The 57671-nt window shown below is 53.8% G+C and carries 44 protein-coding genes and 2 pseudogenes (1 of these 46 only partly in view); 23 read left to right on the forward strand and 23 right to left on the reverse strand.

Features of this window, described 5'->3' with window-relative positions; genetic code table 11:
• Positions 1–1128 carry the 3' portion of a succinate-semialdehyde dehydrogenase gene (locus tag GE278_21655; protein ID QLK63409.1) on the forward strand. The gene continues 327 nt to the left of window position 1, outside the view, so only the last 1128 of its 1455 coding nucleotides appear in the window; its start codon lies beyond the left edge, outside the window; its stop codon occupies positions 1126–1128.
• A 948-nt stretch (positions 1129–2076) separates the two neighbouring features.
• On the opposite strand, the pseudogene GE278_21660 reads toward GE278_21655, so the two are convergent.
• The 5 genes and pseudogenes from GE278_21660 to GE278_21680 form a co-directional block, all read right to left on the reverse strand.
• Positions 2077–2254: pseudogene (locus GE278_21660) on the reverse strand (GntR family transcriptional regulator).
• A gap of 101 nt (positions 2255–2355) precedes the next feature.
• The gene (locus GE278_21665; protein ID QLK63410.1) at positions 2356–4554 is read right to left on the reverse strand and encodes a DEAD/DEAH box helicase; all 2199 of its coding nucleotides are present in this window, start codon (positions 4552–4554) and stop codon (positions 2356–2358) included.
• A complete protein-coding gene (locus GE278_21670; protein ID QLK63411.1) occupies positions 4551–5861 on the reverse strand; it encodes an ATP-binding protein in 1311 nt (436 codons plus the stop codon). The genes GE278_21665 and GE278_21670 overlap by 4 nt, the downstream gene beginning before the upstream one ends.
• Positions 5862–5864: 3 nt before the next feature.
• Positions 5865–8267 carry an ATPase gene (locus tag GE278_21675; GenBank protein QLK63412.1) on the reverse strand — a complete coding sequence of 801 codons (2403 nt, stop codon included), beginning with the start codon at positions 8265–8267 and terminating at the stop codon, positions 5865–5867.
• Positions 8268–8462: 195 nt separating this feature from the next.
• Complete coding sequence (locus GE278_21680) at positions 8463–8621, reverse strand: hypothetical protein (GenBank protein ID QLK63413.1); 159 nt, start codon at positions 8619–8621, stop codon at positions 8463–8465.
• Between the two features lie 72 nt (positions 8622–8693).
• On the opposite strand from GE278_21680, the gene GE278_21685 reads away from it, so the two are divergent.
• Positions 8694–9296 carry a hypothetical protein gene (locus GE278_21685; protein ID QLK63728.1) on the forward strand — a complete coding sequence of 201 codons (603 nt, stop codon included), beginning with the start codon at positions 8694–8696 and terminating at the stop codon, positions 9294–9296.
• A gap of 168 nt (positions 9297–9464) precedes the next feature.
• Here the strand turns inward: GE278_21685 and GE278_21690 are convergent, their stop codons facing one another.
• Positions 9465–9800 carry a hypothetical protein gene (locus GE278_21690; protein ID QLK63414.1) on the reverse strand — a complete coding sequence of 112 codons (336 nt, stop codon included), beginning with the start codon at positions 9798–9800 and terminating at the stop codon, positions 9465–9467.
• 346 nt (positions 9801–10146) lie between these two features.
• A pseudogene (locus GE278_21695) lies at positions 10147–10338 on the reverse strand (MFS transporter).
• Positions 10339–10749: 411 nt separating this feature from the next.
• Between GE278_21695 and GE278_21700 the strand changes: the two are divergent.
• The 5 genes from GE278_21700 (at position 10750) to fabV (ending at position 16853) form a co-directional block, all read left to right on the forward strand.
• The gene (locus GE278_21700) at positions 10750–13131 is read left to right on the forward strand and encodes a molybdopterin-dependent oxidoreductase (protein QLK63415.1); all 2382 of its coding nucleotides are present in this window, start codon (positions 10750–10752) and stop codon (positions 13129–13131) included.
• Complete coding sequence (dmsB, locus tag GE278_21705; GenBank protein ID QLK63416.1) at positions 13128–13748, forward strand: dimethylsulfoxide reductase subunit B; 621 nt, start codon at positions 13128–13130, stop codon at positions 13746–13748. Before GE278_21700 ends, dmsB begins: the two co-directional genes overlap by 4 nt.
• A 2-nt stretch (positions 13749–13750) precedes the next feature.
• Positions 13751–14596 (forward strand): DMSO reductase, encoded by an 846-nt coding sequence (locus tag GE278_21710; protein ID QLK63417.1) that lies wholly within the window; start codon positions 13751–13753, stop codon positions 14594–14596.
• The gene (locus tag GE278_21715) at positions 14596–15471 is read left to right on the forward strand and encodes a 4Fe-4S dicluster domain-containing protein (protein ID QLK63418.1); all 876 of its coding nucleotides are present in this window, start codon (positions 14596–14598) and stop codon (positions 15469–15471) included. Before GE278_21710 ends, GE278_21715 begins: the two co-directional genes overlap by 1 nt.
• Before the next feature lie 185 nt (positions 15472–15656).
• The gene (gene fabV / locus GE278_21720; GenBank protein ID QLK63419.1) at positions 15657–16853 is read left to right on the forward strand and encodes an enoyl-[acyl-carrier-protein] reductase FabV; all 1197 of its coding nucleotides are present in this window, start codon (positions 15657–15659) and stop codon (positions 16851–16853) included.
• Positions 16854–16933: 80 nt separating this feature from the next.
• Here the strand turns inward: fabV and GE278_21725 are convergent, their stop codons facing one another.
• Together GE278_21725 and GE278_21730 are read right to left on the reverse strand one after the other, a co-directional pair.
• The gene (locus tag GE278_21725; GenBank protein ID QLK63420.1) at positions 16934–17194 is read right to left on the reverse strand and encodes a transcriptional regulator; all 261 of its coding nucleotides are present in this window, start codon (positions 17192–17194) and stop codon (positions 16934–16936) included.
• 508 nt (positions 17195–17702) lie between these two features.
• Positions 17703–18008, reverse strand: a complete 306-nt coding sequence (locus tag GE278_21730; protein ID QLK63421.1) for a DUF1471 domain-containing protein — start codon at positions 18006–18008, stop codon at positions 17703–17705.
• 313 nt (positions 18009–18321) lie between these two features.
• On the opposite strand from GE278_21730, the gene norR reads away from it, so the two are divergent.
• Entirely contained in the window at positions 18322–19839 is a 1518-nt protein-coding gene (norR, locus tag GE278_21735) for a nitric oxide reductase transcriptional regulator NorR (protein ID QLK63422.1), read from the forward strand.
• A gap of 82 nt (positions 19840–19921) precedes the next feature.
• On the opposite strand, the gene norW is transcribed toward norR, so the two are convergent.
• Together norW and norV are read right to left on the reverse strand one after the other, a co-directional pair.
• Complete coding sequence (gene norW / locus GE278_21740) at positions 19922–21055, reverse strand: NADH:flavorubredoxin reductase NorW (protein QLK63423.1); 1134 nt, start codon at positions 21053–21055, stop codon at positions 19922–19924.
• Complete coding sequence (gene norV, locus GE278_21745) at positions 21052–22557, reverse strand: anaerobic nitric oxide reductase flavorubredoxin (protein QLK63424.1); 1506 nt, start codon at positions 22555–22557, stop codon at positions 21052–21054. Before norV ends, norW begins: the two co-directional genes overlap by 4 nt.
• 316 nt (positions 22558–22873) lie before the next feature.
• Here norV and GE278_21750 point away from each other — a divergent pair, with 316 nt between their 5' ends.
• On the forward strand, positions 22874–23941 hold the full coding sequence (locus GE278_21750; GenBank protein ID QLK63425.1) for a YncE family protein: 1068 nt from the start codon (positions 22874–22876) through the stop codon (positions 23939–23941).
• A 55-nt stretch (positions 23942–23996) separates the two neighbouring features.
• Here the strand turns inward: GE278_21750 and GE278_21755 are convergent, their stop codons facing one another.
• Positions 23997–26282 carry a TonB-dependent siderophore receptor gene (locus GE278_21755; GenBank protein QLK63426.1) on the reverse strand — a complete coding sequence of 762 codons (2286 nt, stop codon included), beginning with the start codon at positions 26280–26282 and terminating at the stop codon, positions 23997–23999.
• A gap of 270 nt (positions 26283–26552) precedes the next feature.
• Between GE278_21755 and fes the strand changes: the two genes are divergently transcribed.
• From fes to GE278_21770, 3 genes are read left to right on the forward strand one after another with little or no spacing between them, the layout of a single operon-like run.
• Complete coding sequence (gene fes / locus GE278_21760) at positions 26553–27896, forward strand: enterochelin esterase (GenBank protein ID QLK63427.1); 1344 nt, start codon at positions 26553–26555, stop codon at positions 27894–27896.
• On the forward strand, positions 27883–28125 hold the full coding sequence (locus tag GE278_21765; protein ID QLK63428.1) for an MbtH family NRPS accessory protein: 243 nt from the start codon (positions 27883–27885) through the stop codon (positions 28123–28125). Before fes ends, GE278_21765 begins: the two co-directional genes overlap by 14 nt.
• 40 nt (positions 28126–28165) lie before the next feature.
• Positions 28166–32068: an amino acid adenylation domain-containing protein gene (locus GE278_21770; GenBank protein QLK63729.1), complete on the forward strand. Its 3903-nt coding sequence runs from the start codon at positions 28166–28168 to the stop codon at positions 32066–32068.
• Positions 32069–32072: 4 nt separating this feature from the next.
• On the opposite strand, the gene GE278_21775 is transcribed toward GE278_21770, so the two are convergent.
• The 3 genes from GE278_21775 to fepD are packed head-to-tail and all read right to left on the reverse strand — an operon-like array spanning position 32073 to position 34893.
• Positions 32073–32888 carry an ATP-binding cassette domain-containing protein gene (locus GE278_21775; protein ID QLK63730.1) on the reverse strand — a complete coding sequence of 272 codons (816 nt, stop codon included), beginning with the start codon at positions 32886–32888 and terminating at the stop codon, positions 32073–32075.
• Positions 32888–33916, reverse strand: a complete 1029-nt coding sequence (fepG, locus tag GE278_21780) for an iron-enterobactin ABC transporter permease (protein QLK63429.1) — start codon at positions 33914–33916, stop codon at positions 32888–32890. Before fepG ends, GE278_21775 begins: the two co-directional genes overlap by 1 nt.
• Before the next feature lie 2 nt (positions 33917–33918).
• A complete protein-coding gene (gene fepD, locus GE278_21785) occupies positions 33919–34893 on the reverse strand; it encodes a Fe(3+)-siderophore ABC transporter permease (protein ID QLK63731.1) in 975 nt (324 codons plus the stop codon).
• A 234-nt stretch (positions 34894–35127) separates the two neighbouring features.
• On the opposite strand from fepD, the gene entS reads away from it, so the two are divergent.
• A complete protein-coding gene (entS, locus tag GE278_21790; protein QLK63430.1) occupies positions 35128–36363 on the forward strand; it encodes an enterobactin transporter EntS in 1236 nt (411 codons plus the stop codon).
• Between the two features lie 19 nt (positions 36364–36382).
• On the opposite strand, the gene fepB is transcribed toward entS, so the two are convergent.
• A complete protein-coding gene (gene fepB / locus GE278_21795) occupies positions 36383–37351 on the reverse strand; it encodes a Fe2+-enterobactin ABC transporter substrate-binding protein (protein QLK63431.1) in 969 nt (322 codons plus the stop codon).
• 198 nt (positions 37352–37549) lie between these two features.
• On the opposite strand from fepB, the gene GE278_21800 reads away from it, so the two are divergent.
• Genes GE278_21800 through GE278_21820 form a run of 5 tightly spaced genes read left to right on the forward strand, consistent with a single transcriptional unit; the run spans position 37550 to position 42768 of the window.
• The gene (locus GE278_21800) at positions 37550–38770 is read left to right on the forward strand and encodes an isochorismate synthase (GenBank protein ID QLK63432.1); all 1221 of its coding nucleotides are present in this window, start codon (positions 37550–37552) and stop codon (positions 38768–38770) included.
• 11 nt (positions 38771–38781) lie between these two features.
• Entirely contained in the window at positions 38782–40428 is a 1647-nt protein-coding gene (entE, locus tag GE278_21805; protein ID QLK63433.1) for a (2,3-dihydroxybenzoyl)adenylate synthase, read from the forward strand.
• A gap of 3 nt (positions 40429–40431) precedes the next feature.
• Positions 40432–41301, forward strand: a complete 870-nt coding sequence (locus GE278_21810) for an isochorismatase family protein (GenBank protein QLK63434.1) — start codon at positions 40432–40434, stop codon at positions 41299–41301.
• Positions 41301–42059: a 2,3-dihydro-2,3-dihydroxybenzoate dehydrogenase gene (dhbA, locus tag GE278_21815; protein QLK63435.1), complete on the forward strand. Its 759-nt coding sequence runs from the start codon at positions 41301–41303 to the stop codon at positions 42057–42059. Before GE278_21810 ends, dhbA begins: the two co-directional genes overlap by 1 nt.
• The gene (locus tag GE278_21820; protein QLK63732.1) at positions 42052–42768 is read left to right on the forward strand and encodes a 4'-phosphopantetheinyl transferase superfamily protein; all 717 of its coding nucleotides are present in this window, start codon (positions 42052–42054) and stop codon (positions 42766–42768) included. The genes dhbA and GE278_21820 overlap by 8 nt, the downstream gene beginning before the upstream one ends.
• A gap of 64 nt (positions 42769–42832) precedes the next feature.
• Here GE278_21820 and GE278_21825 read toward each other — a convergent pair whose 3' ends face one another.
• The gene (locus GE278_21825) at positions 42833–44107 is read right to left on the reverse strand and encodes a family 10 glycosylhydrolase (protein QLK63436.1); all 1275 of its coding nucleotides are present in this window, start codon (positions 44105–44107) and stop codon (positions 42833–42835) included.
• 168 nt (positions 44108–44275) lie between these two features.
• Between GE278_21825 and GE278_21830 the strand changes: the two genes are divergently transcribed.
• From GE278_21830 to GE278_21840, 3 genes are all read left to right on the forward strand, one after another.
• Positions 44276–44611, forward strand: coding sequence for a hypothetical protein (locus GE278_21830; protein ID QLK63437.1), 336 nt, complete (start codon positions 44276–44278; stop codon positions 44609–44611).
• A gap of 207 nt (positions 44612–44818) precedes the next feature.
• Positions 44819–46471: a HAMP domain-containing protein gene (locus GE278_21835; protein ID QLK63438.1), complete on the forward strand. Its 1653-nt coding sequence runs from the start codon at positions 44819–44821 to the stop codon at positions 46469–46471.
• Positions 46472–46490: 19 nt separating this feature from the next.
• A complete protein-coding gene (locus GE278_21840) occupies positions 46491–47810 on the forward strand; it encodes an extracellular solute-binding protein (protein ID QLK63439.1) in 1320 nt (439 codons plus the stop codon).
• Positions 47811–47879: 69 nt separating this feature from the next.
• Here the strand turns inward: GE278_21840 and GE278_21845 are convergent, their stop codons facing one another.
• Entirely contained in the window at positions 47880–49253 is a 1374-nt protein-coding gene (locus GE278_21845) for an aldehyde dehydrogenase family protein (protein QLK63440.1), read from the reverse strand.
• Positions 49254–49354: 101 nt separating this feature from the next.
• Here GE278_21845 and GE278_21850 point away from each other — a divergent pair, with 101 nt between their 5' ends.
• Positions 49355–50239 carry a LysR family transcriptional regulator gene (locus tag GE278_21850; protein ID QLK63441.1) on the forward strand — a complete coding sequence of 295 codons (885 nt, stop codon included), beginning with the start codon at positions 49355–49357 and terminating at the stop codon, positions 50237–50239.
• A gap of 520 nt (positions 50240–50759) precedes the next feature.
• Positions 50760–51173, forward strand: coding sequence for an H-NS histone family protein (locus tag GE278_21855; GenBank protein ID QLK63442.1), 414 nt, complete (start codon positions 50760–50762; stop codon positions 51171–51173).
• 378 nt (positions 51174–51551) lie between these two features.
• Here the strand turns inward: GE278_21855 and panE are convergent, their stop codons facing one another.
• The 5 genes from panE to rhaS form a co-directional block, all read right to left on the reverse strand.
• Positions 51552–52475: a 2-dehydropantoate 2-reductase gene (gene panE / locus GE278_21860; GenBank protein QLK63443.1), complete on the reverse strand. Its 924-nt coding sequence runs from the start codon at positions 52473–52475 to the stop codon at positions 51552–51554.
• A gap of 292 nt (positions 52476–52767) precedes the next feature.
• Positions 52768–53778: an ABC transporter permease gene (locus GE278_21865; protein ID QLK63444.1), complete on the reverse strand. Its 1011-nt coding sequence runs from the start codon at positions 53776–53778 to the stop codon at positions 52768–52770.
• A complete protein-coding gene (locus GE278_21870; GenBank protein QLK63445.1) occupies positions 53775–54788 on the reverse strand; it encodes an ABC transporter permease in 1014 nt (337 codons plus the stop codon). Before GE278_21870 ends, GE278_21865 begins: the two co-directional genes overlap by 4 nt.
• The gene (locus GE278_21875) at positions 54785–56296 is read right to left on the reverse strand and encodes an ATP-binding cassette domain-containing protein (protein QLK63446.1); all 1512 of its coding nucleotides are present in this window, start codon (positions 56294–56296) and stop codon (positions 54785–54787) included. The genes GE278_21870 and GE278_21875 overlap by 4 nt, the downstream gene beginning before the upstream one ends.
• Before the next feature lie 62 nt (positions 56297–56358).
• Positions 56359–57351 (reverse strand): rhamnose ABC transporter substrate-binding protein, encoded by a 993-nt coding sequence (gene rhaS, locus GE278_21880; protein ID QLK63447.1) that lies wholly within the window; start codon positions 57349–57351, stop codon positions 56359–56361.
• Positions 57352–57671 lie beyond the last annotated feature (320 nt).

Genomic DNA, 57671 nt, shown 5'->3' on the forward strand with positions numbered 1-57671 from the left:
GTTTATGCCGCCTCATTTATAGAATGGTTTGCACAAGAGGCTAAACGCGTTGAAGGTAGCGTGCTGGCACCGGTGCAGGCGACACAGCGCATGCTGGTGCTGAAACAACCGATTGGCGTATGCGCGGCGATCACTCCGTGGAACTTTCCTGCAGCGATGATCACCCGTAAGGCTGCGCCAGCACTGGCGGCGGGCTGCTCGATGATTGTCAAACCGGCTGAACAGACGCCGCTCAGCGCATTAGCCTTAGGGCAACTGGCCATTGAAGCCGGTATTCCTGCGGGGGTCTTGCAGGTGATCACGGGGTCAGCCAGTGACGTCGGCAAAGTACTCTGTGACAGCCCGGTGGTTCGCAAACTCAGCTTTACCGGTTCGACCGAAGTTGGACGTATCCTGATGGCGCAAAGTGCGCCAACGGTGAAAAAACTCTCGCTGGAACTCGGTGGAAATGCGCCGTTTATTGTCTTCGATGATGCCAATCTGGAACGCGCGGTGGCGGGAGTGATGGCATCGAAATTTCGCAACAGCGGGCAAACCTGCGTCTGCGCCAACCGCATTTATGTCCAGCAAGGCATCTATCCGGCTCTGGTGTCCAGACTGGTGGAAGAAGTAGAAAAGCTCAATGTTGGCGATGGTATGAAACCGGGTGTGACGCAGGGGCCACTTATTGATGATGCAGCGATTGCGAAAGTGCGCGAACACATTGCGGATGCGCTGTCTCGCGGCGCAACGCTGTTGACCGGCGGGGAACCTCACGCGCTGGGTGGAACTTTCTTCCAGCCAACCGTGGTGGGGAATGTCACTTCCGCGATGAAATTCGCCCGAGAAGAAACCTTCGGGCCGGTCGCACCTCTCTTTATCTTCACTGATGAAGCAGAGGTTGTGGCGATGGCCAACGACACTGAGTTCGGATTGGCTGCGTACATTTTTACGCGTGATGCCGCACGCCAGTGGCGGGTGCCGGAAGCGCTGGAGTATGGCATGGTGGGTATTAATACCGGGTTGATTTCCAATGAAGTTGCACCGTTCGGAGGCATTAAACAGTCCGGGCTGGGGCGTGAGGGATCTCGTCACGGTATGGACGAATATCTGGAAATGAAATATCTGTGCATTGATCTGGCGGAATAAACCCTTCTCAGTAAGCAGACTTTATACGGATAATGTGCAGGGATGCACGCAAGCAATACTGAGGTGGGCTGTAAATAGATACTTAAAAAATGTGTGATATCAATAAAAAGTAAAATATAAAATAATAACCCCCATCAAATTGAATTATATTTTCCTATGTTGAGATTCTCAACTGAATATTTTCATATGATAATGACTATTCCATTTTTTATTTACACATGTTTTTTAGTGAGTTGGCTAATAAATAAATCGTGGGGTTAGAATGTTTATTAAAAAGTAAGATAAAAATGTCTATTCAGGAGCTACAAAAATTTTCGCTGTCGTCAGTATGAGTTACAAACTCAGGGTGGGTTTTGTTGTGGGCTCAGTATCGCTCTAATGGTACATCTGATTGAATATGCTGAAGGTTCCTCTCTCCCACTAAGTCCGCTTCAGGCGTTTAATTATGTACAGGAGTATATGGGAGCAGTACGTGTATCGGGGAATATTTTAGAAAATACCACTACGCCAGGATTTCAGATCTTTCGCCAAAGAATCTTCCATCTTCAATCCCAATATACCCGCAGCATTCTTCCTCAGAAGCCATTTGTAAGAGGATGCGGTGTGGTATTGCTGGCTTTATCGGTGGGGGAGACTCGTAGCCGTTTTGATAATTGTGCCTTCCGAAAACGCAACTATTATCCGATGAATCACATGGGAATAGCATTCTACGGCACAGGAGATGAAATATTTATTTTCGATCCCAATACAGGAGGAATGATTATCCGCTGGAACGAGGATTGCTTCACTCCTACGGCGATTCATGCCGTTGATTGTGCATTGCTGAGAATGTACAAAATGTACGACCGTATGCAAGGCGCCCGTACCGCGAACGTTGTGCTTACCGAGACAATTTCTGAAGATTCCATGCCGTATGGAGATAGTTTTTAACTCCGCTCCTAATCCTTCCAGCTCCAGCGCCTGTTCTTTCGCCAGCTGTAAAATCGCATCCCGCACCGGCGTTACGCTTGCGAAAACGCAGGCGATCATCAGGTTTTAGACGGCCAGTGATCAGGGCTTCCCGCAACGTGGCATACACGCTGCTGCCCAGATAGGCGTGGTTAATTGAGCTGATATGATAATTCAAAAGTTCACCGTAGCAGTAGAGTACGCGCACCCAGATTAATGAGGAAACCGTCAGATGTGATTAAACAACATGATGCATAAAATGTGATGTGGAGGCGGCCTTCAGCTACCCAACGCCGTAGTTAGCCAATGCCGGGCGCTGCCGATATCAAAAGCCCGCCGTCCGTATCCTTCATTCAGCAAATCATCCGGGAGAAATTCATCGTATTTTTCAATGTGTTTTTCAGCAACCTGCCGGGCCAGTTCCGCCTCTGAAGGGAGCCCCGCTTTCAGCGCGTCACTCAGCGAGTGTCTGACTTCATTCACGGTTGTATTCTCCACTTCTATCACACCGGCAAATGCTCCGGCTTTAAATCCGCGCTGCAACAGTAAGGCATGCAGGGTATTCACAGTTTTATCGCCCAGCCACGGAATAATACACACCTGATCGCCTTGCTGAACAAAGCGTGCAGAGACAAGATTACCGGCCTGAAAACACTGGCGGCCTTCGCTAAATAACCCTCTGGCCGTGGAATTGGCGAAATCCATTTTTTGGCTGCCTGAAGGAATTCGGTAATCGCCTTCACAATAGATTTTGAACATTTCCTGTCTGACTCTGTCGTGTACGGACATGCCTTCACCACCAAAAATCGGCGGCTGCCCACCCTGCGTTGCGGTGACATGAATGACTTTGGCCTCACTGCTGATTTCAGTCACTTTCCATCGGCGTCCGGCAAAAACAATGTGTTGATCGGGCATCATTGGAGAACTCATCGGGATCGTCCCAAGTGTTCTGTTACCTGTCACAACACGGAACTCTTCCGGCGTGTTGAACACGGCGTAAAACGTGTAGTGATTTACCCGCCGTTCGCCTTCAACCCCCAGAACCAGTTCTCCGCTGGAGAGTTGCGTCAGGAACTGCATGGCACCCATGTGCCTGAGCAGCATTTTGAAGCGATCGCCAGTGACATGATTAAACGGGCCGGTCTGGCAGAGTTGAGCAAAGAGCTGTTCAGCCCGGACGCCGCCCCACTGCGCGGTGATCGCCAGTATCTGATGAAACAGCGTCGAATAATGCGGCTGACGCGTATCTGCGGGTTCAAACCATTGATTGGCGATCAGCAGGCGCAGCATCGCCAGTGCCTGAACCAGCTGTAGCCGCAGTTGATCGATCAGCCCGGATTTGGCCGTCAGCTCACTTTCTGTTATCAGCATTCTTAATATCGGGGAAGAGTCGCGCCGGCCCGAACGTCCCATCCGCTGACGCAGGCTGGAGACCGAATGCGGCACCGTGACCTGAATCACTGATTTCACCTTGCCGATATCAATACCCAGTTCCAGGGTCATGGTACAGACGGCGGTTGTGGGTAAATCCCCTTTTTGCAGGCGCTGTTCAAGCGTTTCACGCAACTCTTTTGAAAGCGAACCGTGATGAGGAAAAAACTCATTAGGAACGATATGCGCCTTGCTCAGGTCGCTCAAAGAGGCGGCGAGGCGTTCGGTACGGTTGCGGCTGTTGGCAAAAATCAGATGGGAATCACCACGACATAGCCGGAAAAGATCCTGACAGACCTGTTCTTCGGCGGCAGACGTCTGACCCGCTTTACCCGGTGGCGATGCCTGATAGCCTCGTACCTGCACCTGGAGCTGCGAATGACTGAGACTGTCCGTCACAATCTCACACGGGAAGGCGTTTCCCGTCCTTAATGACAGCGGAACGGTCTCGAGTTCACCCAGCGTGGCGCTTAATGCCACTCTCGGTATCGGCTGGTTAAGCCTGCCCAGCAGATGTTCCAGCCTGTTGAGCAGGGACAACAGCTGCATACCCCGCACCGAGCCGATAAACGCGTGAAATTCATCAATCGCGATGTAAGACAGATTGGAAAACGCCTGTTCCGCCCAGCCCGGCGAACGGATCATCATCGCTTCCAGCGATTCCGGGGTGATCAGCAAAATGCCGGAGGGTTTTTTTTTGGCTTTTATCTTTTTACTTTGTGCGACATCGCCGTGCCAGGGCGTGATCGCCATATCCAGCGCTTCCCCCAGACTTTCCAGCCGCCGATACTGATCGTTGATTAACGCCTTCAAAGGACTAATGTACAAAATCCCGAAGCTGTTTTGCACATCGGCAATGGCAGAGCAGGCGGGTAGAAAGAATGCTTCGGTTTTGCCCGCTGCGGTAGAGGCACTGATCAGCACATCGCGGTTGCCTGCTAAAATTGCCGGAATGGCCTTTTTCTGGATATCGCGCAGGTCACTCCAGCCCTGTCTGAAAACCCATTTTTGCACCCGTGGATCTAAGCGCTGATATTCGCGATTCATAATCTGAAGTCTGCCAGCTCGTCGTCATCTTCGGCATCAACAATGATGTCCATATCGCTCGGCTTATCTTCTGCGATATCGACGGTAGCGATCAGCTGTGACCAAAAAAGGTTCGGGTTTTGTTCCAGCACGGCGAGCATATCCAGAAATGCTTTAATGGTGTTTCGCGGCGTGCGGAAATACGCATCGCCCACGGTATGGCTGCAATGATGTAAAAACGCCGTCAGCGCTTCATCCGGCACCAGATATTGCGCTTCATCACCCGCGGCATAAACGTGCCGGAGATTTCTTAACAGGATGTACAACTCCTCCGGCGTCAGGCTCGCCAGATGCAGGGCTGGGGAGGAGTAATCGATCACACCCGCGCGCTGGGCAAACGTATTTTCGGCCAGCCGTGACTGCAACGCTTCGTAGCTGTACAAACCTTTACGCGGATCGAAAAGGAATTCCGGTGTGCCGCTGAGTAAAAAGCCGATGTGCTCAGCCGTGCCTTGCAGGCAGTCATTCAGAATGCGCAGGATCTGCTCGTAGTTTGAGGTGCGGGCCTGCGAGTTGCTCAGCTTGTAGAGATTCACCATCTCATCCAGATTCACCAGCAATCCGGCATAGCCTGCCTGGCGGACAAACAGGCTCATCAGTTTCAATGCATCGTAAAACGACGTATCAGAAATGATCGTACGCACGCCCAGATCGTTTCTGGCGTCGGTTTTGGTGGTGTATTCGCCTCTCAGCCAGCGGATGGCGTTCGATTTTAAGATCTCATTATCCTGCTCGTGGCCGGTCCAGTAGCATTCAATCACTTTGGCAAAATCGTACCCGCCAACCATGTCGGACAGCGCCGCAAGTTTCTGATGTATTACAGAAGGAACGTCTGCCCCCGCGGCGTCGGCCTCTTTTCTGGCTTCCGTAATAAAACGTTCGACGACGCTTAACAGCCCGTTGCCATCCGGCTTATTGCGAGTGGACAGGTTTTTCATCAACTCAGAATAGAGATTTCGCGCCTGTCCGCCCGAGGCATGAATGCGACGGTCGGGCGATAAATCGGCGTTCGCGGTCACCAGCTTTTTCTCTAACGCGATGGCGCGCACCACGCTGAGAAAGAACGTTTTTCCTGAACCGTATTCGCCAATGATAAGACGAAATGCGGCGCCGCCGTCGGCGATACGCTCGATGTCCTGATACAACGCTTTCAGTTCATGAATGCGACCTACCTGAATGTGCTGAATACCAATTTTTGGCGTGACGCCTGATTTCAGCGATTGAATAATGGCGTCTTTCTCTTTAAGGCGAATACGAATACCTGACATTATTTATCCTTCGAGTTCCTGAACAATTTCCATGTCGACGTAGATTTCCACGTCGTCATCCAGCACTGGCGCATCAACCCGTTCGTAAGACCAGTCGTTGATGGTTTCAATCGCGCCGCTGAGCATCAGGCCCAGCCGGTCACACAGTTGAGTGACATCATCACGCGCCCAGGTTTCTTGCTTTTGCAGATGCTGATAGAGCTGATGATGTGCTTCATCGAGCTGCGGTATCGCAGGTTTGATGTCGACGGCGTCTTTCTCTTCCTGCTCTCCGGTCTCGTTATCGATGAAGATCGTACTGAGTAAATTGCGCGCATCTTTGGTTTCTGATTCGTGCCGGGCAAGCAGGTTTTCGTCAAGCGAAAAACCTTTTCCCGGCGTGTCTGCTGAAGGTGAAGCGGGGACTTTTTTCACTGCAACGGAAAAACGATGGATATTGCTGGTGACCGTGCTGCTCTCCAGTCCCAGATACGCGTAGATTTTTTCCAGCTGCTTAATTTCCACAGGTGCAATTCTGCCATCGGCACAGGCAACGCTGACGATGACCTCCGCGATGTCCAATTTTTCCTGCGTACTCAGTTGCTCGAGGCGGGTTTTCAGCCCGGCAGAACTGGTGGGTGAATCCAGTCGCCATACGAGATAAGCCCGTAAAGAACGCTTTTCTGCGGCAGACAGCGACCGGTTATTCACGATAATCCGCAGCAACAGTTCGCGTTCGCAGGTATCCACACCGGCATCGATTTGTGCCATCTGTGCGCCGAGTTGCAAAGCGAGCACTACGGCCGCAAATCCCGCTGAGGGCACTAATGCTTCCCGTGAGGGAACGGGGAATAACACGATGTGGCCGTCCGGCTCAGGTTTTGCATGATGGTAGCGGGTATCTGGCGCGATGCCATAGCCTGCTTTATGAACAAATCCCAGAATGAGATCAGATTCTTTTTTATTGATTTTGGCTGGCGCGGGGAGTCCCAGACAGGTCCAGAACTCCTCCAGAGCGGCTAATCCCTCCTGGTTTTCGATGCATTCATCCGCCCAGATTTTAAAATGCGTGATCATCTCTGTTGCGCTGTCGGAAAGGATTTCGTCGGGAAGCAATATCACCGCAGCAACATCACTAGCCGAAGTATTTTTCTTACCGAGATATCGGCTGTAACCTTCCAGAGCATCGGTTGAGTCTTCAGCGATGTTCATTAGTTTTTGCACCGGTGTTTTTAACATGCTTGGGTCCGGCAAATCAGGCTGATCAAGCCGCGCTTCTATGATGGTGCTGCTGGCGGGTGAATATTCAAGCTTCAGACGCGTTTTATTGGGTTTAACGAGCAGACCCGCACCCAACTTTTCAACGTAACGTTGTTTAAATAACGCGGCAAATTCGGCTTCGCATCGGCGGGCGGGAGTACGCAATGTATAAAGGGGATAATACCTGATCCAGGCCAGCGCCATTTCTGCGGATACCGGTGATCCTTTATTCACTGTATTTGCCAGCTGATAGCGGAAGAACAGCGATTCATTCGTTAAAGGCAAACCCGACTCCGGCGCGAGTGACACAGTCTCTGGCCTGATAACCAGCATGACGTCAATTAAGCGGGCGGAATAGTTTCTGAAAGAATAGTTTTCCCAAAACACATCTCCCAGCCGGCGAACTTCTTCAAATATTGCTTTGAACTCATCATCATTCACCAGACCTTGTTTGCCATCGATAAGGATCCGACGTTCGAGCCCGTAGAAATAAATAAAAACGTAGCCAATAGGGCAGGATGAGTCGGTGCGATCAGTGGCCAGCCAGTTAAGATAAGCGCCGCGGCACGCGGGCGACAGGGCAGAGAATCTTGGCCAATAGCCGAGGGATTCATCCTGATAGTTTCTGGATGCAGGGGTGATGGGCAGGAGGTCGTTAAGCAATGACGCGTCATTACTGTCGTCGTCATAATAACCAAATGAAGATGCGTGTTTTAACTCACCGCCGTAATAGAAATTCCCGCCAGTAATAACGTTATTTTGAACCACGCAGATTTCTCCCGGTTTAATCCACCGGGCATTTTTTGTGCGCTTAACGGATTCCACTTTCTGTGACGGGCTTTCTATTGCCTGATAGGGGATAAGCCGCCAGTTATCAGGCGTCAACACGTGGTCATCTTTCTGTGGCGGACTTTCGATTGCCTGATAGGGGATGAGTCGCCAGTCTCCCAGAGTAAACGTGGTGAGTTCATCATCGTCATCCGTACGGGAAATATCAGAGTCAGTTTTATTCACTGTTTTGCCTTTCTCCACCAGAGCAGCACTATCGGAAAAGCGATTTATATCGGTCAGGCTTTGGGCTGGGATCCTCCAGTCAGCCGATTTTCTCTTATTGATAAATAGAAAGAAAATAACAATCACAACGGGAATTAACAGCCAAAATCCCATGCCAGAACCCTCAGTACGGGGATGTAAAGCCCACCAGCCGCAACAATAAGACCGCCAGAGTCCGTTGAATTAAGTGTTGAGGTTGAGAGAGCGAAAAGACGCTAATGCGGATAAAACCATATCAGAAATAGGGATTTATGTGATTACACGTCTTACCTACACAAAACTTAAGCCATGCTTGAATTTACCCACGCCTTACTTTCTCTCTAAATAGCCGGGCGTAGCAGACGTTAGCGCAGCAATCAGTTGCTGTTTAGCCGGTTGCACCAAACTTTGCTGCGCCAGCAGGGCGTATTTCGGCCAGATTAGTGGCAGCAAGGACTCCGTCACGTCCAGACCAAAGCAGCGATACAGCGGCGTGCCGTACTGCTGTTGATCAAGCCGTGGGTTTAATCAGGAGATGGCGGGTAAAGTACAGGACGCAGTCTGATTATACCTACAGAAGATCTATTCAGTGAAATAAACTGCATTATATCTATCCGTCCCGTAGATAATTTAGCAACTGAGTTAATCGAATCAGGATATCCGACTAAAGGATTTCATATTAAAGGGAAGAGCGCTTCCTGGGGGCCTCAGGCCGGATTTATCTGTGAGGAACAACGCTTTAGTAAGCTGGAGGATGCATCAGTTGAATGTATAGACAAATTCAACCAACAGGTAAAACAGTGTATAAAGGAAAAACACGCTGTTTCTTCGGAGTTGACGATAAACAACAAACGACTGAATACATTATTAGAACAGGGGGTTATTGATTACCTTTCTTTTGAAAACACTTATGGAGTACGTAGTTTTAAGGCTAAAGGACCCAGCGGGAAATATTATTTTTTTGAAGCCAGGAAATTATTACGCTCTGATGAGGAAGCTTACCTTATATCACATGATAATAAACCAATTCGCGTCTTAGCACCTTTAAAATGGCTCCCTGATAATTTTATAAACTGCGGAACGAGCAATGTTAATCTGACGGGTAATTTCTATTTGCCCACTCATTTTTTAGACTTAGGAAGAACCGCTCCATTAGGCTGTTGACGCTCCCTGTAGTTACCGCGTCGCCTCATACTCTGCTTCTTACGACGGGCGCGCGGGTTTCGAATTTATTCACCTGCTACGCAAGGGACAGCCTGAGTAGCCGCATACACGGGGACGGTCTGTCCCCGGCATTTAGCAATGTTTGTTGGTTTTTTTGACCTGAGCCTGTCAGGTATTCTTATTTATATATGGTGCAATTTCAATCATCTCACTTGAAACGCTAACTTTGCCTTCCTCCAGGGTTAACGTTTTAATTTCATAAACTAAATAGCCATCAAACGGGATAACATCATCAACATCTGTATCATCAGTATTTCTTTTTACTCTCGGATTATCTATTACTTGATCATCTAATGATGAATCAGAAAATCTTATCTCATATCCATCACTCAAACCGGTACGTTTTACTGGTGCTAATGTACCAGGACGTTTCTCCTCACGACATGCAACAAACACCAATTTTTTATAATTTTGATATTCCCCTGGTTGTCCCATTTGGCTCACAATATCTTTCAGGCTTTTATCATTTCCTGCTATTGTAGTATTCCTCCATCGTGATATAGCGATTGTCATCGATACGATAAACGACCTGCGGCGAACTGTCGGGCGGAGTGGTGGCGCAGCCGTTCAGGCCAGTCAGAGAAAATATGACCGCGCCTGTCAGCAATGTCAGCTTGTTCATTTTCTATCCTTGAAGTTGTTATTCGTCATCCAGTCACGAGAATCCCTGTTAAGAGTGGGGCTAATTATTATGATTTGTCAGGGCGAAGGAAGGGTTAAGCCGGTGAGTTGGCCTGAAATACTATGAGCTTGAAAGAGGGAAAAGGCGCTTCCCTGCGCCTGTGGTGCGTTAGATTCCGGCCTCTTGCGGGGCAGGGACATCCTGAAGATTCTTTTTAAAATACTTTTCGATTTTTTCCCGCGTTTTGCCCTGAGTTTCTGGGGCGAAAATGATGGCAAATATCCCGCCGCCGACGCCGATAGCAGCGAAGGTGAAGAAGGACATCGTGAGCCCGAAGGTTTCCAGCAGCATCGGGAACACACCTAAAGTGGTAATAAAGGCAATCACTTTTACCAGCGGTTCCGTGGACAGCGAGGCTTTCGCCCCTTCATTCCGACCGCCGCTGTTTATTTTCTCAGTCACAGATGCAGGTCACGTCATAATAATTTAACGCAAAATCAGGATTTTGACAGATAACAGGTGAAATAAAGAGAAACGGACAACTGTTGGCAGGTTTTTACGGGGAAGGGCGTAACCTTTTTATGACTTTATATTCATGGTATTTATTATTCAGGTTAAATAAATATTTTCCTTATATATTACCTGTGCCGAAAAGATTAAAAGATAAATATATTTACCCAAAAGTAAGTAATAACCAGCATTGACTTGATTTCCCACAAAGAAGAATTTGGGTTAAGCGTGGGATAATTTATTTTTTTCTGAGCCAATGTTATGAAAAATATAGATAAAAGTGACATCATTTCACACGTCACCCGGCGTGATTTTGTCAAAGTAAGTAGTTTGGTGGCTGCGCTTCCACTGGTTGGATTTAAATTCGCGCATGCGGCAGAGAAATCTGCCCTTACTCCTTTAGGTGTATCTCAGCTTCCAGTTAATGTCATCCCGACTTGCAGCACTTTCGACTGCGGCGGGAAATGCGATATCCGTGCGCATGTGCAGGATGGCGCGGTCATTCAGATTACGACCCGGCCAGATGCCGAGCTTGACCCGCAAATGCCGGTGATGCGTGCCTGTGTCCGTGGCCGCAGTTACCGCAAATTTGTCTACCATCCGGATCGTCTAAAGTATCCGATGAAACGCGTGGGTAAACGCGGCGAGGGTAAATTCGTCCGGATCAGCTGGGATGAAGCCACGACGCTTATCGCCGAAAATCTCCAACGCATTACCCAAAAATATGGCCCGTCATCGCGTTATGTGCATGTGGGAACGGCCGTCAGCGGCGGTACATTTTCCGGCGATACCATGGCCCGCCGGTTGCTGAATCTGACCGGTGGTCATCTCGGCTATTATCATTCCGTGAGTATGGGCAACACGGCCGCCGCGACGCCTTACACTTACGGCACGGCTGCGAGCGGTAACTCGCTGGATACGCTGGTCGACACGTCACTGGTGATCCTGTGGGGCCATAATCCGACAGAAACTATTTTTGGTCACACCAATCACTATTTTCAGCAGATGAAGCAAAACGGTACCCGCTTCATTGTGGTTGATCCGCGCTATTCCGACACTGCGTCGTCTCTGGCTGATGAATGGATCCCGTTGCGTCCATCAACCGATAATGCGCTGATGGATGCGATGATGTACGTCATCATCACCGAAAATCTGCATGATAAAACCTTTATCGAACGTTATACGCTTGGGTTTGACGAAAATTCTATGCCCGAAGGGGTGCCCGCTAATGAATCGCTGGTAGCGTATCTGACTGGCGCGAAAGATGGCGTCAGAAAAACACCAGAGTGGGCGGAAGTCATTACTCATGTTCCTGCGCAAACCATCAGGCAACTGGCGCGTGATTACGCAACGACCAAACCGGCGGCACTGATTCAGGGCTGGGGACCGCAACGACATAACTGTGGCGAACGCACCGCACGCGGTTCAACGCTGCTGGCGACCATTACCGGCAATGTGGGTATTAAAGGCGGCTGGGCGGGCGGCTACGGCGGTATCGGTAACCGTAAATTCACCACGGGACCGGAGATGCCGGATAATCCGGTGAAACAAAAAATCTCAGTAATGAACTGGGTGCAGGCCGCGGATGATGCGAGTCAGGTGACGCCGCAGGTCGGACTGACCGGCGGGGAGAAACTCGACAGCAATATCCGTATCCTTTTCTCGCTGGCGGGAAATTATCTGGCGAATCAGAATCCAGATATCCACCAGGCAACCAAAGTGCTGGAAGATGAATCCAAAATTGAATTCATTGTTGCTAGTGATCTTTACCTCACTCCAAGCGCGAAATATGTCGATCTGCTGCTGCCTGAAACCAGCTTTATGGAACGCTGGAATATCGGCGAAACCTGGGGCACCGGCAATTACCTGATGCTATCTGAAAAACTGATCGAGCCGCCATTTGAAAGCCGGTCTGATTACGACTGGCTGCGCGAAGTAGCAGCCAAGCTGGGTGTCGAAAAAGAATTCAGCCAGGGACGTACCGAGAAAGAATGGATTGCCCACATCTGGGAAAATACCCGTCAGGCAATGCCAGATGAAAAACTGCCGACCTTTGAGGAACTACAGGTGACGCGCCGTCATCTGTTTAAAAGCGAACCCTATATTGCGTATGAAGCCAATATCCGCGATCCCAAAAATCATCCTTTCCTGACGCCTTCAGGGAAAATCGAGATTTTCTCCCGCCGTCTATATGACATGCACAACCCGGAAATTCCGGCGCTCTCACATTACGTGCCTGCTCATGAAGGGCCTGAAGATGCACTCGCAAAAAAATTCCCGTTGCAGCTGATTACGTGGAAAGGCAAAAACCGCGCGAACTCTACGCAGTATGCCAACCCGTGGTTGCAGGAAGTTCAGATACAAAAATTATGGATCAACCCGGCTGATGCACAGCAACGCGGCATTGCGCAGGGCGACAGCGTGCGTATTCACAATGATCGCGGAGTAACGCAAATTCCCGCGGAAGTGACGCAGCGAATTATGCCCGGCGTGGTGGCCATGCAGGCTGGTGCCTGGTGGCAGCCTGATGCCAATGGTGTCGATCATGGCGGTTGCGCCAACGTACTCAGTTCGGCGCGTATCACCGCGCTGGCAAAAGGGAATTCCCATCAAACTATGCTTGTGGAGGTTGTTAAAGCATGAGCCAGTTTATTGATTACCCATCGGTCAGCGACCGTCAGCTCGGCTTCTTTATTGACTCTTCACGTTGCTCCGGCTGCAAAGCCTGTCAGGTCGCCTGTAAGGATAAAAACAACCTTGAAGTCGGGCGTCGTTTCCGACGGATTTATGAAATCAAAGGTGGCGGTTTTATCCCGACAGGGCAGGGTGGCATGACCAACAACGTATATGCCTATACTTTATCGCTTTCCTGCAACCACTGTAAGGATCCGGTCTGCACCAAAAACTGCCCGACCACAGCGATGCATAAACGTCCCGGTGACGGCATTGTGCGGGTCAACACTGATAAATGCGTGGGTTGTGGATACTGTGCCTGGTCGTGCCCTTACGGTGCCCCGCAGCTTAATGCGAAAACCGGCCAGATGTCGAAATGCGATTTCTGTGTTGACTTGCAGGCAGCCGGTGAGCAACCCGTGTGCGTCGCGACTTGTCCGTTGGGTGCGATCAAGTTTGGTCCGATCGATGAATTACGGGCGAAATACGGCAGTCTCTGTGACGTTCAGGGGCTGCCAGATTCTGCGCTGACTCACCCTAACCTTGTCATTAAACCGCACCAGGGTGCAGAAAAAGGGAGTCAATAATCATGCAGGAATGGCCACTGATTATCTTCACATTGCTTATCCAGCTCTCCGTAGGCAGCACAATTTTCACGACTTTTACGCTGATTTATGGCGCTGATAACCTGAACACGCAGGAAAAATGGCGGGTGGCGATACCGGCCATGTTGCTGGCTTTTGTTGCCGGGGCGCTGGGGCTGATGACCTCGACAGCACATCTGGGGTATCCGCTAAATGCATTTCATGCGCTGAGCCATATCGGCAGTTCCTGGCTTAGCCGGGAAATTGTCTTCGCCAGTCTCTATCTGGGAATGCTGGGGCTGGCTACGCTGATTGCGTTGGTGTCGAAACGTGTTGTCACCGCGCTTATGCTGATCGCTTCACTGCTGGGTGTGATTGATCTGTTTTGTATGAGCGCAATTTACGTGCATTCGTCAGTCGCAACCTGGATGCACTTCAATACTTACGTGATGTTTTATGCAACGGCACTCAGCCTTGGCGCGATTGTCGCCGTTTGGCGGATTTCGCGATGCCCATGGCTGCCGTGGCAACAGGCACGGCGTTTAGCCGTTGTCTGCGGTGGCATCCTGATTGCTGCCACGCTGGTGCGCCTGCTGGAACAACCGTTGTATCTGACTTATCTGCACAACGTAAGCACAGATGCGGTGACTTTCCCTCATCAGCCACTGATTGCTTTTGCGCAGTCAGGCACCACCCGCTTAATCGCGTGGATAATTCTGACGGTCGGCACTGCTGTGACGACCTGTAGCCTGCAAACTCATCGTATCGGGCGGGGTTTGCTGGTAACAGGTGGCATTCTGGTGGTGCTGGCCGAAATTATGCTGCGTTTTAGCTTCTTTACCATTAACTGATGAAGGTATTTTCGACTGAAACCCGTCCGCGCTATACCGGCGCCGGACGGGTATGCGTGCGCAATACGGTGAAACACAGCCGGTGCAGGGCCTGCGCAGAAATCTGTCCGACCGGCGCTTTCACGTTAACCGCAGAAGGGAAGATGGAGATAAACCCGCACGCCTGTATCGGCTGCGGGTATTGTCTTTTTAACTGCCCGGTCGATGCCGTTGAGGGCATTGCGCCTGCGCAAAGGCATTATCGCGATAACCGGCTGGTGTCGCCGTTCAGTCCGGTTGCGCCATGTACGGAAGAATTACTGATGTGGCACAGTGAGTACGGTATTCGTCTGGTTGAAATGGAACCCGATACCGCTTCTGTTTGGTTTCAGGCTGTCGCGGCGCTGAACGTCCGATTGAGACAGATGTGTGAACCCCTGTGGAATATTGTTCCGCCTTCCCCACAAACGCTAAACGGTTCGCGCCGTCACTGGCTGCATCTTAAAAATGCAGGGAATTTTACCGGGTGCGTGACACCGGGACGTCGCATCAGACGATCCCTGCTGACACAGTTTAGCGAATACAGTCCTGATCTCGACCTAAGCCGCTGCACGCTCTGCGGTGCCTGTGCAAGAAGTTGCCCTGAAGAGGCTATCCGCTTGGATGATCTCTCCATGACGTTGGACCCGGTTAAATGCACCGGCTGTGGTAACTGCGAGGCGGTGTGCTTCGACCGCGCTTTATCCGTGCGTGAAAACCGGGAAAGTACAATCAGCATTTTCCCGGTTGAACAAACCCGTTGCGGGGTATGTCGCCGAATCTATATCGCCTGGACAGAGGAGGAAAACGCGTGTCCGGTTTGCCGCCGTCATCCTTATGGAATGCGCGAAGCCTGAGATGAAAATCCCGACGAAACTGAGTTACACTTCTGGCTCAATTTTTAGTCTTTCCGCCCAAAAGTAGTCTGTTTTCGCTGCAGAGAAGTCTTTTTACAGGGCGACAGAGCGTCAGGTTTTGCCTGAAACGGCGCAAACCTATATTCTATCGGCCAATTTACTGAGACAGTTGCAATGAGGTCTATATGATTATCAAACCACGCATCCGTGGCTTTATCTGTGTTACTGCCCATCCAGAAGGTTGTAAGGCAAACGTTAAAGAGCAAATCGACTATGTGACCCGTCAGGGCAAAATCGACGGCGGTCCGAAGAAAGTCCTGGTGATCGGCTCCTCTACCGGCTACGGCCTTGCTGCACGTATCTCCGCTGCTTTCGGCTCCGATGCTGCCACGCTGGGCATTTTCTTCGAGCGTGCGGGCGACGAATCCAAAACCGCGACGGCTGGCTGGTACAACTCTGCCGCCTTCGAAGAATTCGCTGAAGAGAAAGGCCTGTATGCAAAAAGCATCAACGGCGACGCATTCTCTGATGAAGTGAAGCAAAAAACTATCGAGCTGATTAAACAGGATCTGGGTCAGGTTGATCTGGTGGTTTACAGCCTGGCTGCGCCGCGCCGTACTCATCCGAAAACCGGCGAAGTATTCAACTCCACACTGAAACCTATCGGCAAACAGGTCACCATTCGCGGCCTGAATACCGATAAAGAAACCATCAATGAAACTACGCTGGAACCGGCTTCTCCTGAAGAAATCGCAGGTACCGTCGCGGTCATGGGTGGCGAAGACTGGCAGATGTGGATTGACGACCTGAACGCTGCCGGTGTGCTGGCTGATGGCGCAAAAACCACTGCGTTCACCTATCTGGGCGAAGAAATCACGCAGGACATCTACTGGAACGGTTCAATCGGCGAAGCGAAAAAGGATCTGGATAAACGCGTTCTGGATATCCGCCGCTCACTGGCTGAGAAAGGCGGCGACGCGCGCGTTTCCGTGCTGAAAGCCGTTGTGACTCAGGCGAGCTCCGCTATTCCGGTGATGCCACTGTACCTTTCCCTGCTGTTCAAAGTGATGAAAGAGAACGGCACGCACGAAGGGTGTATCGAACAGGTTTATGGTCTGTACAAAGACAGCCTGTACGGCACTTCACCGTTGCTGGATAAAGAAGGCCGCCTGCGTGCTGACCTGAAAGAAATTACGCCAGAAGTGCAGGGCGAAGTCGGTAAACTGTGGGATACCGTCACCAATGAAACGCTGGCCGAACTGACGGATTTCGTCGGTTACAAAAGCGAATTCATGCGTCTGTTCGGTTTTGGTCTGGACGGCGTCGATTATGCCGCTGACACCAATCCTGACGTGAAAATCAAAAATCTGGTTCAGATGTAATTTGAATTTCAGGTAGTTGATTGATGAAAACCCCACTCCCGCCGAAAGGTGTGGGTGGGGTTTTTTATGCCTTATCCTACTTAAACGCTGTTCGCCGCACGCGGATTCCGCTGCATCAGTTCATGGGTAAAGGGATGGAAATAACGGCTCGGCCAGATGATACTGGGGTGGATGCCCAGCGCCTGGGCAATGATGATTTCGCCTTTTGGCCAGGGTCTGGCGAGCGCATTCGACAGCGTCGAGGAGCTCAGACCGGCGGCGCGGGAAACGGCGGCCAGCGTTGTGCCTTTTTTGCGTAATGCGGCAATGATATCGGCCTGATGCCAGTCCTGATTATTCATCGTGAAATGCTCCTGTTTTTGAACGCGCAGGAACAGAGGAGCAGAAGGGCAGAAAAGTCGGGCTATGTGATAGTTTCATCGTTTTACTCTCTGGTTTGTTAATTTAACCACCCCAAGAGCTGCGAAACTCAATATTGGTGGTAGCTCAGACAAGGTTCGCAGTACCGGTACAAACCAGAAACCCGGCCAACCCGAAGGTTGCCCCGCCTGAGCCACCATTGAAAATGCAAACACGAGTTCTGTGTTTAACAGGTACAACGAGGCTCAACACATAATTATCACATATGTGTTTCTGGTTTAGTATTCAGGCTGCGAAACCCGGCTGCGGATTTTGCCGCTGCGGGCGCACTATAACGTAATAGAGAGAGGTAAACCAACAGGCTACATGCGTAATTGTGGTTTGCTTTCCAGAGAAAGTTTATGCGTTGCATTGGGTTACATTGAAAAACCCCAGTCCCGCCGAAAAGTGAGAGTGGGGTTTTTATTCCGTCGCGGCTAACCTGAAACATCAGTCATAAGCCGCTTTATGATTGATATGGTAGAAGGTCGCGGTCGCAGCCATGACATGCTGATCTTCTTTGCCCGGCTTGTGCGATTCCACATTGGTAATGTGATAACCGGCAGCCCCGGCGTCTAACGCTTTTTTAACAAATGCGTTGTTGAGTTCTTCCATGGAGGTTGCCCAGGAAACCGTGGTCACGCCGACGGCGTGCAGCGAGGCGATTTCACGATGCGATAATCCTGTGCGAACCAAAACAGGCGTAACCGTCTTGGGGTAGAATATGGAGATGATATCGTTCACTAAGTTTTTCATGGATTTACCCCTCATCAGGTCAAGTTCTACATCGGTTATTCCGGCAGTGCCTTTACTAAACCAGGATGGATGACCAATCTGAAATATTCGTCAGCCACGATCCCAATAGATACCTTTTTGTGTTTCAACCTTTAGCTTTAATTGCTAATTAGTTGTTAAGAAAACTTCCGCCATAATTAACGCACTTTTTAATGAAGATATTTGCAGATGGTTACAGGTCAGGGGTTTTTGAAATGCGCGGATCGAGGACTTTTGTTTAACCGATGACTTCATACTAAAATGCCAGTGCCTTTCCTTTAACTAAGCCGTGACCATGCCTCTTTCCATTCAGTCTCTTGCCGCGATCGCCATAGAATTACAGACCGGGCTGACACGCCGGGATCACTTCAGCGTTTTAGTCAGCAGTCTGCGCAAACTGCTGAACTGCGATGCCTCGGCGCTGTTGCGGTTTGAGCAGCAACAGTTCCGCCCGCTGGCGATTGACGGGCTGGCGCAGGATGTTCTTGGACGGCGTTTTGCGCTGAACCAGCATCCACGGCTGGAGGCGATCGCCCGTGCAGGGCATGTGGTGCGATTTCCTGAGGACAGTGATTTGCCGGATCCTTACGACGGATTGATCCCCGGTCAGGACGAATTGAAAGTTCACGCCTGCATTGGTCTGCCTTTATTTGCCGATCAGAATCTCATTGGCGCGCTGACGTTTGACAGCCTGAATCCCCGGCAATTTGATCAGTTCAGTGATGAGGAGTTACAGCTCATCAGCGTGCTGGCAGCCGGGGCGCTGAATAACGCGCTGCTGGTGGAAACCCTGGAAAAACAAGCGATTCCGGAACTGGTTCGGGAAAACAGTGTGGCGCGCGACGCGGATGAAATTATCGGTTCCTCTTCCGGGATGCAGCATCTTAAGCAGGAAATCGACATTGTAGCCGGCTCGGATTTAAATGTTCTGATCCTGGGTGAAACCGGCGTAGGTAAAGAACTGGTCGCCCGCGCTATTCATAAAGGCTCGGCGCGTGCGTCGCAGCCTCTGGTGTATTTAAACTGCGCGGCGTTGCCGGAAAGTGTGGCGGAAAGTGAATTATTCGGTCATGTGAAAGGGGCGTTTACGGGCGCCATTCAACATCGGGTGGGGAAATTTGAGCTGGCCGATAACGGGACATTATTTCTGGATGAAATCGGTGAGCTCTCGTTGTCCCTGCAGGCGAAATTGTTGCGCATTATTCAGTACGGTGATTTGCAGCGCGTTGGTGATGACAGTATGAAACGTGTCAATGTCCGCATTCTGGCGGCGACCAATCGTGATTTGAAACAAGCCGTGGTCGGCGGGCAGTTCCGCGCAGATTTGTACCACCGGTTGAGCGTTTTCCCGGTAGTGATCCCCGCTTTGCGTGAGCGGGTGAGCGATATTGCGTTACTGGCGGGATATTTCAGCGAGCGGTATCGCGCAAAACTCGGCCTGGCGCAGCTGGTGCTGAGTGGTGATGCGCTCACTTTACTCGAATGTTATCCGTGGCCGGGAAATATCCGCGAACTGGAGCACGCCATCTATCGTGCGGCGGTGCTTGCCCGTGCGACGCAAAACGGCATGGTCACTGAGTTATTGCCTCAGCATTTTAATTTGCAGGGCGACGTGCAGGCGGATGTTGTAAAAGAAAGTCATGAGGAAGCGATAGTGCAGGCCGATCTGGCGACCATGACCAGCCAGTTTCAGCGGAATATCATTCATAAAACGCTGATCGGATGCGATATGAACTGGGCATCGGCGGCGAGGAAACTCAATGTGGACAGCGGCAATTTACACCGGCTGGCGAAACGGCTTGGCCTGAAATAAAACAGACTCTGGAAGATAAAAAAGCCACCCCGGCAAGAGGTGGCTTATCAAACACTCAGCAATAAATTTTAAGCACAGCGATTCAGGCATTCAGTGATTTAAGCAGAGCAAAGGCCTGCTTCATATGATCTTCACTCACGACAAACGCCCGTAATTGCTCATCCGCATCAAAACCCTTAGCCACCATACCCTGCGTTTGAGTGGTGATGGTCCAGGTTAAATCTTTCCGCTGCGTTTCACCGGCCAGATGCAACGGCATATTCGGGGTTTTAACTTTGATCAGCATGGCGGGCAGCGTTAACCCGTGGCGTGCGCCAAGCAGATTTTTGGCCAATGTCATGGCGCTGAACTGAATGGGTTGCAGGAAGGGCAGGACTTTGCCCTCGATCTCTGCGCAATCTCCCAGCGCGTACACATCGGGTGCGGATGTCTGTAAGGCGTCATTGACCTCAATCCCCCGGTTTACCCGCAGGCCAGCCTGCATCGCCAGTTGCGTGTCAGGCCGTAAACCCACCGAGGACACCACCGCATTCACCGTTATCTCCCTGCCATTATTCAGCGTTACCACCAGTTCTTCGCGGGAACGTTGCAGGCCGGTCAATTTCTGATTTAGGGCGAGTTCCACGCTCATTTGTTGCAGGCAATATTGCAGACGGCTGCTGACTTCGGCGGGCATGAGGGAAGACAAAAGACAGCAGGACTGATCCACCACCGTGACCTGTTTCCCGGCGCGTGACATGTCCATTGCCAGTTCGCAACCTATCAGGCCGCCGCCGAGGATCAGCACATGTCGGGCCTGTTGCAGTTGATTTTCACATTCACGGTATTCCCGCTGGCTGTTGAGCGTCATCATATGCTCGCTTCCGGGGATCGGCGGCACAATTGCCGATGCGCCGGTCGCCAGTACCAGTTTGTCATACTGCCAGCTGCGTTCCCGGCCTGACACAGTTTTGCCGACAATATCGATAGCCGTGATCCGGGTATCGGAATACAGCTCCAGATTATTTTGTCTGGCAAAACTCTCAGACGTTTCTCGCGTCAGTGCATCTGCCTGCTGATTCTGGCTGATGACATGGCTCAGATCCGGCTTGTTGTATTCATCACAACTGTCATCGGCAATGAGCACAATACGAACGTCAGCATCCTGTTTTCTCAGATTTTTGACCAGTTGCCGGGCAGCAAAACCTGAACCGATGATTAAGATGCCGTTATTCATTTGTCCTCCTCCGCCAGGGTATCAAAAACATCTTTTCCCATGGCGCATTCAGGGCAGAGGAAATCATCCGGAACCTCTTCCCAGCGTGTATCAGGTGCGACGTCCTGCATCGGTTCGCCGAGTTTAGGATCATAAATCCACAAACATACGCTGCACTGCATACGCGGTCCCAGATCATTATCGTCCGTGGTGTGACAAGCGGCTGCGGGTTGAGCTTGAGACATTGCGCTGAGGACTGGCACTGCGGGCACTGGCGCAGTCTGTTCTGCTGCTGCCGATGTCTCAAGCGCTGCATCCGGCAAAGGAGCAAGAGCCCACTGGCGCGCGATATACCGTCCGTGTTCACGGCAAACTTCGAGATTATCGCGGTCTGGCCGCCATTTGGTTTTAAGTGCCAGAGTCGTTTCAAAACCACAGTCCATGAGGCGTGTCTGAATGCGATCCACCGCGCCGCCATTCCAGCCATAGCTGCCGAAGGCCGAGGCTTTCTTATTGCGGAATCGCAGGCCAGCCAGTTCCTCCAGCATTCCGGCGACTTTTGGCATCATGACGTTGTTCATGGTTGATGAACCAACCAGTACACCTTTCGAGCGAAATACGTTGGTCAGTATTTCATTTTTGTCGTGACGCGCAATGTTGAAAATTTTCACTTTTACGCGTGGGTCAACTTCACTGATACCCTGCGCCATCGCGTCAGCCATCATGCGGGTGTTATTAGACATGGTGTCGTAAAACACCGTGATACGGTCTTCCTGATAGTCCGCCGCCCATTCCAGATACTGATGCACAATCTGTGTTGGATTATCGCGCCATACCACGCCGTGCGAGGTAGCAATCATATCGACGGGGAGATTGAAGCCGAGAATTTCATGGATTTTTGGCCCGACCAGCCGGCTAAATGGGGTCAGGATGTTGGCATAATAGCGCTGGCATTGCTCAAAGAGTTCGTTCTGATCGACCTCATCATTAAACAGATGCTCATCGCAATAATGCTGACCAAAAGCGTCATTGCTGAACAGCACGGCGTCGCCGGTAATGTAAGTCATCATACTGTCAGGCCAGTGCAGCATCGGGGTTTCAACAAAAATAAGCTGCTTGCCGTTACCGATATCCAGCGTATCGCCGGTGTGAACGATATGGAAATTCCATTCCGGATGATGATGATGACCGTTTATTGAATCAATGCCGTTCGCCGTGCAGTAAATAGGGGTATCAGGAATGCGCGACATCAACTCCGTTAATGCGCCCGCGTGGTCTTCTTCTGCATGGTTGATAACAATGAAATCCAGCGTGGTCAGGTCAATTTCTGCTTCAAGATTCTGGACAAATTCGCGGCTGAATTTGTGGTCAACCGTGTCGATCAATACGGTTTTCTCTTCACGGATCAGGTAGCTGTTATAGCTGCTGCCGCGCAAGGTTTTGTATTCAGTCCCATGAAAATCACGCACTTCCCAGTCGCGTTGTCCTACCCAAGTGATGTTGTTTTTAACCTGAATCGCCATGTGAGATACCTTCTGATGAATAAATCGATGAGAGATATCTGTAGATAGCAAAGTGCGTGCCAGATTTTATTGCATTGATATATAGGGTGTAATGTTAACAATGTGTCATTTTGACAATAAAAATAAGTGTCGATATGACAAGGTGATTGTGTTTTTGACATTCTTTATCTTAGTCTGAGACGTAGTTTTTTACGCCAAATCTAATTAGAATGATAAGCATTATCATTCGTGATAATAATTTTCCGGCGCGGGTGGTTTAAAAGGATGTATGAAAGCGCCCGCCGCTGTTATTTTATCATCTTGTCTGAGAGGATTTATGGCACGCTTCACCTGTCCCTTAATCAAAAAACGTATCCTGCCGCTGGCGTTGTTAATTTCACTGATCACTTCCGGCACAGCGCTGGCCGAAAGCACGTTTACTGTCGATCGCAAACCGGTCAGCAAAGGCGCTTACGAGCTGGTTTATCGCTCACCGCAGGCGCTGTATCTGGCGACATCGGGCAGCCGTAAGCTGGATAAAGGCGGCGTGTTATACCGTATTGATCCGACGACGCTCAGCATCACTCAAACTCTTCCCAATGAGCTGAAACCATTTGGTCTGGCGATGAATAAGAAGACGGATACTCTGTTCCTCGGAAATACCGTTAACAGTGCCATTACTGCCGTGAATGCAAAAAGCGGGGAAGTGAAGGGGTCGCTGGTACTGGATAAGCGTCCGCGCACGGAAACTGAGCGTCCGCTGGCGCCTCGTGAATTGGTCGTCGATGAGAACACCGACACGGTGTATATGGGCGGATTAGGCAATCAAAGCGTGGTGTGGGTGATTGACGCCGGTACGCTGCAACTGCGTAAAACCATTGAGGGGCTGGGGAAATACGCCACCGGTCTGGCGCTCGACAGCGCCGCGTCGCGTCTGTATGTCACCAACGCGGACAATGAGTTCATCACCATCGATACCAAAACCCAAACGGTTATCGCGCGCGTAAAACTGGACGCCGATGCTGAACACTTTTACCTGAACATCGCGCTGGACCCGGCTATGCATCGCGCCTTTGTCACGGATTCTAAATCACCGCAACTGCTGGTAGTGGATACAGAAAACGGCAAAGTGCTGCATAAAATCGATGTGCCGGTCTCACTGGCGGTTCTGTTCAATCCGGTTCGTAACGAAATTTACGTGACCCACCGTGAGGCAGGAAAAGTCAGCGTGATCGACGCCAAATCTTACAAGGTGCTGCACACGATCGACACGCCGGTACACCCTAACAGTCTGGCACTGTCCGAAGATGGTCAGACGTTGTTCGTGAGCGTTAAGCAGGCTTCCTCGAAGCAGAAAGAGGCCAGCGAACCGGATGACGTTCTGCGAATTCACTTCACCGGTTAAATAAAAAATGCCGCGCGGATGACTCCGTCGCGGCATTTTTTTGGCTCACGCTAAATCAGAAGTGAGTATTGAGGCTCATGTAGTAAGTACGGCCTGGTTCGTTGTAAGTGGCTGCACCTGCACCGTACATGTAGGCGTTGGTGGTGGCATTGCCGACGGTCTGGGCGTTCCCCTGACGGAACTGACGTTTATCGAACAGGTTGTCTATCCCGGTGGTGACGCTGACATATTTGTTCACCGTATAAGTCCCGCTCAGGCCAAACACCGCGTAAGGGCTGACTTCCTGTTTTTCGCTTCCGCTGATCGCTTCCCCTTTGTAGTTGTATTTCTTCGGCTTCTGACGACCGTACCAGGTCATGGTGGATTGCAGCGAGAGGTCTTCCGTGGTCTGCCAGCTCAGCGTTGAGTTAATCGTAAACTCAGGAATGATCGACAGATAATCGCCGGTCTCTTTGTTTTTGCTCTCAATCATGTAAGTGCCGTTGTTATTCCACGTGACGGTCTCTGTCACCGGAATGTTCAGCGTTCCTTCCAGCCCCTGAACCACCGCTTTTGGCACATTTTCCCAGCGATATACATCGGTTTTACCATTCGTTGAGGTGCCGCTCGGTAAATATCCTGCTTCGATTTTGTCGCGATAATCATTGCGGAAGTAGGTCACACCCGCCTGATAACCGTTGCGATGGAATTCCAGCCCGATCTCTTTATTGATGCTGGTTTCAGCTTTCAGATCGTCATTACCCAGCAGGTAGCAGCCTCCGGCGCTGGCGGCGCAGCCCTGACCTTTGCTGTACAGCACATAGTTCGGGTTGGTCTGGTAGAGACTTGGTGCTTTATAGGCGCGGGCGATCCCCATTTTCAGCGTGAAGTCGTCACCCAGTTCCTGAGAAAGATTAAGGGACGGGCTCCAGTTGTTGCCGACAATCGAGTGATGATCAAAGCGCAGGCCCGGCGTCAGCATGGTGCTGTCCGTCAGCTCCATATTGTTCTCGGCAAATAAAGAGAAAATCTCTGCCGAGGAGTACGGGCTTCGGTTGGCACTGTCTACGCCATCAATGTTTCCACCGAGCATCGCCTGGGTATTAGAGGAAGGGTCCTTCATTTTTTGCTGATTCCACTCCGTACCGAGCGTCGCGGTCTGCGGGATCATGAAATCGAAGGGCACGCTGAGTTCACTGTGCAGCAGCACATCAGTCAGATTGGTGGTGCTGAATCCGTCATTGGCAAAAATACCTTCGGTGCCGCCAGCCAGACCCTCGTTCATGCGTGAGTTTTTAGTCTTTTCGTACTGAACATAATTAGTGGTAGTGACCCCGTTGTCCCAGCCGCCGCGATAAGTGACGGCATAGGACTGACGATAAATCCGGTTAGTCTCTTCGCCGTACATGCTTTTCACCAGATCGCTGGTGTTGGTATTTTGCGTATCACCGGCATAAAGGTTGCCCTGACGACCACCTGACGCTTCAAATTCCAGTGACTGCATACGCGCGAAATCCCAGCGTAGCAGGCCATTGATATTTTTATCGATGACCCCTTCACGCCCCGCTGGCAGGGTATCGGCGTAGGTGCCGGTGCGCAGAGACTGATGCCCCTGGTTGATGTCCTGAGCATCAGCCTGCGTTTTACTGTAGCCACCAAACAGGCGGAAGCTGAACTGATCGCCAAGCGGGCCGGAAAGGCTGAAGTCGGTACGTTTGGTCGATCCCTCGTCATCGTGCTGCGGCACATTCATGTAGGTATTCCATGAACCGTGCAGCTCTTTGGTATCGCGTTTGGTGATGATATTCACCACGCCACCTGCCGCGCCGTTGCCGTAACGGGCCGCCGCCGGGCCACGGATCACTTCGATACGTTCGATCATTTCCGGCGGAACCCAGGCGGTGTCGCCACGGGTGTCACGCTCGCCGCGCCAGCCTTGTCTGACTGAGTTTCTGCTGGTCACTGGCAAACCGTCAATCAGCGTCAGGGTATTTTCCGGACCCATCCCGCGAATATCAATCTGACGGTTGTTGCCGCGCTGGCCGCTGGTGGAGTTACCGGTCAGGTTGACGCCGGGCATGGTGCGAATAAGTTCATTGATATCGCGCGCCGGAGGGCGTTTTTTTATCTCTTCTGCCGTAATGGTCGAGACGCCCGGTGCCTGCAAATTCTGCTGCGCGGCGGTGACCATAATGGTGTCGCCACGGGCATCTTTGGTTTCACTGCTGTCAGCCGTTTCCGATGTATTTTCAGCAGAGGGGGCAGGCGCCGTTGCGGCGCTGACAGAGGTCGAAAAAGTGGTGGCGCCAAGGCCTAATCCTAAAAGTGTCGCTAAAGAGTAATGTGACAATTTGTTGTTCATTTGCGTTCCTGGTCCGGTATATCCGTTAACCGCTGGCTGCACAGGCTGCATGTAAAGGGGTAAAAACCAGTGGTGGGATCGGTTGTCGTGTGTGTCGTCAAAACTGCCCAACCCTGATGGGCTGACACACACTATTGCAAATGCAAACAATTATCAATACCATTCACTTTATCGTTTGGCTCAATCCTGACAAATTCTTTGATGATGTAACTCGTTATTAATTATTAAGTTATTGGTATGTTAAACAAAACAACCACAACGGTATTAGGGATGTTTAAAATGGAACCAGAGTCTGAAAGTGGCACACTTTTGGCCAGTCAGCATGCGGGAAGTGACCGCTGGTGGCTGGACATTGCCCGACGCGGAACGCCCTGGATTGAATCCACCGGACGGGGGAACTGGAAGGTCACCTTCTTCTGGCGTGACCCGCAGGGCAGTGAGTTTTCCTCGGCGTATCAGCGCGTGTGGATCAATATTACCGGCAAAACGGATCATCATCAGTCCAACCCTCCACGCAGTTTGCAACGTCTGAGTGGCACCGATGTCTGGTTCTGGCAAACAGAAATGGAAGCGGGCTGGCGCGGAAGCTACAGCTTCATGCCTTCCACTGAAAGCCGGTCTTTTTCCCCGCAGGCTGACGATGCCCGCGCCAATATGATGGCACTGCGCCACTGGTGGCGTGACTGCTTCAGGACTTCCACTTCTGACCTTCTCAATGCCCATCGCAGCTGGTCCGGCGGCCGGGGACACCGCGTGTCCGGCTTGCATATGCCGGATGCACCGCCGCAACCTGCCTGGCGCGATTTCGATAACTTCGCCACCGGCTGTGGCCTGTGCACGCCTGCGCCGCCCACCGTCTTACAAAAACACCAGTGGCACAGCCCGCGCCTTGGCAACAGCCGCACCGTCTGGGTTTACACCACCGGTGAAAACGATCCGGCGTCGCGTCCGCTGGCTATCGTGCTCGACGGCCAGTTTTGGTCCCAGCAGATGCCGGTCTGGGAACCGCTGCATCAGCTGACGGAGCAGGGCGCGCTGCCGGAAGCCGTTTATCTGCTGATTGAAGTGATCGACAACGAACATCGCAGCCGCGAGCTGACCTGCAATGCCGATTTCTGGCTGGCAGTGCAGGAAGAGCTTCTGCCGCAGTTGCGCGCGTGGGCGCCTTTTCGTGATTCGCCGGAAACCACCGTCATCGCAGGTCAAAGTTTTGGCGGCCTTTCTTCCCTTTACGCCTGCCTGCACTGGCCGCAGACGTTTGGCTGTGCGCTGAGTCAGTCCGGCTCATTCTGGTGGCCGCAGCGGGGTCAGTCCGGCGACGAGTCGGGCTGGCTTTTACGTCAGATAGAAGAGGGCGTCGGCAAGGGAGCCCCGCTGAAAATTTACCTGGAAGCGGGCGTTCACGAGCCGTTGATCCACCGGATGAATCAGCAACTGGTGACGTTGCTCCACACTTCTTCGTATCAGGTGCATTACCGCGCCGTGGCGGGCGGGCATGACGCGCTGTGCTGGCGCGGTGGACTGATGGACGGCCTGGCAATGTTGTGGTCGCCACATTTTGTTGCGACTCAACCCGCGTGTGAACCGCAAGGAGAAAGCTTTGGAAAATTGTAATCCGTTTGATGACGACAAGGCGGTCTGCTGCGTGCTGATCAATGATGAAAAGCAGTACAGCCTGTGGCCGGAAGCACTCGCCGTGCCTGAAGGCTGGCGCATGGTGTTCGGCCCCTCAGTCAGAACGCACTGTGCTGAATGGCTGGAAAAGCACTGGCGCGATATGCGTCCGCACTCGCTGCGTCTGCATGATGCGGCCGTTGCAAAACAGGAGGATGCCGGTGTCTGACACGTCTGTATTACCTGTAGCCAGTAAGACTGACCGCGCGATGCCGCTGGTAGCGGCGCAACCCGGCATCTGGATGGCGGATCAGCTTTCGCCGCACGGTAACGCTTACACTGTCGCGCATTATATTGAAATTGATGGCGCGCTTGACGTTGATGCGATGTTGCAGGCCATTGTTCAGGGGCTGAACGAAGCCGATACCCTCACGATGCGCTTTGAAGAGCGTGACGGCATTGCGTTGCAAACACCGTGCGCGCAGTCACCGGCTTTTGCCCCGGAGTGCATCGACCTGCGTCAGTCCGCGGATCCTGAACAGGCCGCGCTGAACTTAATGCGTCAGGATCTGGCGCAAGAAAGGCGCATTCTCAGCGGTAAAATGCTGCACCGGCATGTGCTTATGCGGATCTGTGACGCACGCTGGTTCTGGTATCAGCGTTATCACCATATTCAGGTCGATGGTTTCAGCTTTACTGCCATCGCCCGTCGTATTGCCCAACTTTACACCGCGATATCACAGGGGCGAACACCGGTCATTTCGCCGTTTACACCCTTTCGCGACGTGATTGAGGAGTATGCGCATTATCAGCAAAGTCCGGCGTTTACACGTGACGCCGCATTCTGGCGCGAAAAAGCCAAAACGTTGCCCGCACCGGCAACCGTCTGCCCGCAGCCTCTCGCCGGGCAGGTGCCTTCCGTGCGTCTGCACCGGCTGTCATGTACCTGCGAGGCCGGGCCGATCGCCGCGCTGGTCGCGCTGGAGACGGCACAGCAACTGACGGCCAGCGATATCGCCATCGCCCTGCTGGCACTTTGGGTATCGCGTCTCAGTGGCCAGACGGCTTTTTGCGGCGGTTTTATCTTTATGCGCCGTATAGGCTCAGCGGCATTGTGCGCAACCGGCCCGGTCATCAACGTTTTGCCGGTGGCTATGCACGTCAATCCCGATGCCACCCTGACGGAACTTGCCGTCAGCCTGCGCCATGAGCTGAAAACTGTCCGCCGCCATCAGCGCTACGACGCCGAGCAAATCTCGCGGGATCTCGGTCTGGCCGGCGATGTGCAGCCGCTTTACGGCACCGTATTCAACTTCAAAATGTTCGATTATCACCTTGATTTTAACGGTGTCGCGGGTATTACGCATGACCTGGTTTCCGGGCCGGTGCGTGATCTGGAGATTTCACTGCATATCGGGGAAGACGGGGCGCTGACGGTTGATCTCCTGGCCAACGCCGAACGCTATGACCGGGACGAATTACATGCTCATTTGCAGCGTCTGCCCGCGTTGCTGAGACAGTTTGCACAGGACGCCACGCTGAAGGTCGGCGCAGCGGATTTGCTCAGTGAAGCGGACCACAAGTTGCTCGAAAGGGTCAACGCCACCGGACGCGACGTCGTAAAAAGTACCCTGAGCCAGCAACTGGCGCAGCAGGCAGAACGAACGCCTCACGCGCCTGCGCTGGCGGATCAGCACCATCAGTTCAGCTATACGCAAACCCGCCAGCAGGTTGCGGCGCTGGCGCAGCAGCTGATTCAGCAGGGCGTAAAGCGCGGTGATATTGTCGCCGTCGCGCTGCCGCGCTCGGTATTTCTGTCACTGGCGCTGATGGCGATTGTCGAGGTCGGCGCAGCCTACCTGCCGCTCGATACCGGGTATCCCGATGAGCGTCTGCGGATGATGCTGGAGGATGCCAGTCCGCGTCTCGTTGTGACACACCCTGACCAGCTCGCCCGCTTCAGCAGTCAGGGGCAGGTGTTGCTGGTGGAGAGGCCGCTTGAGCTCTCGACGCCGGTCTTCGCAGTAAACGCCCCGACGCCTGAACACGCGGCTTATCTGATCTTCACCTCCGGCTCGACCGGCCGCCCGAAAGGCGTGGTGGTCGGGCATCAGGCCATCGTCAACCGGCTGCTGTGGATGCAGGATCACTATCCGATCGGCAATCAGGATGTCGTGTTGCAAAAAACGCCCTGCAGTTTTGATGTCTCGGTTTGGGAATTCTTCTGGCCGCTGATGGTGGGCGCGCGTTTAGTCATGGCACCGCCGGACGCGCACCGGGATCCGCAACAATTACTGAGCCTGATTGAACAGCATCAGGTGACCACGCTGCACTTTGTGCCATCCATGCTGGCAGCGTTTGTCAGCGCGCTGGACACGCCGCAGGCCATCGCACAATGCGCTTCTCTCAGGCAGGTATTTTGCAGTGGTGAAGCGCTGCCCGCTGAACTTTGCCGCCTGTGGCAGCACAAAACCGGCGTGCCGTTGCACAATCTCTACGGGCCGACGGAAGCGGCGGTAGACGTCAGCTGGCATCCGGCATGGGGCGATGCGCTGGCGGCGGTAAAAGGCGCGAATGTACCGATCGGCCTGCCGGTATGGAACACCGGAATGCGCATTCTGGATGCCCGCCTTCAGCCGGTACCGCCGGGCGTGGCGGGCGATCTTTATCTGACCGGCGACCAGCTGGCGCACGGTTATCTTGGCAGGCCGGATCTGACCGCCAGCCGTTTTGTGGCGGATCCGTTCGGGCAGGGCGGGCGCATGTACCGCACCGGTGATGTGGCGCGCTGGCTGCCTGACGGCGCAGTGGAATATCTCGGACGCAGCGACGACCAGCTGAAAATACGCGGTCAGCGCATCGAACTCAGCGAAATTGATCATGCGCTGCTTTCCCTGCCCGGTGTACAGCAGGCGGTGACGAAAGCTATGACGTTGGGTGCAGTCCAGAGCGATGCCACCGGCGGCGACGCACGCCAGCTGGTTGGCTATTTGGTTGCGCAATCAGGAGTCACGCTGGATGGCGAAAGTTTGCGTGCCGTGCTGGCGGAACGCCTTCCGGCGCATATGGTGCCGGTGGTACTGATTACGCTTAAGGCATTGCCGCTCAGCGCCAACGGTAAGCTCGACAGAAAAGCCTTACCGCAACCGCAAAGCGCGGCGACGGTGCAGGGGCGCGAACCGCTGCCGGGGCTGGAAAGTGACATCGCTGCGCTGTTCGGGCGTTTGTTGCAATGCGAACAGGTCTTTGCCGACGACGACTTTTTCGCCCTCGGCGGGCATTCGTTGCTGGCGATGCGGCTTGCTGCCGACCTGCGCCGCGAACTGGGTAAACCAGTATCAGTCGGGCAGGTGATGGTGGCGTCGAGCGTAGAAAAACTGGCGCATCTTCTGGCCGAAAACCACTCGCAGGAAGAAGCGGATCGCAGCGGTTTTGATGCCCTGTTACCGCTGCGCACTGGTCAGGGGCCGACGCTGTTCTGCCTGCACCCGGCCTCAGGCTTTGCATGGCAATTTAGCGTGCTGCCTCGCTATCTCGACGAACACTGGTCGGTGATGGGTATCCAGTCGCCACATCCTGAGGGGCCGCTGGCGGTGTGTCAGAACATGGAGCAGGTATGTGATGCGCATCTGCAAACCGTACTCTCGGTGCAACCGCACGGCCCTTATCATTTTATCGGCTATTCCCTCGGCGGCACGCTGGCGCAGGGCCTTGCGGCGCGCCTGCAGGCAAGGGGGGAAGAGGTCGCATTTCTCGGGCTGCTGGATACTTATCCGCCGGAAACGCAAAGCTGGGATACGAAGCCTGACGACGACGTCTTGCAGGAAATTCAGCGCGAACGGCTTCAGTTCCGCGCTGCGTCTGAAGAGACACTGAATAGTGAACAGACCGCAGCCCGTCAGACTATGTTTGACCATATCGAAGCCAACTATGCGGACTCGGTGCGGCTGCTGTCTGCCACTAAAACCGCACGTTTTAACGGTCAGGCCACGCTGTTTGTCGCCAGTCAGACGTTGCCGCAGGGGATGGATGTGCAGAAAACGTGGGCGGATTATGTCGATGAACTTCAGGTACACACGCTCGATTGCGCGCACGTTGACATCGTCTCTCCGTCGTCTTTCAAAACGCTGGGACCTATGCTCAACCGGATTTTGAGAACCTTAACCGTATAGCCCTTCAGGCCGCTGGCGAAGACGCTCTTCCCAGCGGCACCACCAGCGGCGTATGTGAAACCGGATCGTCGATTATCATGCAGCGCAGGCCAAAGACCTCTTCTATGAGCGCCGGGGTTACAATCTCAGACGGCGCACCTTCGGCGACAATTTTGCCGTCGCGCATGGCAATCAGATGCGTCGCATAACGGCAGGCATGATTAAGATCGTGCAGAACGACTACCAGTGTGCGGTTAAGTTTGCGGTTGAGATCCTGCATCAATTCCAGCAAATCAATCTGATGCGTGATATCCAGCCAGGTGGTCGGTTCATCGAGCAGTAGTAACGGCGTTTGTTGCGCCAGCACCATTGCGATCCACACACGCTGACGTTGCCCGCCGGAAAGACTATCCACCGGGCGATCGGCCAGTTCACTGATGCCGGTCGCCTGCATCGCCTCGCTCACCGCCAGCCGGTCGGCGTCACTCCAGCGGCTGAACAGGCGCTGATGCGGATAACGACCACGGCCTACCAAGTCCTCGACCAGAATATCACCGGGTGCGACCGAACTTTGCGGAAGCAGACCGAGCTCCCTGGCGACTTCTTTAGTGGCGTAGTCGCTTATCTGCCGTCCGTTCAGCAACACGCTGCCAGTTTGTGGCGCCGTCAGGCGGCTGAGCGTGCGCAGCAGCGTAGATTTCCCGCAGGCGTTCGGGCCAATAATCACCGTCAGTTCGCCGTGTGGAATAACGATATTCAGGTCCCTGATCACCACTTTCTTGTCGTAGCTCAGGGTCAGGTTTTCACCCTGTAACGGGGCATTCCGGCGGTCTGTGTTCATCATTTTTTGCGAGACTCACGAATTAATAATCCAATCAGGTAAATGCCGCCGAGGCTCACGGTCAATACACCTACAGGTAACTGATAAGGAAGGAAAAGGCGCTGGGTGGCGACGTCGGCGGCTAGCAACAGCAGTGCGCCGGTCAGACCCGCAATCAGCAGCGGCTGTGACTGATTGGGACACAACCGGCGGGCAATTTGCGGGGATACCAGCGCGATAAAGGAAATGGGACCGGCGACGGCGGTAGCGGCGGCCGTCAGTCCGACACCCGCCAGCATGAGCCACAGCCGCGTGCGCTCTATAGGCACGCCCAGCGCACGCGCCATATCGTCGCCCATTTCAAGCAAATGCATTCGTCGCGAAAGCAACGCCGCCAGCATCCACGCCAGAATAATCAGGCCCAACACGGGCAGACTTTTGGCCCAGGTGATGCCGTTGAGCGATCCGGCGCTCCATAAACCGGCGGTCAGCGCCGATTCCAGAGAGGCCGAAATCACCAGCCAGGTATTGCCCGCGACCAGCAGTGCGCGCACGGCAATACCGACAATGATCAGACGAAAGGTTTCAACGCCGTTGCGCCACGCCAGCAGATAGACCACCAGCGCGGTAAGCAACCCGCCCGCCATCGCTCCAAACGTAATGCCGACGATCGCGCTGTTAAACAGCACAATCGCGACCAGTACGCCGCTGTAGGCACCGGTATTGAAGCCAATCACGTCAGGGCTGCCGAGCGGATTGCGCATCAGCGACTGGAATATGGCCCCGCTGGCCGCCAGCGCTGCGCCTAAAATCAGCGCCATCGCCACGCGCGGCAGCCGCCACTGCGTGACGATCACCGTCAGGTTATGCGGCCCTTCTCCGCGCAGGGCGTCGATCACCTGTAAAGGCGTGAGCGACAGCGTACCGCTGCCCAGACCGTAAACGGCCAGTGCGGCGCACAGGAAGATTAAAAAAATGACAGTCTGCATTTGTCGCGAAAATAACACTAAATTTCTCGAACGTGTCATTACGGCAGGAATTGTTGTCATGATCAGCTCCGCTTCATCAGGTGCCGGTTTCGCACCAGAATAATCAGCACCGGCGCGCCGATAAACGCCGTCACGATGGAAACACGCAGTTCACCCGGCACCAGCAGCCTCCCCGCGATGTCCGCCGTCAGCAACAAAATGGGTGTCAGCACCAGCGTCCACGGCAATATCCAGCGCGGATCCGTTCCGGCCAGATGCCGGGCGATGTGCGGCATAATCAGTCCGACAAAGGCAATCGGCCCGACCGCCGCCGTGGCGCTGCCGCACAACAGGGTCACGGCCAGCAGACCGCAAAGCTGGGTTGGCACAATTCGGGTGCCGAGCGCGGTGGCGAGATCGCTGCCCATGCTCAGGTTATTGAGTGCGCGGGTCATCAGCAGCGCGAGAACAGCGCCACTGACGATCGGCAGCGTTACGACGCGGATCACCGCCATACTGCGAATATCCAGTGAACCGGCCTGCCAGAAACGCAACTGATCAAACACCAGCGGATTGAGTAAAGAGAGGCCGGACGAAAAACCTTCCAGCACCGCGCCGAGCGCCACGCCGGCCAGCGTCAGGCGGATCGGGCTGACTTTACCGCCGCCCACCGCACCGATCAGCGCGACTATCAGCGTCGCTATCAGCGCACCGGCAAACGCAAACCACAAATACTGGCTGACGTCGGTCGCGCCAAAAAAGGTCATACCCACCACCACGGCAAAACCGGCACCGGCATTAACGCCCAGAATGCCGGGATCGGCCAGCGGATTGCGGGTCAGAATTTGCATCAGCGCCCCGGAAAGCCCCAATGCCACGCCCGCCAGCAGCCCGGCCAGTGTGCGAGGCAGGCGCGCATCGCGGATGATCACGCAGTCGGGCAACAGGGCACATTGGCCTTGTAATACCGCGCTTACCGTGTGCAGCGGAACAGATTTCGCGCCAATCAACAGACTTAATAAAATCACTATGGCCAGCAGGCCAACGGCCAGCAGCATGAAAAATAAGCGACGCAGTAATGCCTGCGGGCGCACCGGTTGTCGTGAGTTTTCCGGGGAGGAATAGGTGGCTGAGGGTTCAGTAAGAGACCGTGACATGATGAGTAAAAGCACCAAAGTTAATCTTAATGATATTTATTATCATTATCTATTGCGTTTGGCTATGGTAGCATGAGTCATCCTGCAATAGCACTACATTGACTGTGCCTTTTACCAATATGTGACGCATCGATAATGAACAAGCCTTCGATTTTACTCGACTTTTCCCTGCTAAAAACACACGCCACTTTTCGCGCCGTCTTCTGCGCGCGCTTTATTTCTATTCTGGCACTCGGTCTGCTCAGCATCGCCGTGCCGGTGCAGATTCAGTCCATGACTGGTTCAACCTTGCTGGTCGGGCTGTCTGTCACGCTGGCTGGAAGCGGCATGTTTATCGGCTTGCTGATGGGCGGCGTGATGGCCGATCGTTATGAGCGTCGCCGCCTGATCTTGTTCGCGCGCAGCACCTGCGGGCTGGGATTTGTCGGGTTATGTATCAACGCGGCGCTGCCGGTTCCTTCTTTGACGCTTATCTACCTGCTGGCGGTGTGGGACGGTTTCTTCGGTGCCGTGGGTGTCACGGCGCTGCTGGCGGCGACGCCCGCGATTGTCGGAAGGGAAAATCTGGTGCAGGCCGGGGCGATCAGTATGCTCACCGTGCGCTTCGGTTCGATCCTTTCACCGGCCATCGGCGGGCTGGTGATCGCCAGCGGAGGTGTGGCGTGGAACTATGGTCTGGCGGCGCTCGGAACCGGCCTGACACTTATTCCGCTGCTGCGTTTACCGCAGCTGGCACCGCCGGTGCAAAAGCGTGAACATCCGCTGCGGGCGCTGATTTCCGGTTTTGCTTTTCTGCTGCAAAACCGGGTAATCGGCATGGTGGCGCTGGTCGGTGCGCTGCTGACGATGGCAAGTGCGGTGCGGGTGCTGTATCCGGCGCTGTCCGGAATGTGGCAGGTCAGCGCCTCAGAACTTGGGCTGATGTACGCTGCCGTACCGCTCGGGGCCGCAGTCGGTGCGCTGACCAGCGGACGGGTGGCGAATGTCGCCCGGCCTGGCTGGCTGCTGCTGATGACCGCCATCGGCGCATTCGTCGCCGTCGGCCTGTTCAGCCTGATGCCGTGGTTTGGCCTCGGATTAGCCTTTTTGGTTATCTTCGGTTATCTCAGCGCCATCAATGCATTACTGCAATATGCCCTGATCCAAAACCTCACGCCGGATGATTTCCTCGGCAGGATTAACGGCCTGTGGACGGCGCAGAACGTGACCGGGGATGCGCTCGGTGCGTTGCTGCTGGGTGCGATGGGATCGGTGATGTTACCGGCCATTACCTCGGCGAGTTTCGGTTTCACAGCGGCGTTGCTGGGGGTGATGCTGGCATTTGCGATGCGGGCGTTACGGCATACCGTGACGGGCGGGCAACAGGTTTAACCTGCGCCCGCCGCTGTGGTCAGTGAGAAGTAAACAGTGTGTCGAGCCGCGTCAGCAGGTTGCTGGCGCTGTAATAATCCAGCCGGAACGTGTCATTACCCAGCGCATAAACCTGTTTATGCTGAACTGCCGGAAGATGGGCCAGGAAGTGGTTGTCCATCAGCCGTTGCGTATCGCCGTCGTCGCCCGAAAACAGCAGCAAGGTTTTGCCATTCATTCCTTCTGCCATGTTTTCTCCCGCCAGTTGCACGATATCCTTTCGCACGCCCTGATTCTGGCTGCCGTGAACGTTGCCCGGCACTGTGGCCAGCGTAAACCCGAGTTCATGCAGCAACTGTCCCTGCGGGGAAGCGGATGTCCACAGATTGGCGGCCTTGCCATCGGGGCGATAGACCATTGCGGAGACCGGCTGGGCGGGTAATGTCAGCTGTGTTTTCAGCCGCTTAACCCGCTCATCAAACTGCTTCACCACGGCGTCGGCCTGCGCTTCATGACCGGTCGCCACGCCAAGTTGTCGCGCCAGTTCCTGCCAGCTTTTGTCGTCATAATTAACCACCAGTACCGGCGCAATCGCCGTAAGCTGGTCGTACAGTTTCAGGGCAGAATCCCCGCCAGTGGCTGAAATGATAATGAGGTCGGGTGCTTCCCCGGCAATGGCTTCGGCATTGGGCTCGCCGATATACAAACGCTGCACCTTACGCTCTGCGGCGATCTGGCCCCACTGGCGGAAAAAGCCCTGCGCGTCCGCAATCCGGCTGTTCGGGCTGGTTGCACCGCTGGCGATAACCGGCGCATCAATGGCCAGCAGCGTGCCGGTGACGGTCACGCTGGTGGAGACGATGCGCTCCGGCGCATGGGCCAGCGTAACGCTGCCATGTTCAGTGTTTATCACACGAGGCCAGCCGGTTCCGGCGGCCAGACAGGCCTGTGTCAGCAGGGCGAAAAGTCCGCCTGCAAGGGTCAGACGTTGGAGCAGGGTATACTTCATTAAAGACAATCCTTCACGATAGCGTACTGATAAATAGCCGATTTCCGGTAATTCTACGTGCTCTGAAATTAGAAAAAAGCGCAAGACTTCAGGTTTCTATGATTGACACACGTAAAACCGGCGAGTAGTTTACCGCCATCAGATGCAAATGATAATCGTTATTATATTCATTATCATTTTATTAACAGGAGTCGACTGATGGATGCTGTAGTAACGGATGGCAAAAGCAACGGAAAAGGGCAGATCGGGGAGCAGTGCCCGGAGGTGGCGAAAAACATCGCGGATATCTCTCCAGCCAGCGGATTTTTCTTCACTTCCCCTTTTCGAAGCTTAGCCACGCAAGGGTGTTTTACTCAGCTCACGCTGCCTGCCGCTGGCGGTGAGGCGCTGAACGGTGACTTTCAGCAGGCGGTTAAGCAGGCGTTCTTACAGGCGCGAAACGCCGGAATCACCCATCCGATTGTCTGCGGCGCCATTCCCTTCGATACGCAACAGCCCTCGGCACTGTTTGTGCCAAAAGAAGTGCAATGGTTTGACCGCCAGCAGTTTCTCGAAAATAAGCCAGTGACCCAAAACGCCTTGCCGCAGGTGAAGCGAAAAACGGAACACCCCGCGCAAACTGAATTCATGCAGATGGTCTCTTCAGCAGTTGAAGCTACGGAACGGGGCGCACTACGCAAAGTGGTGCTGTCGCGCCTGCTGAAGATCGAAACCCGCCAGCCGGTAGATCGCGCGGCGTTGATGGCGCGCATGATCGACCAGAATCCCGGCGGTTATCACTTCCACGTACCGCTCGCACAGGGCGCATTGCTCGGTGCCAGCCCGGAACTTTTGCTGCGAAAACTCGGCAATCATTTTCACTCAAATCCGCTGGCCGGTTCGGCGAAACGCAGCGCGGATCCGCGACAGGATCAGGCTGCCAGCCAGGCGCTGTTAGTGTCAGGAAAAGATGCCTACGAGCACCATATTGTCACCGATGCTATGCGCGATGTGCTGACCCCACGTTGCAGCCATCTGCATATTCCTTCGCGCCCGGAACTGCTCAGTACGCCAACCCTCTGGCATCTCGCCTCACCGATTAACGGCGACGTGGCGGACAGCGCTGAAAATGCCCTGTCGCTGGCCTGCCTGTTGCACCCGACACCCGCGTTGTGCGGTATGCCGACCACGTCTGCACGCGAGCTGATTTCTCGTCTCGAACCTTTCGAGCGCGGTCTGTTTGGCGGCGTTGTCGGGTGGTGTGATGCGCAGGGTAATGGCGAATGGGTGGTGACCATCCGCTGCGGCACGGTAGAGGCAAACCACGTTCAGTTGTTTGCGGGAGCCGGAATAGTGCCGGACTCTGTCCCTGAATTGGAATGGGCAGAAACCGGCACCAAGCTCAACACCATGCTGCGTGCGTTTGGTCTGGCGTCATAAAGGAGATTCGCATGACGATAGCATTTACCCGCTGGCCGGATGCCCTGGCACAGCGTTACCGTGAACGCGGTTACTGGCTAGGTCTGCCACTGACCGATATTTTACAGCGACAGGCTGACCGCGATGTCGCGGCAATATCTGATTCAATATCCACTCTCAGTTACCGCCAGTTGGATGACATGTCCGACAGGCTGGCCGCTGCGCTGCAACGACGTGGCCTCGGTGCGGGCGATACCGCGCTGGTTCAACTGGGTAACATCACCGAATTTTACGTGGTGTTTTTTGCGCTGCTGAAAATCGGCGTGGTGCCGGTCAATGCGCTGTTCAGCCATCAGCGCAGTGAACTCAACGCCTATGCCTCACAAATCCGGCCTGCGTTGCTGATTGCCGATACCCATCACGCATTGTTTGCCGATCACGCATTTGTGGCTGCTTTTGTTGAACAGCACCCTTCGCTGCGCGTAATGGCGCTGCGCAATGCAAAGGATGAAACGCATTCACTGGCGGCGTGGATTGCAGGGGAAGCGGGCGATTTTTGCGCCTCACCGACCCCGGCGGATGAAGTGGCGTTCTTCCAGCTTTCCGGCGGCAGTACCGGCACCCCCAAACTGATCCCGCGCACTCACAACGACTACTATTACAGCATCCGGCGCAGCGTCGAAATTTGCCGTTTCAATTCGCAAACCCGCTATCTGTGCGCCTTGCCGATTGCTCACAATTACCCGATGAGCTCACCCGGCGCGCTCGGCGTGTTCTATGGCGGCGGGCAGGTGATGCTGGCGCCGGATCCGAGCGCGCAGGTCTGTTTCCCGCTGATTGAACAACATGCGATCACCGCAGCGGCGCTGGTGCCTCCGGCACTCACGCTATGGCTACAGGCGATGAAGGAATGGGAAGGGCATCCCTCCCTCAACAGTTTAACGCTGTTGCAGGTCGGCGGCGCAAAACTGAGCGAGACGCTGGCAGCACGGGTGCCGCAGGAAATCGGCTGCCAGTTGCAGCAAGTCTTCGGCATGGCAGAAGGGTTGGTGAACTACACGCTGCTGGACGACGATCCGCGGCGCATCTTCACCACTCAGGGCACGCCGATGTGTCCGGATGATGAACTTTGGGTAGCGGATGAGCACGGCAATCCTCTTCCCGTAGGTGAAACTGGCCGTCTGATGACGCGCGGGCCTTACACCTTTCAGGGCTATTACCTCAGCCCTGAGCACAACGCCAGTGCCTTCGATGAACAGGGCTTTTACTGCTCCGGCGACCTGATTTCACTGACGGATGACGGTTATGTGCAGGTTCAGGGAAGGTTGAAAGATCAGATTAACCGTGGCGGTGAAAAAATCGCCGCAGAGGAAATTGAGAATCTGCTGTTGCGTCATGAGTGTGTGATTAACGCCGCGCTGGTGTCGATGCCTGACAACTTAATGGGCGAAAAAAGTTGCGCCTTTCTGGTGACCCGCAGCGGTTTCAAACCGGTGCAGCTGCGCCGCCACCTGCGCGAACTCGGTGTTGCCGAATTCAAACTGCCCGACCGCTTTGTGCGGGTCGAACGGCTGCCACTAACGCCGGTGGGTAAAGTGGATAAAAAGCTTTTACGCGAACAGTTAATTGCACAAGAACATTCTGTTTCTCAAGAACACACTGCGCCTCAGGGAGAATAATTCATGGCCATTCCTAAACTCGAATCCTACGCACTGCCTGCGGTCAATGAACTGCCCGCCAATAAAGTCAGCTGGACGGTTGAGCCGCAGCGCGCGGCATTGCTTATCCATGATATGCAAAAATACTTCCTCAATTTCTGGGGTGAAGGCAGCCCGCTGATTGAGCAGGTGGTGGACAACATCGCCGCGTTGCGCCGCTACTGTAAATCGGTCGGGATCCCGGTGTTTTATACCGCGCAGCCGAATAACCAGAGTGATGAAGATCGTGCGCTGCTCAACGACATGTGGGGGCCGGGCCTGAACAAACATCCCGATCAGCAGGCGGTAGTGGAAGCACTGACGCCGGATACTGACGATCAGGTGCTGGTGAAGTGGCGCTACAGCGCATTTCACCGCTCGCCGTTGCAGGATATTTTGCAGGAAACTGGCCGCGATCAGTTGATCATCTGCGGGGTATACGCCCACATCGGCTGTCTGACCACCGCGACCGACGCGTTTATGCGCAATATCCAGCCCTTCATGGTGGCCGATGGACTGGCTGATTTCTCCCGAGACGAGCACCTGATGGCGCTGCGTTATACCGCCGGGCGCTGTGGTCGTGTGGTGACGACGGCGGAGTTATTGCCGAAAGAAAATGTTGCAAAAATAGACACTAAAGCAGCCTTACGGGCGCAGATTTTGCCGTTGTTAGATGATGACAGTGACGACATTGCCGACGATGAAAACCTGATCGATTACGGACTGGACTCCGTGCGTATCATGGCGCTGGTGACCCGCTGGCGGAAAATTCGTGGCGATATCGACTTTGTTGCCCTGGCCAAAATGCCGACGATCGATGGCTGGTGGGCGCTGCTTTCCGGGGAAAAAGCCTGATGAGCACGGTATGGGATTTCGCGGGTAAACAAGTTTGGGTGACCGGCGCCGGGCAGGGAATTGGTTTACACACCGCGCTGGCGTTTCAACAAGCGGGTGCGACGGTGACGGGTTTCGATAAAACCTTCAGCGGCGAGGATTACTCTTTCCGCACCGAAGTGATAGATATCACCGACAGTCAGGCGGTTGCGGCGGTTTGCCAGCGTCTGCTGGCTGAACAACCGGTACTGGATGTGCTGGTCAACGGCGCGGGCATTTTACGCCTGGGCGCAACGGATGAAATAAGCGACGACGACTGGCAGAGTTGTCTGGCAGTGAATGCGGGCGGCGCGTTTAACCTGTTCCGCCATACGCTGCCGGTCTTCCGCCGTCAGAAACGCGGCGCGATCGTCAGCATCGCCTCGAACGCTGCCCATGTGCCGCGCGTCGGGATGTCGGCCTATTGTGCATCGAAAGCGGCGTTGCGCAGTTTATGTCTGACTGTCGGATTGGAGATGGCGCCGTTCGGCGTGCGCTGTAATCTGGTGTCACCGGGTTCGACCAATACGCCGATGCAACAGGCCATGTGGCAAACGCACGACGCCGAACAGCGCACCATCGACGGTTTTCCCGATCAGTTCAAACTGGGCATTCCGTTGGGCAAAATTGCATTGCCGCAGGAAGTGGCTGAAGCAGTGCTGTTTCTGGCTTCCGGAAGCGCCTCGCATATTACGATGCAGGATATCGTGATCGATGGCGGCGCAACGCTGGGTGCCTGAGTCCTTTATCACGGCGGCAGGATGGCTTAACCTGCCGCCGGAATCCGGGCACTCAGGGAAGATCGCACGCTGCCACTTCACATTAGCCGCCTATCGGGATGATCTGTTTACTGAACTGGCGGTATTTTTCCCGCCATTCCTGACGCGTGCTGTCCCGAAGCGGCGCGCGGAATTTCTTGCCGGGCGCTATCTTGCCACAATGGCGTTAACTTCCCTGGGCCAGTCGCCGGTTACCGTCGGTATCGGCGAAGATCGCTCACCGCTATGGCCGGAAAACGTATACGGTTCGATAAGCCATAACGCTCATACGGCGCTGTGTGCCGTGCAAACAGGTGGCGGGGTGGGGATTGATGTTGAAACCCTGATGGAAGAACAGCAGGCACGCGATTTTTTGCCGATGATTATCAACGGTGACGAACACCCGTTGTTATGCCGTCATCAGCACGGTTCACTGGCTGCGTTAATGACGCTAACGTTTTCGGCCAAAGAGAGTCTTTTTAAAATGATTTACCCACAAACGGGTAAATTATTTGGGTTTCTCGATGCAAAACTTGTCGCGCTTGATGAAGAAGAATGCCGCTTTACGCTGGAACTGACCCGAACACTCTCCGCCATTTTTCCTGCCGGCAGGCGTTTTGAGGGGGTTTATCAGTGGGATCAACTCGATGTCATCACCTTTATCTCTGAGGAAATTCAACCAAATCAGTAATACCCAGCCTGCCGCCTCCGGGATGAAGGCGGCTTTCTGTTTTCATCGACAGCGCAGAACGTGCTTAGCTCCCCCAGCGGCTTCTCAAATAATTCACCGCCTGCTGAGTCTGCGGCTGATTCAGATAGTTTTCACGAAAGAGAATGGTGCCGTTGATTTGCGGGACGGACTCATTCATATCGAGCTGCTTTTTCAGCTCCGGCACGCCGCCGTTAATCATCCAGTCCGGTTCATTTTTTGACGGCTCGCCCACTTTATACAGCGCGATGCCGATATACAGACGGGTGTGAGTGGGTTTAACCACCTCGGCCCACCAATGGGCTAATACGTCATAACGGGCAGCCTGACGCGAGAAGGGCCAGTAAAGCTGCGGGGCGATGTAATCGAGCAGGCCTTGCTGCACCCAGCGGCGGGTATCAGCATAAGATTCATCGTAAGCCGCCGCGCCGCGCGTATCCGAACCCGCCGGATCGTGCGAAGCATTTCGCCACACGCCCGCCGGGCTGACGCCAAATTCGACGCCCGGTTTCATCTGCTTAATGGTGCGAGAAACCTGTTCGATCAACTGCTGAGTGTTGTGGCGTCGCCAGTCGGCTTTGGACGCAAATCCCTTGCCATATCTCTGAAACGTCAGGTTATCATTGAGGCTCGAGCCGGAAGATTCGGCATAAAAATAGTCATCGAACTGTACGCCGTCGACGGGGTAATGCGCGACGACTTCGGCGACGATACTGGTGATCCAGTCCCGTGCTTCGGGTATTCCGGGGTCAAGCACAAAGCGATCGCTTGCCGTGCGGATCCAGTCGCGATGCAGCACAAATACGCTGGCCGGATTAAGCCGCAGAGTATTATTGAGTTCGGCAACGGTGGAAGGTTTGGTATTGACGGAGACGCGATACGGGTTAAACCACGCATGGACTTTCATACCGCGCTTGTGCGCTTCATCAAGCATAAACTGCAAAGGATCGTAGCCCGGTTCCTCACCGATTTTGCCGGTCATCATATCCGACCACGGAAGAATTTTTGATGCCCAAAGCGCGGTACCGTCAGGTTTCACCTGGAAGAATACAGTGTTGATGCCGAGGGTTTTCAGCTTATCCAGTTTATCCGTCAGCGCTTTTTTTTGCAGGCTGATGCGCAGGGCGGGGCTGCTGACATTTACCGATGAGACCGGCGGCCAGTCGAGGCGCGAAACGGTCGTCAGCCAGACGCCACGCACCGGTTCCGTGCCCGGAGCAGATTTTCCCACAGGGGGTTCTATACTGACTGGAGGTCGCGGGGTTACCAGTGATTTCGGCGGTTTGGACGAACAGCTGGCCAGCATCAACACGGCAGCCATCAGTGCGACACCTGTCCTGACAATTCTTAGATGGGGAAACTTGAGAGAGCAGACGATGGCAGACTCCGATTCTGTAAGTGTGTCGCTCGAAAAGAGACATTCTCGTAGTATTGGGCGCAAAGTCAATTTGTTAGAGGGTTAACCGGTCACACCTCCACGGGGGCGCATATGCTCAGAAAGAAAGTAAACGCCAGGCTCGACGAAGACATTTGCGTGCATATTTTCACTGCGTCGGCGGGCATGGTGGGCGTGTGTATCACGGTTATTGGTATTTTTCAGGTGATCACGACCCTCAGGCGCGAAGGTACGCTGGGTGATGACTTGCTCGCCATCAACGCGATTTTGTATCTGGCCACTACGATTTTATCCTACTGGGCATTGAGAACCCGTAACCAGCGCCGCAATCTGCTGCTGGAAAAAGTCATCGATATTCTGTTCCTTGTCGCGCTCACCTTTACCACGGTCGTCGCCGGTGTCATTACCTGGGCGATGACCTTTACCTGAAAGCGTCAGGACAATATCCCGCGATAAGACAAATTATCAACGCCTGACGTCATCAATGTCACGATAACGCGCGCGTCCTATATGATTGAAAACACGCCTAAACTTTCTCCAGCCTTTGCCGATAAACCGTTCAAAGGGCGATCACCACTTTGCCATCCGACGCTGACGCCTTCCTGTGAAATCATTGCTGTTGTCTGAGGAATTGATATGGGATTTACCATTAAGAGCCGGTTAATTGGCATCGTTGGATTGTTGTGCATTTTGCTGACCGTCGCTGCGCTGTGGGCGATTTTAGGGCTTCGCGCTGCCGATCAGCGCGCGATATCGACCTATCGCACCGAATTACTGCCTTTACAGCATTCCGCGAAATTATACCGTCTGGCGCAAATGCAGTCGGCGACGCTGTTTGAATCGCTGCGCTACTGGACCGACCCCGCTGAAGTCGATCAGCGTGTGGCGCAAATCAATGCTTACGGCCAGCAGATTGTTGCAGAACGCAAAGCCTATCAGGCGACGTTTGCCGTACCGGGCAGCGAAAAATTGCGCGCGACGTTTCTCAACGATCTCAATGATTATCAGGCCGCGATTGTCGATGCAGGCAAACTGGTGGCGAGTGGTAATCCGTCCGGCGCGCTGGTCATGATCGAAACCCGGCTGAAAAATGGCAGTAAGGCCTTGCAACAGGACATCGACGGGCTGGACAACCTGATGCGCCAGCACGCTGAACGCAACTATGCTGAAAGTTCTGAGGCTTACGTCACCATGCGTAACAGCATGGCGGCGATCCTGGCGGGCGGTTTGCTGGCCGCCGGTATTGCGGGCTGGCTGTTGGTGCGTTCGATCACCGGCGCGGTGCGTCGTGCGCGGCGTCTGGCGGAATCGATTTCAGCCGGTGGACTGAATCACCGATTGGGTGCGATCCCAAAAGATGAGATGGGTGAGCTGATGCAGGCGCTGGCGAACATGGATGCGCGTCTGAGCGGCATTGTCCGTGAAGTGGGAGAAAGTGCGCTGGCGCTGAGTAGCGCGGCAGGCCAAATGGCTGATGGTAACAACGATTTATCTTCCCGCACTCATGCACAAGCCAGCTCGCTGGAACAAACTGCAGCAAGCATGGAGCAGATGACCGCAACGGTGAAATTCAACGCCGATAACGCGGCGCAGGCCAGCCAGCTTGCGCAAACTGTCCGCGAACGGGCACTGCAGAGTAGTAACATTCTGACCGACGCTGTCACCGCGATGCGCGATATTGAAGAATCCAGCAAAAAAATCGCCGACATCAACCGTGTGATCGATGAGATCGCCTTCCAGACAAACTTACTGGCGCTGAACGCTGCCGTTGAGGCCGCCCGTGCCGGTGAGCAAGGGCGCGGCTTTGCGGTTGTCGCTTCTGAAGTCCGCCAGCTGGCACAGCGTTCCGCAAGGGCGGCACAGGAAATCAAATCCCTGATCCAAACCAGCGTCAGCAAAGTGGATGCAGGTAGCAAACTGGTGATGCGTTCCGGCGAAACTTTGCAGGAAATCAACGAGGGTATGACGAAGATGGTCGAATACGTGGCGGATATCGCCGTCGCCAGCCGCCAGCAATCGAGCGGTATCGATCAGGTCAATGTGGCGATTGTTCAGATGGACAGCGCGACCCAGCAAAACGCCGCGCTGGTCGAACAGGCCAGCGCAGCCAGCCACACGGTAAATGACCATGCAACGCGACTGGTTGAACGCATGTCGTTCTTCCATTTGCGGCCAAACCCGCCGTCTGAGACGGTTTTTCCCGCTGAACTTAATCGCGGCCAGGGCGTTCTCCAGCCGCTGACCGCGCTGAACGCTCCTGCACGTCAACCGCGTCTGGCTAATGTCTGATCTGAGAAGGAGCACCACCATGTCAGGTCTTTTTCACAGAAGGATCCTCAGTGTACTGCTGCCGCTGGCGTTCTTCGCCAATGCACAGGCGCAAACCGTGGTCAAAATCGCCACCATCGCCAACGGCGATATGACGATCATGCAGCAGATGTCCGGCGAGTTCGAAAAAGCGCACCCGGACATCAAACTCGAATGGCATGTCATGGATGACGGCGAACTGCGTAAGCAGGTGCTAAGCGACATGAACCGCGGGCAGGCGAACTTTGACGTGATCACCGTCGGCACTTATGAAGCGCCGCTGTGGGGCAAAAAAGGCTGGCTGCAACCGCTGAACAATCTGCCTGCCGATTACAACGTTGACGACCTGCTTAAGCCAATTCGCAGTGCACTTTCGTGGAACGGAACGCTGTACGCGCTGCCGTTTTACGGTGAAAGCAGCATGACTTATTACCGTAAAGATCTCTTTGCGGCGAAGCATCTCGCAATGCCTGTCAATCCGACCTGGGATGACGTGAAATCTTACGCCGCGCAGCTTACGGACAAATCGCAGGGCGTCTACGGCTTATGCCTGCGCGGGCTGGCAGGGTGGGGGGATAACGTCGCCTTTATCACCACGATGGCGAATGCCTATGGCGCGGAATGGTTCGATCAGGACTGGCATCCGCGTCTGGACAGCGACGAGTGGCGTGCGGTGCTGACCGATTACGTGCAGATCATGCACGATTACGGCCCGCCGGATGGCAAATCCAACAGTTTTGGACAAAACCTCAAGCTGTTCTCTCAGGGGAAATGCGCGATGTGGATCGACAGCACCGTCGCCGCCGGTATGGTTATTAATCCGCAGATTTCCCGTGTGGCCGATAAAGTTGGGTTTACGCCCGCGCCGACCGCGATTTCCACCAATGGCTCGCACTGGCTGTGGGCATGGGCGCTGGCCGTTCCGCAGCATGCCAGCCATAAAGATCAGGCGCAGCAATTTATCACCTGGGCGACATCGCAGGCATACATTCAGGATGTGGCGAAAACCATCGGCTGGGGCGCGATCCCGCCGGGCAGTCGTTATTCTTCCTATGCGCAGGTGAAATACCAGAAACTGGCGCCCTATGCTGAGGGTGTGAAACAGGCGGTTGAAACGGCGACGCCGGAAACGCCAACGCTCTACCCGGTACCATATCAGGGCGTGCAGTACGTCAGTATTCCGGGCTTTGATCAGATGGGTGATGCGGTAGGGAAAAATATTTCAGATTTGCTGGAAGGCAAAAAAACAATCGATGAAACGCTGACCGCCAATCAGCAGGTTGTAACGACGATTTATGCCGCCGCGGCGCAGGCGAATTAACGGAAGGATTATAAAATCACAGGATGTAATAATCCTGTGATTTTGTCTTACAGGTTAAGCCATTGGCGGCTACTTACGGTCAGTCCACACGGTCTGCACGTTGCAAAACTCGCGTAAACCGAAGTGAGACAGCTCGCGGCCATACCCGCTTTTTTTCACGCCACCAAACGCCACGCGCGGATCCGATGCGCTGTAACCATTGATAAAGACACCGCCGGTTTCCAGTTCATCCGTCATCTCTTTCGCCAGATCCAAATTGGCCGTATATATTGTCGCGCTCAGCCCGAAATCGCTGTCGTTTGCCAGCTCAACCGCATGTTTCGCATCACGCGCCACGCTAATGGCAGCAACCGGACCAAACAGTTCCTGACGAAATGCGGTCATTTCCGGCGTCACGTTGCCGAGCACGGTAGGCGCGTAGAAATTGCCTTTCCCTGCGACTTTTTCACCGCCCAGCAGCAGCGTTGCGCCCTGCGCCAGGCTCTCCTGAACCTGCTGATCCAGCTCATCACGCAAATCGAAACGTGCCATCGGGCCGATGTAAGTAGCATCATCGAGGGGATCCCCCATCACCAGTGCCTGCGTGGCGGCAACAAATTTCGCCGTGAAGTCTTCCAGCACGCCTTCTTCAACGATCATACGCTTGGCGGCGGCGCACACCTGCCCGGTATTCTGATAACGTCCCGCGACGGCGGCGGTCACTGCTTCATCCAGATTGGCATCATTAAGTACGATAAACGGATCCGAACCACCCAACTCCAGTACGCATTTTTTGACGGATTTCCCTGCCAGTTCGGCGATCGCGGCACCTGCCCGCACGCTGCCGGTCACGGTGACGGCGGTGACGCGGCTGTCGGCGATCAGATCTGCAACGGCAGGTGTATCGACATTAATCACGCCAAACACACCGGCCGGGAATCCGGCTTTTAGTGCGGCCTGTTTCACTAAATATGTGGTGCCCATTACATTCGGTGCAGGTTTGAGCAAAAAAGTATTCCCCGCCAGCATGGCCGGAACTGCGCCGCGCAGGATCTGCCAGACCGGGAAATTCCAGGGCATGATCGCCAGAATCATCCCGGAAGGGCGGTAGTGAATATGTGCTTCGCCGTTATCGACCAGTGTCGGTTCCGGTGCCAGCATCGCCGGACCATGCTTTGCATACCATTCGCAAAGATTTGCCGATTTCTCGACTTCGGCACGCGCCTGTTTTACTGGCTTACCCATTTCGCGGGAGAGAGTACGGGCAATCTCTTCACCGGCATCACGCAGTTCGGCGGCCAGTTGCATCAGGTGGGTTGCACGTTGGTTAATATCCACCTTGCGCCAGTGTTTAAATGCGGCGCTGCCCTGTGCGACGGCGGCTTCAAGCGCCAGTGCAGAATCGTAGGGGTATTCGGCGATGCGTTCGCCGTTAAACGGGTTCAGTGAAATGGCTTGAGTCATTTTGTTTTCCTCTTTGAGAACGATGGAAACAGAATAGCCTCTTGCATGGCTCAGTAAAAATGAATAAAAATAAGCTTTCTTTTCACATTTTGAGAATGGTTATGAATCTGTCACAACTGGAGATGTTTCGTGCCGTTGCACAGACCGGCAGTATCAGCGCCGCCGCGCAGCTGGTTCACCGCGTGCCGTCAAATCTCACCACGCGCATCAAACAGCTGGAAGCCGAACTGGGCGTCGAGTTGTTTATCCGCGAGAACCAGCGCCTGCGTTTGTCACCGGCCGGGCGTAACTTTCTCAATTACAACAACCGCATTCTCGATCTGGTGGACGAAGCGCGGGCATCGGTTTCCGGCGATGAACCGCAGGGAATTTTCACGCTGGGCGCGCTGGAAAGCACGGCAGCGGTGCGTATACCGCCGCTGCTGACGCGATATCATCAAAAGTTCAGCAAAGTAGAGCTGGCGCTGAGCACCGGGCCTTCCGGTGAATTACTGGAAAAAGTGCTGGAGGGGGAACTGGAAGCGACTTTCGTGGATGGCCCGGTAGTACATCCAGTGCTCGACGGCGTACCGGTGTATCAGGAGGAAATGGTGATTGTTGCGCCGGAACACCACGCGCCTGTCACGCGGGGAAAGGAAGTGAACGGGGAAATCGTCTACGCGTTTCGTTCCAACTGCTCCTACCGCCGCCATTTCGAAAGCTGGTTCAGGGAGGATGAAGCGGCACCCGGAAAAATTTATGAAATGGAGTCCTATCACGGAATGCTGGCGTGCGTGATTGCCGGTGGCGGGCTGGCGCTGATGCCGCGCAGTATGCTGGAAAGTATGCCGGGCAGCAGTACGGTCAGCGTCTGGCCATTGGCGGATCACTATCGGTATTTGACGACCTGGCTGATATGGCGGAGGGGAGCGTTAACGCGAAATTTGTCTGAATTTGTCGCGCTGGCGTCAGAGGCGAAAATCAGCTCTCCGCCACCTGTAAAATGATTTGCCAGTCGAGCGCCAGCTTTAAAGCAAGGCAGGCGCTGAAGACGAAAAAAATGGTTTTGTACATAGGTGAGACCAAATCCTGCTGTGATGGTAACCACATTCTAAAGCGGAAATTGTTAAATTTTCTAGTAAATTTTACGTATTAAGACCTTGAGAGGAAGAACGAAAAGGATTACGCAGAGAGTGAGCGGGCCAGAGAAATCTGCTAACTGCAATGACCTGAATTATATCGGGGTTATCACTACCAGGGTGATAGTATTAAAAGTATGAGTAAAATTTAGCTTACGTTATTGCTAAGGCGGTGAGACGTCATCCCGTTATCAGGTTTTCTTAGGTTAAGATAAGATAAGCACTTCCTTACGTGAATATGTATTTATCGGTTAATACCATGAAACAAATAGACAGATTCTTGCGTAATAATCAGTAATATTACGCTGGCCCAATTGATATACTTATTTCTTTGTGTAGAATCATATCCACTTTCAAAAAATTAAACTCTCATACTGGCAGGAACATCATGGACAACGCATTAAACGTTTTGAATAATATCCGTACACTTCGCGCGCAGGCTCGTGAAATGCCACTGGAAACTCTCGAAGAAATTCTTGAAAAGTTAACGGCGATTGTTGAAGAATCTCGTGAAAATGTAAAAGCGGTCAGCGCACAACAGCAAGAACGTAACGAGAAACTTTCTAAATATCGCAAAATGTTGGAAGAAGACGGCATTGATCTCGATGATCTGTTGACCCATCAGGGTGCGAAAGAAACCACCAAAACCAAGTCTAAACGCCAGCCACGTCCTGCTATCTATGAATACAAAGACACCAACGGCGAACACAAAACCTGGACGGGTCAGGGCCGTACCCCATCAGCCATCAAAGCAGCGATGGATGCGGGTGCAACTCTGGAAAGTTTCCTGATCGCACGTTAATATTACGACCGTATTACTGATGTTCCTGAGATTTCCTGTTTTTTAACACAAAACAGGGAATCGCTGGAGACAATAACATTGCCGCAGTCCACGCTTTTTTTGCCTATTTAGTAACCCAATAATAACTTTCTCATACGCTCCTCGATCCTCAATGATCCCTTTTCGCATCCCCCCTTTTTCGTAAGTAAAATTACTTAAGTTTTTTGCCAGCTCTTAGCCTTGAAGGATATTCTTATAAGAAAATTATGCTGAATTGGCTGATCTTTTGCATACACGATCTGACATTGTTTATTCATCCTTAATTCATTTACGTTATTAAGTTATTTAGAAATTCATCCGGGGAAATAGCCCGCGTCGATAACGGGCGTCAGAAAATAATTAAGCGGATTTGCGTGTCAGCTGATACACGCAAAGATGTGTATAGGCGGCCTGCAACAGGGGAACATGTATTCCTACCCGAATGGCGCGCTCTACCAGATCGCCGATGATCTGGTCGGCTTCCACCGCATTTCCCTGCGTCATATCGCGATACATCGATGACGTTTGCTGCGAATTTTTATCTGTCACCGCTTCCCTGGTTTTCGTCACAGCAGCCGCGCGCTCCGCGTAGCCAAAGGCTTTCATGGTGGTCAGCGCTTCGTTCACAATGCCCAGTGCAAACTCTTTCCCACCGGGTGCAGAAGCGACCTGACCGATATTGCCGCGCAGGGTGCAGGTGATCGCCCCGAAGCTGGAAAGCAGCAGCCATTTCTCCCATAGATCGCTGATGATGGTTTCGGACAGGAATGCCTCAAAACCGGCATTTTGAAACGCCTGATCGACGCGCTGTATACGTTCACTTTTGTCGCCGGAAAGTTCACCGTAGAAAATCTGATGCATGGGCGTCATCTGATGGATATGACCGTCCGCATCCAGCGTGGCGTTAATCTTGCATAAGCCGCCAATCAGCGCATGTTCACCGAAACGCAGGCTGAGCGTCTCCATATGTTTCATGCCGTTGAGAACGGGCAAGATCATCGTTTGTTCACCGACTACCGGCGCAATGTCTTTCATCGCCGCTTCCAGCCCGAAGCTTTTCACGGTCAGCAGGATCAGGTCATAAGGGCCGGTGAGTTGTGAGGCTTGTAATACCTTCGGCTGAAAATGGAAATCCCCGTGCGGACTGTGCACCGTCAGCCCGTTTTCCTGCACTGCCTGTGCGCGTTGTTCACGCAACAGAAACGTCACGTCCTGGCCAGCCTGTGCCAGCCGCGCGCCAAAATAGCCGCCAGTTGCCCCGGCACCCACCACTAAAATTCGCATGCGTTATCCTTTTATATCAAGATATTCAGAAGCCCCGTGTCTGATTAAACTACGGGAGGAGGGCCGTTGGGATCAAGTAACACGAGGATAATTAAACACGATGGTTGCGACGATGGCTGACATCATGGAGGCGTATTCCATACAGAATCGCAATCAACGACAGCTCTTGAGGTCTGACAAGCAGATTGAGGTGAAAGTAGCGCAAGCAGGGTTTGGCGTTGTAAATGTAATGGCTGATTTGCTAATTTCCCCGCCCGCAGGCGGGGGCGTATACCCAATTCATATTCTTATTTTATCCCCCTCGCGCCAGCACCCGCCGGTAAAGCACCGGCAGTGAGATCACCACGATCAGCATGACACCGACAATAACCGACATCACAATGCCCGGCACGTTGAGCAGGCTGAGGCCAAAGGTCAGCAGCCCCATCAGGAACGCGGCGATAATCACGCCGGTCATGCTGCCGGAGCCGCCGAGCACGCTGACCCCGCCGAGCACCGCCATGGTGATAACACTCAGCTCCCAGCCGAGCGCCAGCGTTGGACGCGTGCTGCCCAGACGTGAAGTGAGCAGCACTGCCGCCAGCCCGGACATCAGGCCGACCAGCACGAACAGCGTCAAATTGTGACGTTTAACGTTAATTCCCGAATACCAGGCCGCGACCGGATTATTGCCGATGGCGTAAGTGCGGCGGCCAAAATTAGTTTTGTGTAGCAGGAAATAAAATACTGCACCGAGCACCAGGAACAGCGCGAATTCAAACGACAGCGGACCCCAGACGTAACCCTGACCGAACCAGGCGAAACTGGCCGGATAATGGTTTAACGACTGATCGCCGAGCAGTACATACGTCAGCCCGCGAAACAGGCTCATGGTACCGATAGTGATGACGATAGACGACAGATTCAGGCGCGTCACCAGCAACCCGTTCACCAGCCCGCAAAGTAACCCGACGCTCAGCCCGACGCCCACTAACGCAGGCGTCGGTAAACCGGCCTGTGCGCAAAAGCCCATGATAGTTGAACTCAACGCCATGGTAGACGCCACCGACAGATCGATTTCACGCGCGATAATCAGCATCGCCATCGGCAGCACGATAATGGCTTTCTCGGTGAAGTTAAATGTCGCGTCCGAGAGGTTCCAGATGTTGAGAAAATAGGGTGAGGCGAGCGCGTTCACCACGAACACCAGCAGCGTCACCACCAGCAAAAATCCTTCCCAGCACATCAGACGGCGCAAAAACGGCGTGACGGCCATCGACGAACTTTCTCGTGCGGCGGGGCGCGAGGTTAAGATTTTAGTCATGATCTGGCTCCGCTTTCAGTTTGTGCAGAATGAACAGGGGACGCATGGCGTAAAATTAGCCGTCCTTTACGTTTGTTGGCGCGTTCGTTGAGGATCACTGCGATAACAATCACGCCGCCGGAAATCGCCATCTGCCAGAAAGGCGAGACTTCGATCACCGGTAATGCATTGTTGATGACGCCGAGGAACAGCGCGCCGAGCAGGCAGCCCACCACAGAACCGATGCCGCCCATGGTGCTGATCCCGCCGATAACGCACGCCGCGACAATCTGCAATTCAAAGCCGTTGGCGACATCTACGTAAGCGACTGCAAAGCGCGAAATCCACAGATATCCGCAGAAACCGGCCAGCGCGCCGGAGAGGCAGAAGCTGACGAACTGCATTTTCCCGGCGTTGATGCCGGTGTAATACGCGGCTGTCGCATTGCCACCCGCCGTGTATAGCGCCCGTCCGGTGCGGCTGTAGCGCAGGAAATACGCCACCAGAATCAACGCAGCAATCGCGCACCAGCCTAACAGTGGCAGGCCGATAAAGGTCGCACGCGGCAGGCTGAGAAAGTCCGGGCTCATTTGATGGGCGTTGATCCATCCGCCGTTGGAGAGCAGGAAAATAATACCGCGATAAATACTCATGGTGCCGAGCGTAACCACAATCGGCGGGATACCGATTTTCCACACCAGCAGCCCGTTTATCGCCCCCATCACCAGCCCGAGCAGCGTTGCCAGCGCCACCAGCGCCCACACCGGTACGTCCGGATGATGGAAATTAATCAGCGCGACGATCATGCCGGTCAGCGCCAGATTCGCCGCCATCGACAGATCGATACCTTTGGTCAGCAACACCATCATCTGGCCGAGCGCCAGAATGATCAGAATCGAGGTGTCATTGAACATTTCCAGCAAATTGCCGACGCCGATAAACTCCGGTGAACGTGCGCCGACGCCAAACACCATCAGCACAATCACCACCGCCAGCAACAGCTCGCGGTACTTCAGCAGATTTTTGATCATGCTGCCTCCTCGCCCGCACCGCTGGCGGCGCTGACAATCATTTCGGCGCTGGCCTCGCCGCCTTTAAATTCTGCCACCATCAGCCCTTCATGCATCACGATGATCCTGTCCGCCATACCCATCACTTCCGGCAGTTCTGAAGACACCATAATCACCGCCAGCCCTCGCCCGACCAGCTCGGACATAAACTGGTGTACCGCGGCTTTAGAGCCGATATCGATGCCCTTGGTCGGTTCATCCAGAATGATGATGTCCGGTTTGGTCGCCAGCCATTTTGCGATCACCACCTTTTGCTGGTTACCGCCGGAGAGCGTGCCAACTGCCTGTTTCCAGCTCGAGGCTTTCACCTGCAACCGTTTGGCGTAGTCATCGGCCAGTGCCCACTCTTTTTTATCGTTGAGTACACCGCGCGGATTCAGCTGACTGAGCTGCGGCAGGCTGATGTTCTGACTTATTGGCAAATCAATGATCGCCCCCTGTTTTTGCCGCTCTTCCGGGACATAAACAATGCCCGCGCGGATGGCCTGCGAAGGGCGCGTGAAGTGATGTTCTTTGCCATGGATGAGAATTTTGCCGCCGCCGGGCTGTGTAACGCCAAACAGTGCCTGCATGAGTTCGGTCCGGCCCGCGCCGACCAGCCCGTAGAAACCGAGGATTTCACCTTTGCGCAGTGAGAAGTTGATCCCGGCAAATTCGGTCGGGTGGCTGAGGTTTTGAACTTCCAGCACCGTCTCGCCCGGTACGCAGTTCACTTTCGGATACGCCTGACTCACTTCGCGCCCGACCATCATCGTCACCATGGTTTGCTCGGTAATGTCGCTGATTTTGCCGGAACCGACGTAACTGCCGTCACGCAGCACGGTGTAATAATCAGAAATTGCGAAGATTTCATCGAACTTGTGCGAGATAAACAGGATGGCTTTGCCCTCGTGTTTCAGACGCTCGACTATCTGATAGAACTCGGTGATTTCATGCTGTGAGAGTGCGGCGGTCGGTTCGTCCAGAATGACTACCTGCGCATCGAAGGAAAGCGCACGGGCAATCGCCACCATGTGGCGCTGTGCGATGCTCAGGTCTTTCAGGGTGGCGTGCGAGTCGATATTCACTTCCAGCCGCGTCAGGATGTCGCGTGCCTGCTGATGCATCGCCGGCCAGTTCAGGCGTTTGAATATTCCGGAATAAACATAGTGGCCGACGAAGATATTTTCGGCGACAGAAAGCTCGTCAAACAGCACGGTTTCCTGATGAATCGCGGTGATCCCGACTTTGTGCGCGGATTCAGGGTTGGGTAATTTGATCGGAATGGCTTTATAGCGCAGCTCCCCTTCTTCAGGCTGATAAATGCCGGTCATGACTTTGACCAGCGTCGATTTTCCTGCGCCGTTTTCGCCAATCAGAGCGGTGACTTTTCCCGGATATAAATCCACATGCACATTATTCAGTGCCCTGACGCCCGGAAAGACTTTGCTGATGCCCTTTAAGGACAGCAACGGTGTGGTATCGGTCATAGATTTCCCCTGACGAAGCACAACAAAACGGCCAACCGGAGACCGGTCAGCCGCATTCAGGATCAGAATATTTTGGAGAATTTGTCGATGTTGCTGGCATCGTAAATGAAGGGTTCAGCCATTGCGCCGCTGCCGTCGGCGTCCAGTTTCACTTTACCTAAACGACCCATGCTGGCTTCAGTTTTCGTGGCGGTTCCTTTAACCAGATCATCGGCGAGATAAGTGGCGGCGTAACCCAGATCAATCGGATTCCAGATGGCGAAGCTTTTGGTCGCGCCGGATTTTATCGCCCCTGCCATTTCAGACGGCAACCCGAGCCCCGTGACGTACACTTTGCCGATTTTGCCCTGATCTTTCACCGCCTGCGCCGCCGCTACGATACCGACAGAAGAGGGTGAGATGATGACTTTCAGGTCGGGATACGACTTCAGCAGACCAATGGTTTCGCGATAGCTTTTATCTGACAGATCATCACCATAGGCGGTAGTAACCAGGTTCACTGAAGGATACTTCGGCAGTACCTTTTTCATCTCGGCGATCCACAAATTCTGGTTGGTCGAGGTCGGTGTGGCGCTGAGAATAGCGACATCACCTTTTTCTACGTTCAGCGCTTTCAGCGCATCGGCGGCCAGTTTGACGTTGGTTTCGCCAATCAGTGCATTGTTAGACGGATTGAGATGGATCTGACGACCCTCTTTCGCCACGCCGGAATCCCATGACACCACTTTGATGCCGCGCTGCATGGCTTTTTTAAGCACCGGCACCAGCGCGTCCGGGTCATTAGCGGAGACGGCGATTGCGTCCACGCCCTGAGCAATCAGGCCGTTCAGTACTTCGATTTGCGCTTCGGCGGTGGTGGTGGTCGGGCCGGTGTAAATCACTTTGACATCGCCCAGCTCTTTCGCAGCCTGCTGTGCGCCCACGTTGGCCGCTTCAAAAAATCCGTTGCCCAGTGATTTCGCCACCAGCGCAATTTTCACTTCTGCCGATGCCGCGCCCGCCATCAGGATGCTGCTCGCGATCAGGGTAAGGCTCAGTACGTGTTTTAATTTCATTTTTGTACTCCGCATGCTAATTCGCAAAATCTGCAAAAAGGGTAACGACGAAAAGTTGCCGACGCGCCAGGCGCATGATCACGACTCTAGGAGGTTGCCGACAAACTGACCTTTCCGCGAGTGCCAGTTCTTAGCCAACCATGGCAAAGGTGCAAAGGTTTGGGAGAACAACCTCACAAATTGATAACAATCTTGTCAGGGGCTGCCTAAACGGTCAGATAAACACAACGATTTGTCGTTAAAAAGGCGCACTAAAATGAGGCGTAAGCCTGCGTCACACGGCGGATTTGGCAAGATCTAGCAGACAAATACGGGTTTTG

The organism is Enterobacteriaceae bacterium Kacie_13, assembly GCA_013457415.1.
In the GTDB taxonomy this organism is placed as follows: Bacteria; Pseudomonadota; Gammaproteobacteria; order Enterobacterales; family Enterobacteriaceae; genus Rahnella.

What these genes read in the sequence shown, in the direction of transcription:
- entE (QLK63433.1), top strand. Translation starts at nt 38,782, where the DNA reads ATGACGATAGCATTTACCCGCTGGCCGGATGCCCTGGCACAGCGTTAC.
- GE278_21710 (QLK63417.1), top strand. Translation starts at nt 13,751, where the DNA reads ATGCAGGAATGGCCACTGATTATCTTCACATTGCTTATCCAGCTCTCC.
- GE278_21700 (QLK63415.1), top strand. Translation starts at nt 10,750, where the DNA reads ATGAAAAATATAGATAAAAGTGACATCATTTCACACGTCACCCGGCGT.
- panE (QLK63443.1), bottom strand. Translation starts at nt 52,475, where the DNA reads ATGCGAATTTTAGTGGTGGGTGCCGGGGCAACTGGCGGCTATTTTGGC.
- fepB (QLK63431.1), bottom strand. Translation starts at nt 37,351, where the DNA reads ATGAAGTATACCCTGCTCCAACGTCTGACCCTTGCAGGCGGACTTTTC.
- norW (QLK63423.1), bottom strand. Translation starts at nt 21,055, where the DNA reads ATGAATAACGGCATCTTAATCATCGGTTCAGGTTTTGCTGCCCGGCAA.
- GE278_21855 (QLK63442.1), top strand. Translation starts at nt 50,760, where the DNA reads ATGGACAACGCATTAAACGTTTTGAATAATATCCGTACACTTCGCGCG.
- GE278_21865 (QLK63444.1), bottom strand. Translation starts at nt 53,778, where the DNA reads ATGACTAAAATCTTAACCTCGCGCCCCGCCGCACGAGAAAGTTCGTCG.
- GE278_21755 (QLK63426.1), bottom strand. Translation starts at nt 26,282, where the DNA reads ATGAACAACAAATTGTCACATTACTCTTTAGCGACACTTTTAGGATTA.
- GE278_21730 (QLK63421.1), bottom strand. Translation starts at nt 18,008, where the DNA reads ATGAAAAACTTAGTGAACGATATCATCTCCATATTCTACCCCAAGACG.
- dhbA (QLK63435.1), top strand. Translation starts at nt 41,301, where the DNA reads ATGAGCACGGTATGGGATTTCGCGGGTAAACAAGTTTGGGTGACCGGC.
- fepD (QLK63731.1), bottom strand. Translation starts at nt 34,893, where the DNA reads ATGCTGCTGGCCGTTGGCCTGCTGGCCATAGTGATTTTATTAAGTCTG.
- GE278_21810 (QLK63434.1), top strand. Translation starts at nt 40,432, where the DNA reads ATGGCCATTCCTAAACTCGAATCCTACGCACTGCCTGCGGTCAATGAA.
- GE278_21830 (QLK63437.1), top strand. Translation starts at nt 44,276, where the DNA reads ATGCTCAGAAAGAAAGTAAACGCCAGGCTCGACGAAGACATTTGCGTG.
- GE278_21725 (QLK63420.1), bottom strand. Translation starts at nt 17,194, where the DNA reads ATGAATAATCAGGACTGGCATCAGGCCGATATCATTGCCGCATTACGC.
- dmsB (QLK63416.1), top strand. Translation starts at nt 13,128, where the DNA reads ATGAGCCAGTTTATTGATTACCCATCGGTCAGCGACCGTCAGCTCGGC.
- GE278_21850 (QLK63441.1), top strand. Translation starts at nt 49,355, where the DNA reads ATGAATCTGTCACAACTGGAGATGTTTCGTGCCGTTGCACAGACCGGC.
- GE278_21800 (QLK63432.1), top strand. Translation starts at nt 37,550, where the DNA reads ATGGATGCTGTAGTAACGGATGGCAAAAGCAACGGAAAAGGGCAGATC.
- norR (QLK63422.1), top strand. Translation starts at nt 18,322, where the DNA reads ATGCCTCTTTCCATTCAGTCTCTTGCCGCGATCGCCATAGAATTACAG.
- GE278_21875 (QLK63446.1), bottom strand. Translation starts at nt 56,296, where the DNA reads ATGACCGATACCACACCGTTGCTGTCCTTAAAGGGCATCAGCAAAGTC.
- GE278_21675 (QLK63412.1), bottom strand. Translation starts at nt 8,267, where the DNA reads ATGGGATTTTGGCTGTTAATTCCCGTTGTGATTGTTATTTTCTTTCTA.
- GE278_21835 (QLK63438.1), top strand. Translation starts at nt 44,819, where the DNA reads ATGGGATTTACCATTAAGAGCCGGTTAATTGGCATCGTTGGATTGTTG.
- GE278_21750 (QLK63425.1), top strand. Translation starts at nt 22,874, where the DNA reads ATGGCACGCTTCACCTGTCCCTTAATCAAAAAACGTATCCTGCCGCTG.
- GE278_21825 (QLK63436.1), bottom strand. Translation starts at nt 44,107, where the DNA reads ATGGCTGCCGTGTTGATGCTGGCCAGCTGTTCGTCCAAACCGCCGAAA.
- rhaS (QLK63447.1), bottom strand. Translation starts at nt 57,351, where the DNA reads ATGAAATTAAAACACGTACTGAGCCTTACCCTGATCGCGAGCAGCATC.
- GE278_21665 (QLK63410.1), bottom strand. Translation starts at nt 4,554, where the DNA reads ATGAATCGCGAATATCAGCGCTTAGATCCACGGGTGCAAAAATGGGTT.
- GE278_21775 (QLK63730.1), bottom strand. Translation starts at nt 32,888, where the DNA reads ATGAACACAGACCGCCGGAATGCCCCGTTACAGGGTGAAAACCTGACC.
- GE278_21845 (QLK63440.1), bottom strand. Translation starts at nt 49,253, where the DNA reads ATGACTCAAGCCATTTCACTGAACCCGTTTAACGGCGAACGCATCGCC.
- norV (QLK63424.1), bottom strand. Translation starts at nt 22,557, where the DNA reads ATGGCGATTCAGGTTAAAAACAACATCACTTGGGTAGGACAACGCGAC.
- GE278_21870 (QLK63445.1), bottom strand. Translation starts at nt 54,788, where the DNA reads ATGATCAAAAATCTGCTGAAGTACCGCGAGCTGTTGCTGGCGGTGGTG.
- GE278_21840 (QLK63439.1), top strand. Translation starts at nt 46,491, where the DNA reads ATGTCAGGTCTTTTTCACAGAAGGATCCTCAGTGTACTGCTGCCGCTG.
- entS (QLK63430.1), top strand. Translation starts at nt 35,128, where the DNA reads ATGAACAAGCCTTCGATTTTACTCGACTTTTCCCTGCTAAAAACACAC.
- fepG (QLK63429.1), bottom strand. Translation starts at nt 33,916, where the DNA reads ATGACAACAATTCCTGCCGTAATGACACGTTCGAGAAATTTAGTGTTA.
- GE278_21670 (QLK63411.1), bottom strand. Translation starts at nt 5,861, where the DNA reads ATGTCAGGTATTCGTATTCGCCTTAAAGAGAAAGACGCCATTATTCAA.
- fes (QLK63427.1), top strand. Translation starts at nt 26,553, where the DNA reads ATGTTTAAAATGGAACCAGAGTCTGAAAGTGGCACACTTTTGGCCAGT.
- fabV (QLK63419.1), top strand. Translation starts at nt 15,657, where the DNA reads ATGATTATCAAACCACGCATCCGTGGCTTTATCTGTGTTACTGCCCAT.
- GE278_21770 (QLK63729.1), top strand. Translation starts at nt 28,166, where the DNA reads ATGCCGCTGGTAGCGGCGCAACCCGGCATCTGGATGGCGGATCAGCTT.
- GE278_21715 (QLK63418.1), top strand. Translation starts at nt 14,596, where the DNA reads ATGAAGGTATTTTCGACTGAAACCCGTCCGCGCTATACCGGCGCCGGA.